General features: G+C 57.5%; 46 protein-coding genes and 1 pseudogene. 3 read left to right on the top strand and 44 right to left on the bottom strand.

Annotated elements, in window-relative coordinates:
* Positions 1 to 271: 271 nt before the first annotated feature.
* From AABO57_00365 to AABO57_00340, 6 genes are all read right to left on the bottom strand, one after another.
* Entirely contained in the window at positions 272 to 2,023 is a 1,752-nt protein-coding gene (locus AABO57_00365) for a cobaltochelatase subunit CobN (protein ID MEK6284173.1), read from the bottom strand.
* Positions 2,016 to 3,971 carry a magnesium chelatase ATPase subunit D gene (gene bchD, locus AABO57_00360; GenBank protein MEK6284172.1) on the bottom strand — a complete coding sequence of 652 codons (1,956 nt, stop codon included), beginning with the start codon at positions 3,969 to 3,971 and terminating at the stop codon, positions 2,016 to 2,018. Before bchD ends, AABO57_00365 begins: the two co-directional genes overlap by 8 nt.
* Positions 3,972 to 4,099: 128 nt before the next feature.
* Positions 4,100 to 5,245 (bottom strand): magnesium chelatase ATPase subunit I, encoded by a 1,146-nt coding sequence (bchI, locus tag AABO57_00355; GenBank protein ID MEK6284171.1) that lies wholly within the window; start codon positions 5,243 to 5,245, stop codon positions 4,100 to 4,102.
* 405 nt (positions 5,246 to 5,650) lie between these two features.
* A complete protein-coding gene (locus tag AABO57_00350; GenBank protein MEK6284170.1) occupies positions 5,651 to 6,190 on the bottom strand; it encodes a hypothetical protein in 540 nt (179 codons plus the stop codon).
* Positions 6,184 to 6,708 (bottom strand): heavy metal-responsive transcriptional regulator, encoded by a 525-nt coding sequence (locus AABO57_00345; GenBank protein MEK6284169.1) that lies wholly within the window; start codon positions 6,706 to 6,708, stop codon positions 6,184 to 6,186. The genes AABO57_00350 and AABO57_00345 overlap by 7 nt, the downstream gene beginning before the upstream one ends.
* Before the next feature lie 68 nt (positions 6,709 to 6,776).
* Positions 6,777 to 8,354 carry a molybdopterin-dependent oxidoreductase gene (locus AABO57_00340; GenBank protein ID MEK6284168.1) on the bottom strand — a complete coding sequence of 526 codons (1,578 nt, stop codon included), beginning with the start codon at positions 8,352 to 8,354 and terminating at the stop codon, positions 6,777 to 6,779.
* Positions 8,355 to 8,480: 126 nt separating this feature from the next.
* On the opposite strand from AABO57_00340, the gene AABO57_00335 reads away from it, so the two are divergent.
* Entirely contained in the window at positions 8,481 to 9,578 is a 1,098-nt protein-coding gene (locus tag AABO57_00335) for a CHAD domain-containing protein (protein ID MEK6284167.1), read from the top strand.
* A 23-nt stretch (positions 9,579 to 9,601) separates the two neighbouring features.
* Here the strand turns inward: AABO57_00335 and AABO57_00330 are convergent, their stop codons facing one another.
* From AABO57_00330 to AABO57_00320, 3 genes are all read right to left on the bottom strand, one after another.
* On the bottom strand, positions 9,602 to 11,836 hold the full coding sequence (locus AABO57_00330; GenBank protein ID MEK6284166.1) for a right-handed parallel beta-helix repeat-containing protein: 2,235 nt from the start codon (positions 11,834 to 11,836) through the stop codon (positions 9,602 to 9,604).
* 369 nt (positions 11,837 to 12,205) lie between these two features.
* Positions 12,206 to 14,008, bottom strand: a complete 1,803-nt coding sequence (locus tag AABO57_00325; protein MEK6284165.1) for a sigma 54-interacting transcriptional regulator — start codon at positions 14,006 to 14,008, stop codon at positions 12,206 to 12,208.
* A 5-nt stretch (positions 14,009 to 14,013) separates the two neighbouring features.
* The gene (locus AABO57_00320; GenBank protein MEK6284164.1) at positions 14,014 to 18,327 is read right to left on the bottom strand and encodes a protein kinase; all 4,314 of its coding nucleotides are present in this window, start codon (positions 18,325 to 18,327) and stop codon (positions 14,014 to 14,016) included.
* A gap of 371 nt (positions 18,328 to 18,698) precedes the next feature.
* Here AABO57_00320 and AABO57_00315 point away from each other — a divergent pair, with 371 nt between their 5' ends.
* Both AABO57_00315 and AABO57_00310 read left to right on the top strand, forming a co-directional pair.
* A complete protein-coding gene (locus AABO57_00315; protein ID MEK6284163.1) occupies positions 18,699 to 19,919 on the top strand; it encodes an ABC transporter permease in 1,221 nt (406 codons plus the stop codon).
* Between the two features lie 118 nt (positions 19,920 to 20,037).
* The gene (locus tag AABO57_00310) at positions 20,038 to 21,279 is read left to right on the top strand and encodes an ABC transporter permease (GenBank protein ID MEK6284162.1); all 1,242 of its coding nucleotides are present in this window, start codon (positions 20,038 to 20,040) and stop codon (positions 21,277 to 21,279) included.
* A gap of 54 nt (positions 21,280 to 21,333) precedes the next feature.
* Here AABO57_00310 and AABO57_00305 read toward each other — a convergent pair whose 3' ends face one another.
* The 35 genes and pseudogenes from AABO57_00305 to AABO57_00135 form a co-directional block, all read right to left on the bottom strand.
* Positions 21,334 to 21,795 carry a DUF4440 domain-containing protein gene (locus AABO57_00305; protein ID MEK6284161.1) on the bottom strand — a complete coding sequence of 154 codons (462 nt, stop codon included), beginning with the start codon at positions 21,793 to 21,795 and terminating at the stop codon, positions 21,334 to 21,336.
* A 195-nt stretch (positions 21,796 to 21,990) separates the two neighbouring features.
* Complete coding sequence (locus tag AABO57_00300; protein MEK6284160.1) at positions 21,991 to 22,230, bottom strand: CopG family antitoxin; 240 nt, start codon at positions 22,228 to 22,230, stop codon at positions 21,991 to 21,993.
* Positions 22,217 to 24,595 carry an arylsulfatase gene (locus AABO57_00295; protein ID MEK6284159.1) on the bottom strand — a complete coding sequence of 793 codons (2,379 nt, stop codon included), beginning with the start codon at positions 24,593 to 24,595 and terminating at the stop codon, positions 22,217 to 22,219. Before AABO57_00295 ends, AABO57_00300 begins: the two co-directional genes overlap by 14 nt.
* Before the next feature lie 90 nt (positions 24,596 to 24,685).
* Positions 24,686 to 25,714: a hypothetical protein gene (locus tag AABO57_00290; GenBank protein MEK6284158.1), complete on the bottom strand. Its 1,029-nt coding sequence runs from the start codon at positions 25,712 to 25,714 to the stop codon at positions 24,686 to 24,688.
* 106 nt (positions 25,715 to 25,820) lie between these two features.
* Positions 25,821 to 26,996, bottom strand: coding sequence for a formylglycine-generating enzyme family protein (locus AABO57_00285; GenBank protein ID MEK6284157.1), 1,176 nt, complete (start codon positions 26,994 to 26,996; stop codon positions 25,821 to 25,823).
* Positions 26,993 to 27,700, bottom strand: a complete 708-nt coding sequence (locus AABO57_00280) for a S8 family serine peptidase (GenBank protein MEK6284156.1) — start codon at positions 27,698 to 27,700, stop codon at positions 26,993 to 26,995. Before AABO57_00280 ends, AABO57_00285 begins: the two co-directional genes overlap by 4 nt.
* Positions 27,701 to 27,786: 86 nt before the next feature.
* On the bottom strand, positions 27,787 to 29,577 hold the full coding sequence (locus AABO57_00275) for an ABC transporter ATP-binding protein (protein ID MEK6284155.1): 1,791 nt from the start codon (positions 29,575 to 29,577) through the stop codon (positions 27,787 to 27,789).
* A 101-nt stretch (positions 29,578 to 29,678) separates the two neighbouring features.
* Positions 29,679 to 30,692: a U32 family peptidase gene (locus tag AABO57_00270; protein MEK6284154.1), complete on the bottom strand. Its 1,014-nt coding sequence runs from the start codon at positions 30,690 to 30,692 to the stop codon at positions 29,679 to 29,681.
* Positions 30,693 to 30,696: 4 nt separating this feature from the next.
* Positions 30,697 to 31,635, bottom strand: coding sequence for a hypothetical protein (locus AABO57_00265; protein MEK6284153.1), 939 nt, complete (start codon positions 31,633 to 31,635; stop codon positions 30,697 to 30,699).
* A gap of 153 nt (positions 31,636 to 31,788) precedes the next feature.
* Complete coding sequence (locus AABO57_00260; protein MEK6284152.1) at positions 31,789 to 32,895, bottom strand: hypothetical protein; 1,107 nt, start codon at positions 32,893 to 32,895, stop codon at positions 31,789 to 31,791.
* A gap of 104 nt (positions 32,896 to 32,999) precedes the next feature.
* Entirely contained in the window at positions 33,000 to 33,335 is a 336-nt protein-coding gene (qhpC, locus tag AABO57_00255) for a quinohemoprotein amine dehydrogenase subunit gamma (protein ID MEK6284151.1), read from the bottom strand.
* Positions 33,332 to 34,765: a quinohemoprotein amine dehydrogenase maturation protein gene (gene peaB / locus AABO57_00250; protein MEK6284150.1), complete on the bottom strand. Its 1,434-nt coding sequence runs from the start codon at positions 34,763 to 34,765 to the stop codon at positions 33,332 to 33,334. Before peaB ends, qhpC begins: the two co-directional genes overlap by 4 nt.
* A complete protein-coding gene (gene peaA, locus AABO57_00245) occupies positions 34,762 to 36,504 on the bottom strand; it encodes a quinohemoprotein amine dehydrogenase subunit alpha (protein MEK6284149.1) in 1,743 nt (580 codons plus the stop codon). The genes peaB and peaA overlap by 4 nt, the downstream gene beginning before the upstream one ends.
* A 284-nt stretch (positions 36,505 to 36,788) precedes the next feature.
* Positions 36,789 to 37,784 carry an FAD binding domain-containing protein gene (locus AABO57_00240; GenBank protein MEK6284148.1) on the bottom strand — a complete coding sequence of 332 codons (996 nt, stop codon included), beginning with the start codon at positions 37,782 to 37,784 and terminating at the stop codon, positions 36,789 to 36,791.
* A 53-nt stretch (positions 37,785 to 37,837) separates the two neighbouring features.
* Positions 37,838 to 37,951, bottom strand: a pseudogene (locus AABO57_00235) (hypothetical protein).
* Positions 37,952 to 38,085: 134 nt separating this feature from the next.
* Positions 38,086 to 38,331, bottom strand: coding sequence for a type II toxin-antitoxin system HicB family antitoxin (locus AABO57_00230; GenBank protein MEK6284147.1), 246 nt, complete (start codon positions 38,329 to 38,331; stop codon positions 38,086 to 38,088).
* Positions 38,332 to 38,437: 106 nt separating this feature from the next.
* On the bottom strand, positions 38,438 to 38,707 hold the full coding sequence (locus tag AABO57_00225) for a hypothetical protein (protein ID MEK6284146.1): 270 nt from the start codon (positions 38,705 to 38,707) through the stop codon (positions 38,438 to 38,440).
* A 32-nt stretch (positions 38,708 to 38,739) separates the two neighbouring features.
* Positions 38,740 to 41,172, bottom strand: coding sequence for a molybdopterin cofactor-binding domain-containing protein (locus tag AABO57_00220; GenBank protein ID MEK6284145.1), 2,433 nt, complete (start codon positions 41,170 to 41,172; stop codon positions 38,740 to 38,742).
* 56 nt (positions 41,173 to 41,228) lie between these two features.
* Positions 41,229 to 41,864, bottom strand: coding sequence for a Uma2 family endonuclease (locus AABO57_00215; protein MEK6284144.1), 636 nt, complete (start codon positions 41,862 to 41,864; stop codon positions 41,229 to 41,231).
* 35 nt (positions 41,865 to 41,899) lie between these two features.
* On the bottom strand, positions 41,900 to 42,451 hold the full coding sequence (locus AABO57_00210) for a (2Fe-2S)-binding protein (GenBank protein ID MEK6284143.1): 552 nt from the start codon (positions 42,449 to 42,451) through the stop codon (positions 41,900 to 41,902).
* 94 nt (positions 42,452 to 42,545) lie between these two features.
* Positions 42,546 to 42,767 carry a hypothetical protein gene (locus tag AABO57_00205; GenBank protein ID MEK6284142.1) on the bottom strand — a complete coding sequence of 74 codons (222 nt, stop codon included), beginning with the start codon at positions 42,765 to 42,767 and terminating at the stop codon, positions 42,546 to 42,548.
* Positions 42,764 to 43,048, bottom strand: a complete 285-nt coding sequence (locus tag AABO57_00200) for a DUF4258 domain-containing protein (GenBank protein ID MEK6284141.1) — start codon at positions 43,046 to 43,048, stop codon at positions 42,764 to 42,766. Before AABO57_00200 ends, AABO57_00205 begins: the two co-directional genes overlap by 4 nt.
* A gap of 227 nt (positions 43,049 to 43,275) precedes the next feature.
* Positions 43,276 to 44,433, bottom strand: coding sequence for a TlpA disulfide reductase family protein (locus AABO57_00195; protein ID MEK6284140.1), 1,158 nt, complete (start codon positions 44,431 to 44,433; stop codon positions 43,276 to 43,278).
* A 213-nt stretch (positions 44,434 to 44,646) separates the two neighbouring features.
* A complete protein-coding gene (locus AABO57_00190) occupies positions 44,647 to 44,943 on the bottom strand; it encodes a cytochrome C oxidase subunit IV family protein (protein ID MEK6284139.1) in 297 nt (98 codons plus the stop codon).
* Between the two features lie 11 nt (positions 44,944 to 44,954).
* Complete coding sequence (locus AABO57_00185; protein MEK6284138.1) at positions 44,955 to 45,626, bottom strand: cytochrome c oxidase subunit 3 family protein; 672 nt, start codon at positions 45,624 to 45,626, stop codon at positions 44,955 to 44,957.
* Between the two features lie 191 nt (positions 45,627 to 45,817).
* Positions 45,818 to 47,506: a cytochrome c oxidase subunit I gene (gene ctaD, locus AABO57_00180; protein MEK6284137.1), complete on the bottom strand. Its 1,689-nt coding sequence runs from the start codon at positions 47,504 to 47,506 to the stop codon at positions 45,818 to 45,820.
* A 10-nt stretch (positions 47,507 to 47,516) separates the two neighbouring features.
* Positions 47,517 to 48,515 (bottom strand): cytochrome c oxidase subunit II, encoded by a 999-nt coding sequence (gene coxB / locus AABO57_00175; protein MEK6284136.1) that lies wholly within the window; start codon positions 48,513 to 48,515, stop codon positions 47,517 to 47,519.
* 3 nt (positions 48,516 to 48,518) lie between these two features.
* Positions 48,519 to 49,493 (bottom strand): SCO family protein, encoded by a 975-nt coding sequence (locus AABO57_00170; GenBank protein ID MEK6284135.1) that lies wholly within the window; start codon positions 49,491 to 49,493, stop codon positions 48,519 to 48,521.
* Positions 49,490 to 49,954, bottom strand: a complete 465-nt coding sequence (locus AABO57_00165; GenBank protein ID MEK6284134.1) for a hypothetical protein — start codon at positions 49,952 to 49,954, stop codon at positions 49,490 to 49,492. Before AABO57_00165 ends, AABO57_00170 begins: the two co-directional genes overlap by 4 nt.
* A 145-nt stretch (positions 49,955 to 50,099) precedes the next feature.
* Positions 50,100 to 51,296, bottom strand: a complete 1,197-nt coding sequence (locus tag AABO57_00160; protein ID MEK6284133.1) for a hypothetical protein — start codon at positions 51,294 to 51,296, stop codon at positions 50,100 to 50,102.
* Positions 51,296 to 51,934, bottom strand: a complete 639-nt coding sequence (locus tag AABO57_00155; protein ID MEK6284132.1) for a cytochrome c — start codon at positions 51,932 to 51,934, stop codon at positions 51,296 to 51,298. The genes AABO57_00160 and AABO57_00155 overlap by 1 nt, the downstream gene beginning before the upstream one ends.
* Before the next feature lie 109 nt (positions 51,935 to 52,043).
* Complete coding sequence (locus tag AABO57_00150) at positions 52,044 to 52,607, bottom strand: DUF3341 domain-containing protein (protein ID MEK6284131.1); 564 nt, start codon at positions 52,605 to 52,607, stop codon at positions 52,044 to 52,046.
* A gap of 21 nt (positions 52,608 to 52,628) precedes the next feature.
* Positions 52,629 to 53,012: a four helix bundle protein gene (locus tag AABO57_00145; protein MEK6284130.1), complete on the bottom strand. Its 384-nt coding sequence runs from the start codon at positions 53,010 to 53,012 to the stop codon at positions 52,629 to 52,631.
* Between the two features lie 90 nt (positions 53,013 to 53,102).
* Complete coding sequence (gene nrfD, locus AABO57_00140; GenBank protein ID MEK6284129.1) at positions 53,103 to 54,485, bottom strand: NrfD/PsrC family molybdoenzyme membrane anchor subunit; 1,383 nt, start codon at positions 54,483 to 54,485, stop codon at positions 53,103 to 53,105.
* A gap of 2 nt (positions 54,486 to 54,487) precedes the next feature.
* On the bottom strand, positions 54,488 to 57,671 hold a 3,184-nt coding region (locus tag AABO57_00135), incomplete at its 5' end, for a TAT-variant-translocated molybdopterin oxidoreductase (GenBank protein MEK6284128.1).

Here is a 57,671-nt window from a genome sequence, read left to right as displayed (position 1 = left end):
GGAGTAGAGTCGGGTCAAGAAATGCTCTCCGGCTGTTGTTCTCACGTGATTTCTCAGCTTACCTTCTCAGACAGGTCATCCCTACGGGATTGCCAGCCTGGAGATCTCGATCTGCGATCCATCAAACCGAGTCTGACTGCGTACTAGTTGTAACTCGATCTGCGATCCGTCAAACCGAGTCTGACTGAGTACTAGTTGTCTCTGTCCTGTTGCGCAACACTGCTGTCAATGAAATCTTGCCGACGGCTTGCCGGCCGTTTCGGACCTGTTCTCAACCTGTCACTCCCTCGAGCTTGTCTTCGAGGCCGGCGAACACTTCCTGGAGCCGTTCGAGCACTGATTGCTCCGCCGACCAGAATCCGCGGCCGGAAGCTTCCAGCAACCGCCCAACGAGCGTTCGCGCCGAGTGCGGATTGAGCGAGCGCAATCGATCGAGCATCGCTTCGTCAAGCACGAATGTCGCAGCGGCTTCATCGTAGATCCAATCGTCAACCGCGTCAGCAGTCGCCGACCAGCCAAACGTGTTTGTTACGTGGTGTTCGATTTCAGCCACGCCGCTGAAACCATGCCGAAGCATGCCTTCGAACCATTTTGGGTTCAGCGTCTTCGTTCGCGTCTCCAGCCTGACAGTCTCTTCAAGCGTTCTGACTTTGGCTCCCGGCGAAAGCGAGTCCGACAAATAGATGCTCGGCCGCGTGCCGGTTTGTTTTTCGATCGCCTTGGATACGCCGCCCAGGTACTCGAAGTAGTGATCGACGTCGGTTATGCCGACTTCGGTTGTGTCGATGTTTTGATAGGTCACCTCGACTCGCGACAGCGCGCGCTCCAACAGCCTGCGCGCTTCCCGGCCATCGAAGCTCTTTCCCTGCGAGTCGCGCCCGTAGGCAAAACACTTTCGGGTGACGAACAGATCTCCAAGCTCACCGCTGTCCTCCCACTGGCTGTCAAGCACCATGAAGTTGACGTTTGTCCCATAGTTGCCGGCCGCGTTTGAGAACACTCGCACCGCCGCTTCATCAAAAGAACAGCCCGTCTCAGTCATCTGTTCCTCGACGTGCCGTTTGATGTAGTTCATCTCGACCGGTTCATCGAGCGCCGCAACTTTTCGCACCGCATTGTCGAGCAGCGTAATCGTCGCGCCGAATAAATCGCGAAAGATTCCCGACACAGTCATCACGATATCAACACGCGGCCGGCCCAACTGTTCGAGCGGAATGATGTCCACGTCGGTCGCGCGATTCATAGCATCGCGTCGAGGCGTCACTCCCAACAGCCAGAGAACCTGCGCGAGCGCTTCCCCTTCGGTCTTGATGTTATCAATGCCCCACAAAACCATCGCTATTGATTCAGGGAAGCGGCCCGTTTCCTTGAGGTGACGATCGAGCAGGGCGCTGGCTATCGGTTCAGCGCGCCGGACCGCGACAGGAGAAGGAACTGAGTAAGGGTTGACCGCGTGAGTGTTGCGGCCCGTTGGAAGGATGCCTGGGTTCTGAATGATGTCGGCGCCGGGACCGGGCTCGAGATACCCGCCTCTCAGAGCGCGGATCAATCCATCGAGCTCATGGTTAGTCTCCAGTTGCTCCCGAATTCGGCCGAGCAGGGCGAACACTTTTAGCGACTGCTCGCTGGCAACCGCCGCGCGCTTCGACAGCAACCTGGCCGCGGCTTCTCTTCCCTCCTCGCCCGTGCCTTTCAGGAAATGCGCAACCGCATCTCGCACGATGGCCTCAACCTGTTCACGCTCACTCAGTCGCCGTTCCGAGTGGCCGCTCTCCTGTAGCAGTGTGCCGTAAGCCTTTAAGCCCAGACCTTCGGCAACAAGGTCAGGCAGCGAGCGAATGCCAAGCTCGGGCCGGTCGAACGACGCGACCATTCTCAACAGATCGGCAAGCTCAGCATGCGTCGATGCGCGCCCGAATACGTGCAGGCCAGTCGGAATCAATCGCTGCTCGATCTCGAGAACCTTCTCGTAGAATTCAAGCACGCGCCGGTCTCGGTCTTCATTGTTCATTCGCTCAGCCATCGCTTATTCGCGTTCTCCCAGCGGCCGACGCGATTGCCTCGTAGACCGTGCGAACGTCCGGGCGAGGAAGATAGACATAGCTGGCCCCGAGCATCCGTGCAAGCGCATCACCTTCCCCGCTGGATACGAACCTCGACTTTGTATCAACCACAACTGCCGGGATCTGTTCCGATCGCAGCAACTGGCCGAGCGCCCTCAACTCGTCACCGATCGTAGTCCGCCCCTCGCGCAAAGAAACGTTAGCCCTTCCGTCGGTGAACAGCACTAACATAGCTTGCGTCACACCTCGCAGCCGCCCGAGCCGGGCTAACTCTATCGCCTTGACCACGCCCGCGGAAAGCGGCGTTCCGCCTCCGGCGGGAATCGCGTCTACCAACCGCTTTGCAAGCTCCACGCTGCGAGTTGGGGCCAGCAGAACTTCTGACCCTGCGCCTCGGAAGCTGATCAACGCGACGTTGTCGCGGTGAAGATATGCTTGCGCGAGTAATCGAGTAAGCGCGCCCTTCGCATGCGCCATACGGTTGAGAGCCATGCTGCCGCTTGCATCCACGGCGAGAATAAACATGATCCCTGAACGGCGCTTGAACTCTTTGAATCGAAGATCCTCAGGTTCGATCTTCACACGAGTAGAGCGAGTGTTAGTCGGCGATCCGGCCGGCCATTCGCCTTTCGCCGGCTGTTCGCCGTTCAAGCCACCTTGCATACGCCGCCGCAATTGAAACGGCGCGGCTGCACGAAGCGTGGCGTCGACGGCGACCCTCTGGTCCCGAGTCCGTCGTGTCGTGCTTCGCACATATCGTCCGCGCATCGATGCGGATGGTTTGAACCGCTTGCCGTCGCGAGAGCGGCCAGATGTTCGTTGCAAGGGCGAGAGCAGGTCCTTCTGCAACTCGGCGTCGATTGTCTGAATAATCAGGTCTTCGATCGCACCCGCGATGAAATCGCGCCCGCCATCTCTAGCCTCGTCCCCACTGCCTTCGCCGGAGTCCTCCTGCTGTGTAGAGTCGTTCTGTTTTTCTGTCTTCTCTCTCGCCGACGGAAGCGTTGTCGCGCGCGGCGCAAGCACAAGCTGAATAGCGACAATGACGTCGTCTTCGTTAACCGCGTCGCGCCCGGCGAGCGCTGCATTTGCCCGCGCCGCCTGCAAAGCGAAAACGTCGGCTCGATTCCCTTCCACTCCAAGCCGGATCGCTACCAGCGCTATTTGACGAATCTGATCCTTCGAGACCCGAACCCGCGGCAAATGCGCTCGCGCGTTTTCGATCACACTCTTGATCCCGGCAGTCTCAAACGCAAAGTCCTCCGCGAAGGTGGATGGGTTGTCGTCGAACCGAAAGGCTCGGTCGATCATCTCTACCGTTTCGTCCGCCGAGCATTCTGTCCCGGAGCTCACGATCAATCCGACGCGATCGCGCAACAACGCGCTCGGCTCTCCCTCGGCCCGGCCGAAAGCCCCCACAAATAGGAAATCGGCGTCGTGAATCGCGCTCACACCTTCACGTTCGACGCGCACCTGGCGACAGTCGAGCGCGTTTCCTAAGTGGGCTGCTGTGTCCGCCTCCAGCAGGTTCACATCGTCAACGTAAAGCACTCGCCCATTGGCTCGCGCAAGAAGGCCTGTTGAAACCTGGCGCTTTCCGGTAGCCAGGGTGCGCTCGAGTTCAAGCCCGCCGAGCAACGAGTCCTCGGTAATGTTGATCGGCAGTTGGACGGTATCGAGGTCGAAGTCGCTTGAAGGGTTCGCCGTTCGCAACGCGCGATTCTCATCGTCAGGCAGCACAGATCCGAACGCTCGCGCTAGAGAGCCACAAGCTGAAGCGCTCTCCGCTGCGATGAGCACGCCCCGAAGCCGCGGCTCGGCGGCCAGCAACAGCAGCGCGTGCTTCTCGGCGCGGCGCCCGGCGACCGCTGCGAAAGGATATTCGATCCGACCCGGCGACGATCCCATTCCAATCCTCTCCCAAGTGCTCAGCGTCTTTGCGTCTTTGCGAGTCTTTGTGGGCTTTGCGTGAAATCCGGTTTCGCGCAAAGATCACAAAGACTCGCAAAGACGCAAAGACGTCAATATCGGTGCTCTCATCTGATTGCTGCCAACCGCGCACTGCCCGCGTGCTTCGGAATCGTCTCACGAATCGCCTGCTCTATTCGCGCGCCGCTGTCCACTGTTTCAAGCGGATCTCTCCGCAGCCGGTGACGCAACGACATCAGCACGACTCGTTCAACATCATCAGCGCTCGCCGTTACGCGTCCCTCAAATGCAGCTAGCGCGCGCGCGGCACGAGCGATCGTCAACTCGCCGCGGTGCCCATCCACCTCGAGCGCGACACACAACTCGGCGATCAGCATCAACAGACTCCGATTGATGCCGACACGAGGGAGCAGCTTCTTTGCGCGGGTGATTCGCCTTCGCAGGTGGTACTGGTCGCGCGCCGTCGCGTCGTGAAAAGCCGCCGGGTCATCATCGAACCGCTCGCGTCTCTCAACTATCTCGACGCGCTGGTCGATGTCGGAGATGGTCGTGATCTGAGTATAGAGCCCGAAGCGGTCAAGTAGCTGCGGCCTCAACTCGCCTTCTTCGGGATTGCCCGAACCGACGAGCACGAAGCGCGCGGGATGGCTCACTGAAATGCCTTCGCGTTCGACTACGTTGCGGCCGGATGCCGCGGCGTCGAGCAAGACGTCCACCAAATGATCGTCGAGCAGATTGACTTCGTCGATGTAAAGAAAGCCGCGATTCGCGCGCGCGAGCAAGCCCGGCTCGAATGCTTTCACTCCTTCCACCAGCGCGCGTTCTATGTCGAGCGTGCCGCAAACCCGATCCTCGGTTGCGCCGAGCGGCAGATCGACGACCGGGACGGTAGCGCGCTGCGCAGGCAAGCGGCCCTCACCGGACGCTCGGTTCGCGCATTCGTCGCACAGCTCATTCGGCCGCTCGGGGTCGCAGCCGTAAAGGCAGCCTTTCACTTTCTTGATGAGCGGCAATAAATCCGCAAGCGCGCGAACGGCTGTAGACTTGCCCGTGCCCCGATGACCCATGATGATCACGCCGCCGATGTTCGGGTCGATAGCGCCCAGCATCAGCGCGAGCTTCATCTCTTCCTGGCCGACGATCGCGGTGAACGGATAGACGACGCGATCAGACCGAAGGCGGCCTTGCTCCCGCGCGGCGTGCGCGGCGTGGCTGCTACTGGGTTTGTCTTCTCGCCTGGAGGTTTTGTGCATTTCGGAAGATGGCAGGCCCTTTCTGCGTTGATCAATATAGAAGGCGAGTTTGAGATCAGTCAACTGATTGAGACTTTGTGTGCACTCTGCCTTGTAGCTCTAGAAATGTAGATGCGCCGCAGTCGCTTATTCGGCGGGCAATGTGTGAAGAGTCTGAGGATGCCACGGGCTTGCCCCGTTGGTAGGTTCACGCTGGCTGCTACAACGATTCGCATGCGACGCGCGAGATGCCACGGGCTTGCCCCGTGGAGCTTCACGCTGGCTGCTAGTTTGGCGGCACGGTACTCGGCGCCGTTAACAGCGACCGTGAACCTCCACCAGGCAAGCTGGTGGCATCCTCGGCCTTTTCACAGTCTTGCCGGCGAAGGGGCACGTTCCCCTTAAGCTGCTGCAAGAGTGGTCGCCTCAGATTGACGCTTGCTTGTCCGCTTCCAGGGAGTCGCCCGTCTGGTGGTCTTTGATCTGGTAACGCAAAAACTCGTGAATCGCCGCGACTGCTTCAGCGTTTGCGGTAGCAATCCGGACTCGAGCGCCTCGTTCCATAGTCTCAAGTGTGTAGCTGATATCCGCCTTCAAACGTTTCATCGTTGGTACGCCCGGAGGCGCTTCGCCATGAATAAACATCGGCTTGCTGAAATCGCCCTCCTTGAAGAGCTTTGCGATGTGCGAGAGGTGAGTCCTGATTTGTTCCTGGCTTGCGGCGTCATTGGGATCATTGGCGGTCACCTCGATCGCGCCGCCGTCCGCAGTCAGGCGAAAATGATGAGTGGTCTTGTCGTGGCTGAAACCCATCGCGTGGTCGCCGCGTTCGTTCACGCCATCCACACGCTGCTTGTCTTGCTGATGATTGTGATGTTGATCCGACGGCTGCTGTGTTCTGGCGGCCAAAACCAAAGGCAGCATCAGTGCTAACAAAACCCCAAAGTAGTTTTTCGCTTTTACCATTGATTCTCCTTGCTCTCTTTCTTTCGATTGATAGGTGTACGGGTGAAGCGCGATGACCGTGTCCGCCTCCCTAGAGCTTTCGTCGCTTTCGCTGCTAGCGACTCCAACAGACCGGCGCGCTCCGAAGGCAAGTTCTTCGCCAAAAGCGCGTCCCAGTTCTTCAACAGCCTGCGCAGTTCATCGCGCAGCGCTGTAAGTTCGCCAAGTTGCGTCTCAACCTCCGTAAGCTTTGTCCCCGCGAGTGCTCTCACCTGATGGCACGGCGCGCCGCCTCGGTCACGCACGCTGAAGATGCGAGCCAGTTCGTCCAGGGTGAATCCGATTCCGAGCGCGCCGCGCACAAGACGCACTCGATCGAGGTCACTGGCCGGATATTCGCGATAACCGTTTGCCGAACGGCGCGGCCGCGCGAGCAAGCCCTTGCGCTCGTAATGCCGCAATGTGTCGGTGCTCACACCGGCCAGCCGCGCCAGTTCTCCTGACCGCAAATACTCCTGTTTCGGGGTCTCGTCCCTCACTTGTTCACCTTCGAGCGATTATAGACTCTGGAACAGGTTCCAGGGTCAAGCTCTTTTTTCTTAGTTGTTCATTCAGCGCGTACGGTAACGCCGTGATAGCCCGACGATCCGCTTGGAGCCGGGGGCGCATATTGCGAGGTCTGCGTCTGACCTCGACCGTCCGTCGCCCTCACTAGGACTTTGTGCTTGCCGGGTTGCGCGGGTTTCCACCGCCGTTGCCACAGCACCCACGAGATCGGCGAAAGAGCAGGCTTGATCTCTGCTTGGTCCCAACTCGCGCCGCCATCAGTCGAGACTTCGACCTTGCTGATTCCGCGGTCGCCCGCGAATGCGATTCCAGCAATCGTAGCTTCGCCTTTCACAGAGCTATCGGGCGCGTCTATCCGCGACATCGTCTTGTACTCCGCGCGATCATCCCATCCTCGCCGTTGCCAATAGCCTTTGAAGTCGAAGTCCACCGCTTCGATGCGGGTGATCCACTTCACGTTCTTCATCCCGTAGATCCCCGGCACCAGCAGTCGCACAGGGGAGCCGTGCTCAGGTGTAAGCGGTTCGCCGTTCATCTCGTACACAAGGAGAGTCCCATCAGCCATCGCGCGATCGAGCGGAATCGAGTCGGTGTAATCGTCGCTCGCTCGCAGCACGATGTCGACAACTGCCTGCTTGAGCCCGGCTTTTGCAAGAACGTCTTTGAGGCGCACTCCCCGCCACAAGGCGGTGCCGATCAGATCGCCTCCGACTACATTGCTGATGCAGGCCAGCGTCGCATATTGATCAACCGAAGGCAGCGCCTTCATCTCGTCGTAAGTCAGCGAGAGCCTGTTGTCTACGAGACCTGTCACTTCCAGCTTCCATCTCCGCGCATCAACCTCGGGCTCAAACGCGTTCTTGGACACCTGGTAAAAGTCTCGAGTGGGCGTGATCTCGAGGGCGAGATTATCGATGTTCGGGAACACGCCATCGCCGCGCTTTACACGGCCCGAGCCGGACTGCAGCCACATTCCAAAAAGCGACTTGCCTATGTCGTAGATCCCAATTGCCAGAACTGCGTAGCCAACACCTCGGACAACGCGGCGTCTGCTGACGATCCTCCCCGGCGCGTTTGCAGAGATCGGGCGTTCGATGTATTGGGCGCTTGCTACGCGAAGAGCAATTCCGTACAGCGCGTACACGACTAGGAGCCACGCGCTCGTGAATAGCGCTCCTTGCCGCAAGCGGTTTCCAAACATTCCGCCTCCCAGCAGCGGTATCAGAAGCACAGCAGTAAAAGCCCACATCAAAAACGAGAATGCGACCAGCCAGACATAGCGCGAGAGAGTCGAGCCCCTTCCGGGTGCGTACCGAAGATAAGCGAGCGCCGCTCCGATCAACGCAATGAAATAAATCACTGTGCAGCCGAGAAATGCCAGATGCTTGGCGAACGGACCCAGCATTCCTACCGCAAGCTCGACCATCCAGATGGGAGCTATCGCGAAGATGAATTGAGCGAGAAGCTCGGGCACGAGCGGCGCGTCGAAGACGAATCGAGCGATGAAGCCTGCGATCAGCGCCGCCACTCCTGCCAATAGCCCGACCTGGAATTGAATCTCGCTCTCTGTCGGCAGGTCCGGCGCCGCTTTATTCAAATCGAGCTTTAGAATGTCCATTCGCGTGTCTTTCGGCGATACAGAATTATAGCCGCTACTTACCTAATCACCGAATTGACTCGCGGTATTCCTGCCTCGACGCGAGGTCTACGCTTTCAACTCCTGCACCCATGTTGCTGAGGCAGGGTGAAGATAGTAATCTCTCTCTGCGATCGCGCGAACCAAACGATGGCTGAGGCCGAACAAATACTGACTACCGAGGCGGACGCTCCCGCTGCGAAGAAACCGCAGGCACGCCAGGCGCGCAAGCTTGTTGAGATCATCCCTTCTCAGTTGGCGGCCTTGCGCACTTACCACAGCGCCGTTCTCGACACCGAAGCGGTCGAGGCTGTCCACAAGATGAGAGTAACGACGCGCAGGCTTCAGGCCTCGCTTGATTTGCTCGCACGCGAGATGAAGGTGCGCAAGCTGAAGAGGCGGCTTCGCAATTGGCGCCGCAAGCTCTCCACCGTCAGGAACTACGACGTATTTCTCGAACTCATCGAGAAGGAAGTGACAAGCCGGGGCCGGACTCGGCGAGAGCAGCTCGAGTTGGTAAAGACCATTCTGCAAGACCGACGCTTGCAACGCGCTGCAAAGGTAAAGAAGTTCCTGCAACACATCAACATCAACGCAATCGCCCATGGCCTGGGACTAAGCACGCCCGCGCCTAATGAGACGCCTGATCCAATTCGCGTCGTCGACGATACGCGCGATGAAGCGCCGACGCTCGAGACTGCGGCCGAAACGATGGTCATCGATGAACGAAGCGTAGCGGGCTATGCGGCCGAGCGGCTCGACCAGAGGCTTGCAGAGTTTCAAGCTCTCGCGGCGCAGTCGCAGCCGACTAACAATCCGGCGGAGTTGCATCAGCTACGAATCGCCGCGAAGCGAGTAAGGTATTTGTTGGAGCTCGTCTCGGAGATGGGCTACGGCGATGCGTCGCGCGCGTTGGCCTGGCTACGGACGCTTCAAGATCGCATAGGCGACTGGCACGACCTGGAAGCGCTGGAAGGGGAGATAATCGCGATCGTCTCGAGCCCCGAATTCATGAAGCAACACCTCGCCGAGAGCAGCCAGATGCTTCAAGCGGCGGCGCATCTGCAAAAGAAGAAAGAGGCGCTGGTGTCGCGCCTCTTTCCGGTACGCGTGCCTCGGTATCTCGAAGTTACATCACAGCGCATTGCGAGAGCGTTGCGCCGGCACTCGATGCGCGGTCAAGCACCGCGGCGACTCAGCGAGTGATTCGCACGCAGAAGGTAGATCGCTCAGAACACTTTGCTCCAGGTTCCGAACGGCTTGAACGGATTGCCTCCAATTGCACTGTCTACGAACACGTCTATCGTCTTCTTCGGCCCGGTTCCGGCTGTGGCGCCTAAGGCGAAGCCGTTCAAGAGGAAGTGGTCGCGTGTTACGCACCCGATCGTCGCAGCGAAGCGAGTGTTCGCAGCCACGTCGTTGAACCACAGCCTCGCTGTGCCGCTCCTATGGCCTGAGACTCCCACCGCTATCCGTACCGAAAGCCTGAAACTGAGGCTATCGCCGGAGTGAATATCCACAGGAGCGGATAGGGCGAGGTCGATCGTCCGCAACACGGCATTATTGAATCCGCTGCTCCCGCCGGGTATGCCGTTGAGTTGACCCGAGCCTATGAGAGCGCTGTTCTTGAACACTTCGGCTAGCACGTCGAACTTCGTGCCTACGTCATCGCTGTTCTTGAGGCCTATCCAGACTCTTGCCGGGCCGAGCGCGGTCAGCACCGGAGCATTCACCGCGGGAGCGCCCGCCACGATGTTTGCGGCAAACTCAGAAGTGTTGCCGGCCGCGTCTGTAGCGGTGGCAGTGATCAGCGTCCCAGCGGATACTGGTGGCAGGGTCGTCCAAAAGTTACCGGATGCGTTTGGAGTTGTTGAGCCGAGAAAGACAGCTCCTTCGCCATGACCTGAAGGATCACCACCTGGCGTCGGCACTGGATTGGCGAAGAATTCAATTACGACATTCCCAGGGTTCGGTGTATCTATCGTTCCCTGACCTAGCAGACATACAGGGGTCGCATCGGCCCGATCGAGCACCGGATAATTCATCAACTCGTTCGGCCCAGTGTCGAGGTCTCCTGGATCGTTGGGGGTCAACCCGGGGTTAAGCTGAATTCCCAAATCGCCGTTTGAAAAAATGCGATTTCGACTTATGGAATTGCGCACCCCGGCAGCGATAAAAACTCCCGCTGAAGCATTCCCGGCGATAACGTTGTCTTCAACTCGATTGTCATTCGACGCTGGATCTCCAGGTCCACCACTTATGTGAAGTCCAAAATGACCATTGCCAAATGACGGATTCCCATTGACGTCGGTTCCTATCAGGTTATCCTTGATTAGATTGCCATCGGATGAAAAAATCCCTACGCCGTCCAGCGCATTGGCAGAGATCAAATTGCCGATGACTACATTGTTGCGCACGTTAGTCCCGATTGAAGAGACAATGCCCACCCCCTCCAACTGATTACCGAGAGCCACTGTTCCCGTCACGTCCATTCCGATGTAGTTACCCTGAACCAGGTTGTGGTCGGCGATATTGATTCCCCCCACCAAGAAGACGCCGATGCGGAGGTTGCCGGAACATATGTTTCTGGCGGCAGGATCCGGGCCACCGATTGTATTGAACGCGGTCTCAGTGTCTACACCATCCCGCGCGTTGCCCAGAGCGATTGTTCCTGTAACATCGGTGCCAACGAAATTGCCCTGAACTACATTCTGATTCGCCCCGGGGTTCGCCCCCGAGTGCATGCTTATACCATCGAGACCGTTCCCGGACACGACATTTCGCTCGCTCGGAGTCAATCCTCCCACTCGATTGTTCGTGGCTCCGTCGATGATAAATATGCCGTTGCTAGCATTTCCCGCGATGGAAGTGCCGGTCGCGTCAATCCCCACGAAGCACCCGGAAACAACATTACCACTCGATTGCGGACCATAGATCACGATCCCGTTACCTGTGCCACCGGGTGTCCCCGGAAAACTGTTGATCACGAGACCTCGAATAACATTGTTGGCTGAGCTGATAAACAACCCATCGGACGCAGTACTCTCGGAGCTACCCGTGATTACTATCTCCGGTCCGGCGGGGTTGCTGTTCCCTGTAAAGGCCGTCTGAGTTGTTCCATCTATCGTGGTCCCGCCGCCGGACAGTGGCGGCAGCACAGATAATGGCGCGATCGTGAAGACTGCGCCGCCAAACCCTGCATCGCTGGTTGGAATGTTGAATCCGATCAGCTCAGGTCCGGGTCTGTTATTCGCGGCAATGATCGCTTCTCGCAACGAGACCAGCCCATCTGGGCCAGGCAAATCCGCGACTTGCTGGGCACCACCAAAATCCAACAAATCTGAAGTAGTCGTGACAAGAATATCCGGCGCGCTCGATTGAGCCGGGTATGCAAAGACCAACAAAGGAATCGCAGCGATGAGGAACAGCACGGTCGTCCTGCTCCGAAAATGCCGGGTCAGCATGATTCTCTTCTCCTTTCATGAACCAACTGGGAATGCATCGCTCTCATAGGTCTCGGCGTGCTGGCTTCTTCTCGGAGATTGCCTGGTATTCCCCGTAGGCCCGGCAATCGAGTCCGCAAGTGCAATGCCGCGAGCCCGATTGTGCGAGCTGGAGGCTGCTATCCTCACGGCGTGGAAGGGTATTTATCGGGAGTTGGTCCAAACTCGAACACGGTTCCGTTGTAGCCCTATCAGCTACACACGTCGAGCGCGATTCAAATCGGAAAAAGGATTTATTGTTAACGTATCGGGGATTGCTGGGCGGCTGACGGGCGCGCGCAAATGCGCATCGCTGTAGCCAGCCTGGCTACGGGCAGGTTCATAAGGCTCTCACTTCAACTCTCTTCCTCTCTTGATCATCTTGTGCAGCGTGATGCGATGCACCCCCAGCCGGGCGGCGGCTTCGGTGAGGTTTCCGCCCGCTTGTTCAATAGCTCGCTCGATCACTTGCTGTTCCTGCTCGGCAAGCGCGCGCCTCACCTCTCTTCTTCTTCGCCGAAGATCCTCAAGGTCCGCGGCCTGAGTGTGAAGCAGTTCGAACAGCGGGTCCTTCTCGATATTCACTCGGTGCGAAACGGTCTTCAGTACTTCGGCGGGCAAGTCCCCGACCCGAATCACATCATCGGTGAGGACGGCTAGTCGGTGGATCAGGTTCTCAAGCTCGCGCAGGTTGCCGGGAAAATTGTACTCCTTCAGCCACTCATACGCGTCGCGCTCCATTCGGATCGTCTTGCCGTAGATGCTCGAGAACTTGTCGAGAAAGAAATCGATGAGCAGCGGGATGTCGCCTTTGCGCTCGCGCAGAGCCGGCATGCGAACCGGGATGACATTCAATCGATAGAAAAGAGCCTCTTGAAACTTCCCTGCTTCAGTCAGCGCTTTCAAGTCCTTGCTGGTCGCGGCAACCACTCGCACGTCAATTCGAATCGTCCGGCTTCCACCGAGGCGGTCAAACTCGTTCGATTGCAGAAAGCGCAGCAGCTTGGCTTGCAGCGGATAAGCCAGCTCGCTCACTTCATCAAGGAAGATCGTTCCGCCGTCGCCTTGCTCTATGCGCCCGATGTATCGTCCGGCGGCGCCGGTGAAGGCTCCCTTCTCGTGTCCGAACAACTCGGATTCGAGCAGGTTGTCTGGAATCGCAGCGCAGTTGATCGCGACGAATGGACGATCGCGTCTTGCGCTTTGGTAATGCAGCGCCCGGGCGACGAGTTCTTTGCCTGTTCCTGTCTCGCCCTCAACCAACACCGTCGCCGGCGAGTCTGCGATCCGGTTGACCACTTCGAGCAGCGAAAGGACCTTCGGATCGCGGCCGACAATCTCCTTAGACGCCCGGCTTGCGTCGAGGAAGACGCGACTGTCGCGTTCAAAGGTAGCCGGCAGCAGGTGTGCGTGCTGAAGATAAAAGACCATGAACTCGGCGACGATTTCCAGAATCTGAGGGTCTCGTTCGTCGAACGCGCAAGGATGCGAGTTGTTTTCCAAGTATAGGGCGCCAATGGCGCGGCCTTCCTGTCTCAGCGGCGCAGCGATGATTGATTTGATCTCGAACTTGATAACGCTCGCCTCGCGAGAATATGTTGAATCCTGGGATGCGTCTTCCAGGAACAGCGGCCGGTCGTGCTGAAGAACTTCCCTCAATAGAGTCCGGCTGAAATCGTATTCTTCGAGCGACAGGTTCCGGGTTTGAAAATTACGCGCGGCTACGACTTCAGCTTCGGTGGATTCCGGCAGATAGAAGAGAACGAATCCGCGCTCGGCCCCGGTTGCCTCAATCAACGAGTCAAGCAGCGTCTCACAGAAGGCGGTGTACGAGTGCGTCTTGTTACTGACGGCCGTCATCAATACGCGGGCGACACGGCCGTCGCTGGCGTCTTGCGCGAGCTCGTCCGCCTCTCGGCCTATCTTGGCAAGAAAGTCACGCCGGGCCATCTCGGTCAAGAGATCAACGCGGTCCCGAAGCGTCTTCAGTTGCGCGGTCAAGTAATGCAGCCGCCGATCGGCCGTCTCGCTCCTGAGCGTTTCAACCGCGTCAAGCAGTGATGAGATTGAAGCTTGATTAGCGCCCTGCTCGCGCTCTAACAATGCCGCGAGCGTCTCGGCAAGATTCTTGATTCGTTTTGCGTCGGCTCTCATGAGATTCAATTCAGTCTGTATCCCCAAAGCGAGCGGTGGCGAGTGTATACGCGGACCGATTTGTCATGCTCGCCGCAGGCGATTTGCTTCCCGTCAGGGGAGAAGGCGACGGACAACACAGACACGGCGTGCGTGCCTATCCGAGTGAGGAGCGTCCGTCGCCTCACATTCCACAGACAGATTGTCTGATCGTCGCCGGCCGATGCCACTTCACTGCCTTCTGGAGAAAAGCACACTGACTTGATCCGCGCCGAGTGCCGGCCGAGTACGGCCATTAGACGCAGCGGGTTCAGATACCAAAGGCGCACCACTCCATCGTCGTCTCCTGTAACAAGTCCTTTGCCGTCGGGAGCAAAGCCAACGCTGATGAGCGGCGTGCTGGAGAGCTGGACCTTATCAACCAGTTGCCATTGTTCCGTTTCCCATAAGGTCAAAGCGCCGTTATCAGTAGCACACGCCAGCAGTTTGCCATCCGGCGAAAACGCAGCCCCGTAGGCTTCACCCATTGCGCCTGGATAAGTACGCCTCATCGCCTCCAGATCAACGACTTGCCGGCCATCGCGGCAGTCGTATACAGCATTTGTGCTTGCCAGGAAGCGGCCGTCCGGCGAAAACGCTACGCAATAGGAGCTTGCGTTTGATCCAACACCAGTGTACCCATGCGTCCTCTCTGGTTTGCGCCCGTCCAAATCCCAGAGAATGATGTTGGCGTCCATATCCGACGACGCAAGGCGCTCCCCATCACGCGAGAAGGCGACAGACGTGATCCGGTTTGCGTCGCCAATCAAGACTGCCTGTTTCTCACCGCGCTCTGTGTCCCAGACAATCACCGATCGGTCTTCGCCCGCGGAAGCGAGCCGCTTCCCGTCCGGCGAAAAGGCGACCGAGTGAACCGAGGCGCTGTGGCCGTCAAAGCTTGCTGCAAGCTCACGTTCCGATACATCCCAGACCAGGACGGAGCCATCGTCATGAGTTGAAACCAACCATCGCCCGTCAGGTGAAAACGCAACGCTCCACACCTGCGCGGAATGCTTTAGCCGCACAAGCTTCTTCTGAGTCGCTGCATCCCACAAGACTATGTCTTCGGCGCCGGACGCCGCTAGTTTTCCATCTGGAGAGAAGGCCACCGCGCGCCCGTGATAGCTGTGTACCCGCTGGCTGCTTAAGACTCGAAACTGAGATTTCTCCCAAAACCGTTCGACGTCAAAGAAGGAGACAGTGCCGCTGCTGCCGATTCCGACCAACCGGCGGCCGTCCGGTGAAAAAGCAGCAAAGTTCGTTTCGGGATCCAGCGCCCCAGTCACGCTTGCCGTTTGCAGGTCCCATACTTGATTGCAAATTAGTATGCGGCGTCCGTCAGGTGAGACAACGAGGTCCGCCCACATCGCATTGCGCGGCAACTCATAGGCCTTTTCCCATCGAGCCGTGTCCCAGACAAGCGTCTTTCCATCGTCGCCCCCAGAAATCGAACCCAGCAACCCTCCGTCCGGCGAGAAGACAACGACGTTGACCCTAGAGCGATGACCTTCCAGCACTACCGCTATTTCAAGCCGCTTGGCATCCCAGACTGTCACCGTTTGATTGGCGCCTGGCGTTGCGAACCACTTCCCGTCCGGCGAAAAAGCGACCGAGCTGACCCAGCCGCCGTTGTCGTTGAACGTAGCCAGTCGTTCCCTTCGCGCGAAATCCCAGACGATGATTCTCCCATCTTCACCGCACGTAACAAGCAACCGTCCGTCGGGCGAGAAGGCCGCTTTGCGCGCCGCCGCCGTGTGCCCGTCACTGAGCCTAACGCCTTCCCACTCTTCATTCACCGACAGCGCCGCTGCTGCTATTGTCGCTCCCATAACCAAAAGCAACGTCAGCACCCCTGCCTTCATAAGGCCCCATCGAAGGCTCTTCTTTATCAGCTCTCGCTCGCGTTCTCCGCGTGCAACGTCCGAGTAACGCCGGATAAACCAGAGCCTGTTGATTGGGATGCGAGTCTTTCCGTCTACCGAATGGTTCGACGCGTACTGTTTGAGCAGCCGGTTCGCACGCTGCGTCGCATCCATCACCTTCCCGGTCACCTGGTTGATCCTCTCGATGAGGTACTCGTGCATCAACTCGTATCGCCACGGCTCGTCTTCCTGAATCTCACGGATCAGCCGCGCCTCGACGAAGATATTCAACAAGCGCTCCGCCAAAGCGTTGCTACGCTGGGTTCGTTTGGCTATGTCGTCAACGGTCAGCGTGAGCCTGGTGTTCTCGTCGGAGATGAGGCTGCGCAACAGCAGTCGCGCTGTTTCGGCGTCACCGGATGCCTGAATGACATCTTCGAGAAAACTGTGCACCAAGGGTTCTTTACCGCCGGCTCGCCGATAACCTAGAACCGTATAGATGCGCTTGCTCTGCAATTGCTCACCGACGATTTGCAGTTCAGAAGGAGAGACAACATCTCCGCTTGCCAGATCGCCTGCGACCTGACGGCTCAGCCCATCTTCAAAGGGCAGTCCCGCCCGCCGAGCTGATTTCTCGATGATCTCGTTTGCTTGTGCCTCGTCGAAGTTGCGAAGGTGAAAGAGCCGCGAACTGATCAGAGGCTCGGCAATCCGGCCGCTAAGCTCCGAGCTGATCAGGTAGAGAAAGTCGCTGCGCATCGAAACAAGGAACTTGACGGCAATGTCGTCCGCGTCGTGACAGGCGGCGATGAATGAAAGGAACGGCTCTCGCTCCTCGCTTGATTTGTGGTTGATGAAGAACTCTTCGAACTGATCGCAGACGATGACAATTGTTGCGCCGAGCTCTCGCGCCGCTCGCGCCAAGTATTCCTTGGGAGGCTCGCCTTCGATAGCTTTCACGTGGCTGCGCTTGCGGCATTCTTCCAGCGCAGCCGCGAGCGGGTCTTTGTACGAGCGGCAGTAGACGGGGACACAGCCTTCCTCCCATAGCTTCGGCAGCAACCCCGCTCTGAGCAGCGACGTCTTGCCGCAACCGGATTCCCCGAAAAGCACGCCGAAGCGAAAGTCACCGTGGCGAATCATTTCAAAGAGCGCCGCCGTGTCCGTCTCTCTTCCGTAGAATCGATCGCGATCGGCTTCTTGAAAGGGTAGCAAGCCTCGAAACGCGGCCCCGCTCCGCATCGGGTTCAGAGTCCTTGATGCTCTCGGCCGAGCGGCGCCGTAACCCAACGCGCACGCCGCGGCGATCGCGAGCAGACCGGCTGCTATTGCCCATTCCAATCCATGCGGTTGAAGAGCGATAACATCCCACACCGCTATCGAAGCCGCTAAAGCGCCAGCCAACAGCAACCATCCTCGCTTACGTAGCGCGCCTGCTCGCAATGACGAGAATCGATCGAGGTCGATAGACGCCGAATCATCAAGCGTGTTTCCCGACCCCTGGTCGATAACGAATCGCGCCTCGCGTGCCGATTTGTTTTCAAGCTGATCTCTTAAACCGCGCAGATCGGCGATCAGGTTTTCTACATTCGCGTAGCGCTCATCGCGACGTTTCGCAAGCGCTCTCCTAACGACGCCCTCCAGTTCCAGCGGCACATCGTCGCGGAATGCGCTTAGGGGCGCCGCCTCATCATTCAAAACCGACTGAAGAATCTCAACCGCCCTGTGGCCGTCGAACGGCGATCTGGCGGTCAACATCTCGTACAGCACCGCGCCCAGCGAGAAAATGTCAGTGCGGCAGTCAAGCGCTTCACCTCGAACTTGCTCGGGTGACATATTCCCGAGAGTGCCTGAGATCACCGAAGCGGACTTCAGCCACTCCTTCCCGCTGAAGTCTCCGCTCTCAACACGTAGCTCGCGCGTCTGGAAACCATCGTGCGACGGACTGGCCGACGTGCTGGGCATGGTTACGGATGCAACTTTGGCCAGTCCGAAATCCAGGACTTTGACCAGTCCATCCGGCGTGATCATTATGTTCGAGCTCTTGATATCGCAATGAAGCAACCCACGAGCGTGCGCAGCTTTTAACGCTTCGCCAACTTCCGCCGCGATTTCGAGCGACTGCTTCAGGTCGAACGGGCCGCGCCCGATTCTTGATTTCAAGGTCTCGCCATCCACGCACTCCATGACGATGTAAAGCTGATCGCCGGCCTCGCCAAGCTCGTAGACGGTAGCAACGTTCGGATGGGTGAGCGCCGCCGCCATTTGAGCTTCGCTCCGCAATCGCGCTCTGGCTTGTTCGTCCCGCGCAAGACCAGGCGCGAGGAACTTGATGGCAACTATACGTTTAAGCCTGAGGTCTTCAGCTTTCCATACCTGTCCCGCCCCCCCAGAACCGAGCGGCTCAAGCACGCGATAGTGCGACTCAGTTTCATACATCGCGAACCTCTGGAACCCTAATCAAGCAGCTCGACCCTGCGCAGGCCGTGCCGTCAAAACCAACCGGAGACGCTTCTGCGCGCAAGGCTATCGCCCCGCGAGCCACCGGTCAAGCTGAACGTCTACGGATCGTGGCAGGACGCTTGTGCTAACCTGAGCGTTTCCCAGTCGGGTTAGTGACCCGCGCGGTTCACTTGTTAATGAAGACCGCGGTTGCTGCGTTTCAAACATGAGTGTCATGCACCTTCGCGCAAGCGAGCGTGCGTATAGACTTATGTGCATCATCAAAGGTAGAAGGCTTGAACTTATGCTGAGAAATCTCGTTCTAGTCACTTGGGGACAATCCTCGAAAACATACTGGGAATCATCTTATGAAATTCTTTGAGTCCGTATCATTGGCTCTCAGCGCGATTCTCGCGCATAAGCTTCGCTCGTTTCTCACTCTGCTGGGGATCATCTTCGGCGTGGCGACGGTCATCGTCGTCGTCTCGCTGGTGGAAGGCTTCAATAAGTATTTCAACGATAAGATCGCCGACATGGGGTCCAACGCCTTCGTCGTTAACAAAATGGGCATCGTCACCAGCCTGGAAGAGTGGATCGAACGAAGCAAGAAGAATAAAGACATCAAGCTCGATGATCTGCGCGCCATCAAGGAACACCCGACCTACGTCAAAGACGCGGCTGCGACGATGCGCAGGCGCGGAAGCATCAAACGCGACACTCGCCTTCTTGAAGACATTGAGCTTCTCGGCGTGAGCGCGAACATGGTCGATATCGATTCGATCAAGGTCGATCAGGGCCGATACATAATTCCTACCGAGGAAGAGCACTCAAAAAATACCTGCTTCATCGGTTATGGCGTTGCCAACCAGCTCTTCCCCAGCGTCGATCCGATCGATAAGGAAATTAAGATCGAAGGCCTGCCCTTCCGCATCGTAGGCGTCGCGCAAGAGGTCGGGACCGTATTCGGAAACCCGCGAGACAACTTCGTCATCATGCCGATCACGACTTATCAGAGCATCTACGGCTCGCGCGGCTCAATCGGGATCAGAGTACAAGCAATCGGCCCGGAAGCTCTGGAGAAAGCGCAGGACGAGGTAAGGGTGGTGATGCGCTCGCGGAGGCATCTGAACTACAACGACCCGGACAACTTCGGCATCGTGACTTCGGATGCGCTCAACAAACTGCGCGAGCAGATCTTCGGCACGATCTCTATCGTCGCGATAGGCGTGACTTCAATATCGCTGGTCGTCGGCGGCATCGTGATTATGAACATCATGCTCGTCTCAGTGACCGAGCGGACGCGTGAGATCGGAATTCGAAAATCGCTGGGCGCGCGACGAACCGACATCGTCCGTCAATTCTTGTCCGAGTCCACGGTGCTTTCATTGCTCGGGGGGTGCATCGGCGTCGCGATCGCGTACGGTCTCGGAAAACTGGCGACCGTTCTTTTTGATCTCCCGACTTCTCTGCCGATCTTGTGGACGTTCGTCGCGCTGACCGTCTCGGCGAGCATCGGTTTGTTCTTCGGAATCTATCCGGCGTGGAAAGCCGCGAAGCTCGATCCGATTGAGGCGCTTCGGGCGGACTAACGCGGGAATTGAAAATTGAAAAGTGCAAATTGAAAATTTCAAATTGCGGGCTCGCCGGATTCGTTCTCAAATTTGCAATTTGCAATTTGCGATTGGCTGGCGGGATTAGGTTGGAAGCATGAGCAAACAAGATACAAGAGAAAGCTTCTGGATGGCGCTGGCAACTCTGCGCGCGCACAAGTTTCGGTCGTTCCTCACCGTGCTCGGCGTTGTTATAGGCACGGTCACCGTGATGGTAATCGCCTCGTTTATCTCGGGACTCGACCAGCAATTCAAGCAGGACATCGAGTCCTTCGGCACCAACACTGTTTTCATCTACAAATTCGAACCGGGCATTCATACCGGGAGGCTCACCCCCGAAGAGCGCATGCGCAAACCGATCAGCTACGAAGACGCGATGGCCATCAAAGACCAGTGTCCGGCAGTCAAATACGTAGCTCCCTTCCTGAGCCCAGACGATGTGTTGAAGGTTCGCTATCAAGACCAGGAGCTGTACGTCACCCAGGTGCAGGGAACGACGACGGACTACGAGCGAATGTCCTCGGTGCACATTGCCGAGGGGCGCTACTTCACGGAAACCGAAAACCAACACCGCGCAGACGTGTGCGTAATTGGAGCGGACATCGCCGACAAGTTCTTTCCCAATCTTCGCGCGCTCGGCAAGGAGATCCTGGTCAACGAGAAACCCTTCACGGTGATCGGGGTCATTCAAAAGGTGGACAGCTTCTTCATGGGGGATAACGATGGGGGCAATCAAAATCGCGCCGTGTACCTTCCGTATGAATCGATGAAGAAGATGTTCCCCGCCGAAAAAGACCACTTCGTGATGGCGCAGGCCGAAGAAGGAAAGCTTGCTCAGGCGGAGGACGAGATAAGATCGCTGCTGCGGCGCCGGCGTGGCGTTGCCTATGACGCGAAGGACAACTTCGGCCTCTCGACTCCCGACGCGATCACCGAGCAGTTTCATCAGATCACCGGCGGCATCGCGATCCTGATGTTTGCGATCTCGAGCGTGGGGTTGTTGATCGGCGGCATAGGAGTGATGAACATCATGCTGGTTTCAGTCACCGAGCGAACGAAAGAGATCGGCGTTCGGAAAGCGATTGGCGCCCGGCGTCGCGACATAATGCGTCAGTTTTTGATTGAAGCGATTTCGCTGACCGGCTCGGGCGGATTGCTTGGAATCGCGATCGGCTGGGGGCTGAGCCTGCTTGTAAACCTGATTCTGCCAGTACACGTGCCGGCGTGGGCGCCAATCGCAGGGATAACAGTTTCGTGCGGCATTGGATTGGTGTTCGGGATGTGGCCCGCAATGAAGGCCGCTCGGTTGGACCCGATTGACGCGCTCAGGTATGAGTAACAGCCGTGAGGTCCGACTCATCGCCCGAGTAACCGCAAATCATCGTCACTTCCGCTAACGGTTTGAGCTGTCCATATCCGAAACGATTAGCCATCGCCCGTCAGTTCCTTTGCGTAGCGTGAGGGTGAATTTACCGATATCAGGTTCGCCCTTCTGGCGCGCAAAGCCTCCGATGATGTATCCGACTTTACCCTCAGCAGCAAAGGCGATTGCTCGGAGTGATAGCGGCCCACCCTTGCCGGTGTAGAAGCGCTCAACCTCCGCTCGACCTCTAACGGGTAAGGAGCCGTTCGGCAGCACGAACCCATCCTCGGCAAATAGAAGAGCGAGTGCATTCGCATTGCGGCTGCGCCACGCGCCTTCGTAGTCGGTCAACACCCTGGCAAGCTCGGCCGGCAGTTGAACGCTTGGCTGCGATGGCGCGATCGGCACGTCTTTCACCTGCGACCCAGTACCCTGCTGTCCGCCGACGACAACCAATCCCGAAAGCAGTATGCTCATCAGAGTCGCCATCATTTGACATCCCTCCCAAGAACCTTGGTTCAGAGTTCAGGCTTCAGCCTGCGCGTGCGATTCTACGATCCTGTCTATTTCTTCTTCAGTAGGCTGCTTCTTCGCCGGCTTCTTTCTCGATTTCATAACTGCGACGCAGCCGAGGCAGCCATGCTACTTGAATCGAGGCCTATGATACTTTTTCTTGCAGCCAAAGGTTTACCAACGTCTCGGCCGATACGCTCGCTCGCGCGCAGCATGGCGCAATTTCTGATATAGGCTGCTATCGACTGAGATCTGATATGTGCGCCGCTTTATATCAATCTCGCATTGCACATCCTTCCAAGCTTCTTCGTAATCGGCGATGCTGTGCGTATCCCAGAATTCCACCGCGTCATCGAGGCTATTGAACTGCTCTGGCAGCGGATCTCGTTGCTTTTTGACTCTACTTCTTGCCATAGCTCTTCTTCTCGCGTTCATCCATAAGCCGTACAGTGCTCGACTGAGCCTGCTTAGGATCTTCCTTCAGTTCCATCACAACTTTCTTAATCTTTCCGGTGAACTCGAACGGTGACTGATAGCTCTCCGTAACCGGGGTCGAGGGATCGCGGCCCACCGTCAGACCTTCACTCAGTCCGAATGTCACAGGAACCAGACGCGCGATCTTCCCTTCGCCGACGCGCTTGTCATTGATGAACAGCGCCGCTGTCCCACTGCTCGGGCCGGCACTCGTGAACTCGACTCGCAGCTTCACTGATCCTGCAGGCGCAGCTTCTGTCGAAGTCACCGTGTAGCGCTCGAGGCCAACCCAGTTGTAAACGTAGCTCAGCCGATGACTTTGCATGAACAAGCTGAACCCGCCAAAGCGCCCTCCGAACGAGAGCAGCACGCCGTCGGCGCCGCTCCGCGGAACCTCGACCTCAGCGGTTATGCTGTACGAGCGGTTGCGGAAGTTCAGCATGTTGCCTCTGGGCACCGATGACATCCCCGGGTAGTAAGTCACGATCGTGCTCGGACGATTGGTCGCCGGCTGCTCTAGCGAGCGTATGACCCCTCGATCGTCGAGCGGCAAGACGTTGTACCTTCCCGCCTCGCTCCACCATCGTTCGACCATCTCGCGCAGCTTGCCGGGATTCTGCGCCGCCAGATCGTTGCTCTCAGAAAAGTCTTCGTCAATGTTGTAAAGCTCCCAGCGGTCCTTGTCGAAGTCATCGCCGCGCGCGTGCACAGCGACGGCGTTCCACCCTTTGTAGTAGATCGCGCGGTGGCCGAGCATCTCGTAGTACTGAGTCTCACGCCGGCTTGGCGCCTTCGCGTCGCTAAAGGTGTAAGCCATGCTCAGTCCGTCCATCGGCCGCTGATCGACGCCATTCACCACTCGCGGCTGTTGAAGCCCGATCATCTCGAGCACCGTTGGCGTGATGTCGATCATGTGATGATACTGGCTCCGAATGCCTCCCTTCTCTTTTATCGTCTTCGGCCAGTGAATGATCAACGGGTCGGTGATTCCACCCGCGTGCGTCTCCTGCTTGTAGCGCTTGAACGGCGTGTTGCCGGCCATCGCCCATCCGAGCGGGTAGTGCGGATAGGTCATTGGCCCGCCCAGCTCATCAATCAGCTTCAGATTCATCTCGAGGTTTTCGGGAATCTGGTTGAAGTACAGACTCTCATTGAACGAGCCGGCCTCGCGGCCCTCCTGACTCGCGCCGTTGTCGGAGACGACGACCAACAGAGTGTTCTCGATCAGGTTTCCCTCGTTGAGAAAACTAAGCAACCGGCCGATGTTTTCGTCACAGTGAGTCAGGAACCCGGCGTAGACCTCTTCCATCCGCGCGTACAATCGCCGTTCATCGTTGGATAGCTCGGCCCAGGCCTTAACATCAGAGTTGCGAGGCGCAAGCTGAGCATTGGCCGGTACGATGCCCATTTGCTTCTGCCGAGCGAGCGTTTCCTCGCGAACCTTGTCCCATCCCTTATCGAACTTGCCTCGGTACATCTCGATGTACTTCCTGGCGACGTGATGAGGAGCGTGACCGGCGCCGTAGGCCAGATTGAGGAAGAAGGGTTTGTCGGGTGTGACCTGCTTCTGTTCGGTGATGAACTGAATCGCCCGGTCGGTCAAGTCTTCAGTCAAGTGATAGCCCGGCCGCTGCGGACGCTCGACGCGGTGATTGTCGTAGACCAGATCGGGAAACCACTGGTTTGTCTCGCCGCCCAAAAAGCCGTAGAACCGCTCGAAGCCCATTCCAAGCGGCCAATGGTCGTAAGGGCCCGCGTCGCTTGTTTCTGATAGCGGCGCCTGGTGCCACTTGCCAACGTAGAATGTGCTGTAGCCAGTCTGCTTCAATATCTCGGCGATCGTCGCCTGACTTCGCGGCATCCGGCCGTCGTAGCCGGGATAGCCGGTCGCGGCCTCGGTTATTACCCCAAGATGGTTGCTGTGATGGTTGTGCCCGGTCAACAAAGCCGCGCGCGACGGCGAGCACAGCGAGGTCGTGTGAAAGTTGCTGTAGCGCAACCCGCCCGCGGCCAGCCGATCAAGGTTCGGCGTCTGAATCTCCGAGCCGTAGCAGCCAAGTTGCGCGTAGCCCACGTCGTCGAGAACCAGGTAGATGACGTTAGGCGCGCCCTTAGGCGGTTGAGGCGGCAACTCCCACGCCGGCTTCGAGTCTTTGTAAGATCGGCCAATGCTGCTGCGCTGCGGCTCCTGTTGCTGCTCCGTTGCTGTGCTCAAGCCGTGGCCGAGCATAAAGACCGCCGCTAGCGCCATCGCCAGTGCCGCGATTTTGATCGGCGCTAGAACCGACATCTTAGTTCTATTCATGTCGAACTCCTGCTTTCGTCTTCATTTCAATTAGGGTGAGATTGTAGCAACTGCGCGACAAGCCGCAAACGGAACGACCGGTCAATTCAGCTATGGCCGGTCGAATCCGCTAACGCATACGATGGTCTTGGCCGCGTCCTCAACTTTCGCATGCGCGAAGCCGAGATTGGCCGTGCAGAGCATGCCCTTGTGCCAAATCAAACTGGTATTGTTGTCGAGCGGCGCGGTGCGCTTGTTGGCGACCAGCATACGCTGCGAGCCGTCAGGCGACAGCACCCATATCTCGCTGCGCAGGATCTCAGACACATAGATGTTGCCACGGTCGTCGAGCTCTATGCCGTCAAACGGTGAATGACCGCGCGAAATTATCGCAGGCTCGCCCGCCGAGCCATCTGGCTTGATCGGGATCTTCAGGATCATGGGCTCGCCATCGGTAGCCGCGTAGATGTTCTTTTCATCTTTGTCCATGACTAGCACGTTGACCCCGAGCGGGAAACCAGAATAGGGTGTTGATGACCAGTTCAAGAGCGGATGCGAGGACCACATCTTGACCTGCTTGCCGTCTGGCGAGATCTTCCAAATCCCTGAATAAGTCAGATCGCTGAGATAGATGTTGCCACTCGAATCAATCTCAACGTCATCAGGCAAGCAGAAGGCCCATCCGTCGGCACGAGTCGCCAGCGCCGTGACACGCCGTGTTTTGTTGTCGATCTTGTAGACCCCGCTCAGGGTGACGGTGGCATCACGGCAAGCAGCGTGCTGCGGGTCGTTCAAGTTGTTAGCCTCGTATTTCGGCGAGTTCTGCTTGTAGGCAACGTAGATGTTCCCGTCCTTGTCCAAGTCGATCCCTACAGTATCACCCTTGCTGGCATCCTTCTCAGACGGCACGACGGCGATGACTTCCTTCTTGCCGTCGGGCGTGAGCTTCATGATCTTCCCGGTGTGGAACAGCGCTGCGTAAATGTTGCCGCTGGCATCGACGGCCAGTCCCTCTGGCGTGTCTTCGAAAGTCGCGAACACCCAGACCCTATATTCCGCGGGCCGGGCCGGTACGACCAGCGCAATGCACATAACGACGATGGCTACAATCGATCCGCTGCGGGCCTTCAAACCAGACATCCGTCACCTCCTTCACGATTGAATCACGATAGAACGTTCGACCATTGTTTCGGCTGAGCTGAAGATTCGGTTTGTGCAACCTGACTGCCGTAAGACTTGAGACTCCTTACTGCGATTTCACACACCGAAAACCAGTATTCGATCCTCCGCTGTCAACGGCGCCTCGGCCTCGGCTCCCGACTAGGTACCGCGAGCAATAGCGGTCGCTGCACAAGAAAGAGCCGCCCTTCTGCACGCGCTTGGCGATTCCCGGCTCCTGAGGATCGTAGCTATCCGCCGGACCTTGCGGATTCCTACTCACTCCGCTCGCCGCCAGCGTCGCGAAATAATCGGGGCGATACCAATCGGCGCACCATTGCCAAACATTGCCGCCCACGTCGCACAGGCCGAAGCCGTTAGCCGGAAAAGCGGTAACCGGCGACGTGCGCTGATAACCGTCTTCGGCAAGGTCGTTTGTAGGAAAGCGGCCCTGCCAGATGTTCGCTAACCACTTGCCGCCCGGCTTCAACTCGTTGCCCCACGCGTAACGGTTGCGATCCATTCCGCCGCGCGCGGCAAACTCGAACTCCGCTTCGGTTGGCAAACGCTTCCCTGCCCACTTCGCATAAGCGACCGCGTCCTCCCAAGCGATATGCACTACCGGATGATCCTCACGGCCTTCTATCGTGCTGGCGGGACCTTCCGGGTGCTTCCAACTCGCGCCCGGCACGTATCCCCACCACTGCCTTATGTCGTCAAGAGCCACATCCTTCGCGGGAGGAGAGAACACCGCCGAGCCGGCGACAAGCTTACCCGGATCCACTCCGGGGTAGTCTTTCGGATCTGGCTTGCGTTCCGCGATTGTGACGTAACCGGTGGCTTTCACGAACTGCGCGAACTGGCCGTTCGTCACCGGTGTGCTGTCCACCCAGAAGCCATCCACGGCAACCAGATGCACGGGCTGCGTGTCCGGCATATCGCAGTCATCGCAACCCATCCAGAACGTCCCGCCGGGAATCCAGACCATGCCATCCGGCGCCGTGCCGGGCGGCGGTGTGCTGCTTATGCTGACAAGCGCGGCTGATTCCGCATCCGGCTGCTTTGCGCTGGAGCCGTGACCGCCTGAGTGTTGAGCCGGGTGCGAAGCATCCCGCCGCTGGGCCAACCACTTATCCTTGCCAAGGAAGAATGCGATTGACGCGGCCAAAGTGAGAACTACAGCGACGCCGTACAACAGCCGGGGCCTTGAGCGAGCCGATGATGCGTTGCTCCTTTCATTCGCTGATTGCATCGCCTTCTTCATTCGTTCGTTGACTCTTCGACCAGCAAGCGCTTGAGCTGATCAATCGAAGCATTGGGCGCGAACTCTCTCGCGCGCGCCACGAAGCCGGTCATATTCGCCACCGCAAAGCTGATGCCGTTCAGATTGCGCTCACGCGACACGCCCGGGATATCGCGAGGGTATGCAGACGCGATGAACACCGGATCGACATCCGAGCGATTCACGTCATAGCGGTCACGCGCGCACTCCCAATCCGCAGTCACACCGATAACCGATGAAAGACAGCCGGGCAAGGACGACTTGTCGGACATCTCGCGCGCCGCGACAAGAACAGATCCCTTCTCTGCGGCGCGCGCGACGGCCCTCTCGATCTTATCCCGATGCTCCAGGTTCACGGTGCCCAGGCTCAAGTTGATGACATCGATTTGATTCTCGACACACCAATCGATCGCTTTGATGATCGCTTCGATGTTAGTTGTCAGCGCGCGGTCAAAGACCTTGACGGCGTAGAGCTGCGCATCGGGCGCCTTTTCACGAATCGCCCCTGCGACGGCGGTGCCGTGACCGATGAAGTCCAGATAATCGTTCGAAGAGTCCGCTTCGCTCGCGGTTATTCTCGCGCCGCCGGCCACACCGCCGACGTGGGGGTGAGCGGGGTTGACTCCGCTATCGATGACTGCGACCTTAACGCCTCGGCCGGTGTAGCTAGCAAAGGGTTCGCGCACTAATGTGAGTTTCTCGATCGTCTCCACGAAATTTAGACCCCGATGAAGAATCCGTGTGAATCCGTCAAATCAGTGTCATCCGTGGTCTATTTCGTTTCGTTCCTTCGATAGACCACGGATGACACTGATTTGACGGATTCACGCGGATCATTTGCTTCCTGGGGCAGGTAGGAGAACAGGGTCGCGAGCGCCTTGCCGCTCGCTAGTAGTTCGGCAGGCCGGCCCGTCTCGATCACTTTGCCGTCGTCTATCACTATCACCCAGTCGGCGCGTTCGATCAGCGACAGCCGGTGAGATATGACCACCGTCGTGCGCCCTCGCATCACCGACGCAAGCTCGGCGGCTATCGTCTGCTCGGTGATCGGATCGACCGAGGCGGTTGGCTCGTCGAGGACCAGCACCGCGGGGTCTCTCAAAAGAGCGCGCGCTAGAGCGACGCGCTGGCGCTCGCCCGCCGAAAGCGCCTGCCCTCGCTCGCCGACCTCTGTGTCGTAGCCGTCCGGCAATGCGCGAATGAAACCATCTATGGAGGCCGCCTTCGCAGCTCGAATGATTTCTTCTCGAGTCGCTTCGGGCCGGCCGTACCTTATGTTCTCGGCGATGGTTGCGTTGAACAGGAAAGCCGTCTGCTCGACGAGAACAACCTCTCTGCGCAAATCGACAAGCCGAATATCGCGCAGGTCGTGACCGTCCAGCCGAATCGTGCCGGCTTGTGGATCGTAAAATCGAAGCAACAAGTCGGCTACCGTCGATTTGCCGACTCCGCTTGGCCCGGCAATCGCGCAAAGCGAACCGGCAGGAATCTTGAAGCTCACCGCGTCAAGGACTACAGTGTCGCGATCGTACTTGAGCGTGACGTCGTCGAACTCGATCTCACCTCTTACAGCCTGAAGCGCGACGGCATCGGGCGCGTCATTCACTTCGACCGGGGTGTCAAGTATCTCGAATACTCGATTCAAGGACACGCGCGCAGTAGCAATACTAGTGTAAAGCCCCATCAGATTCTGCACCGGCGCAAGCAGGCGCATGTGATAAGCCATGAACGCCACCAGCGAGCCGAGTTCCATCACGCCGTCGATGACCAGCTTGCCGCCATAGAGGAACACCAGCGCGGTGCTCAGCGTCAGCACCGTTCCCGGCAGCACACCGGCGAAGTAAGATACGAGTTGCATCGATAGCAGCGCGTCGACGAAGCCTTGGTTCTTCTGCCGAAATCGAGCGACTTCCGTGTCCTGAGTGTTTGACGTCACGACCAGACGCATGCCCATCAAACTCTCGATCAGAAAGCTTCCGATGTCGGCGCTGCGCTCGCGCATCTCTCTCACTCTGTCGGTGAGCTTCTGGCGATAGTGCTTCAGCGCGATCACCGACACAGGGATGAGCAGAATGCTCAACAAGAACAGCTTCCAATTGAGCCAGACCATTATCGTCACGCTGCCAATAAGAAAAATGAAATTGCTGATGGCCGCAAGCAGCGTGTCGGCGGCGACGCGTTGCACCTCGCTGATGTCGTTGTTCAAGCGCGAAACGATTTCTCCGAGTTTCGTGCGAGTGTAAAACCGCGGCGACAGCTTCTGCAGGTGTTTGTAAACCGCAAGCCGCATGTCGAACAACACCGCCGCCGATACTGCTATATAGCGATAGCTGCTCGCTATGTTCAGCGCGAACCCGAGCACAGTCACAACGACCATCAACGCCGCGACCATCGTCAATGCTTGCCTGTCGCGCCGGAGTAGCGCTTCGTCGATCAGCAGCTTGGTTATGTATGGTTGAGCTAAGCCGACAAGAGTCGAGACGAGACTTAACCCAAGCACAAGCGCCAGCCTGCGCCAGTACGGAAAGATGTAGTCGAAGATTCGCCTATAGTCGTTGTTCATTTGAAGTTTGCGGCCTTTGCGAGTCTTAGCGTGCTCTGCGCGAACCCGGTTTCCCGCAAAGCACGCTAAGACTCGCAAAGACGCAAGGCCGTCAACCCTCGTCACGCTTCAACTTTGTAGTAGCACATATATCCGGAGTCGCAATGCTTGCGGTCGCCGCGCAAGGACTTCGCCCGTTCGATCACTACCAGCTTATCCGGCCCGCTTCGAACCTGATCGACGATCGCTCGAACCATTCGCACGCTGGCGAGCTTCTTAAACGGCGAAGCTTCGCGGCCCACGATCTTCAATGAAGCCACGCCGATTCGCTGGAAGTCGTGAATCGCGCACAACCCGCACGGCCCGTACGGTAGACCGTTCGCTGTTGCCCCGCAGCCGTTGCCATTTACATACCAGATCCATTCGCGATAGTCGGTGAGGTTTCGGCGCAGCCGCGAATTCTGCCTGCGCGTAAGCTCGCGCCCGCCGCTGCGTTCAAACTCCGTGTCCATTTCGGAGAGACTGGTGCAGAAGGCGCCGACCGTGTGATGGTGAGTGGTCGCGCAAAAGCCTTCTTCAAAGGCGCAGCCGTCGTTGAGCATGAAGACTTCGATTTCGACTTCATCACGAGTGGCGTTCACGATCCTCTCTATCTCAGGAATGGTCAGGCTTCGAGGCAGAATGATTCTGCTCGGACCAAACTGAAGCAGAAAGCGAATCGCTTCGGTGTTCAAGGTCGCGGCGACGGAGCTGACGTGCAGTGCTGCGTTCAGCTTCGCCTTCGATAGCTGCATCAGCAGATTGATGTCGGTCACGATCAACGCGTCAATTCCTGCTTCGCCATCAAGCGCTCGAGCGAGCTCCATCACCCACGACATCTGTTCAGCCGTGTAGTACGGAGCGTTGAGCGTGAGGAAAACCGGAATGCCCAGCCGGTGCGAGCCTTCTACCAGCCGTTTCAACTCGGAGAAAGTTTCAAGGCTCCCGCCCTTCGGACTGCGACGGTTCAGCCAGACCGCTCCCGTGTAGCGATCGAGCCACTCCCGCGGAACGACGCCGCAATAGAATTCTTCTGCCCCGCTCGCCGCGAGCATCTCCAATTCATCGTATGAGCTGATTGGCGCAAGAACTTTCATGACTTCAAGCTCGCTCCCACGTCATAGGCAACTGTGGTTGAAAAACGATTCGGTCGATGAGGCCGGCACGAGCTTGCTCGAACAGGCCGCGCAGCATCGCTTCCGTGTGAACGTAGAAATAACTGTTGCCCTTGAGGTAGAACTTCTGATCCCGGTTCTCGAACGGCGTGTTCGTGTAAGCATATTCGAGCAGATGAGTCTGACACTCGTGATGACAAGGCGCTCCCGGTTGGAACTTGTCGCGCTTATCGTAGTGAATACCGGCCGCCATGCAGATGCGGCTCGTGCTGATGAACCCAAAGGGCACGTACGCGCTAGCCTTCACGCCGTTTTCCGCGAAGCTCAGATCGACGCCTTGCGGCAGATTGTCCACCTCAACCGACTCGACTCCTAATCCCGACAAGAATCCGGTGTAGCTGGCGCAGTCCAGATTCGAGCGGCGCAGCGATACGAGCGCCGGCGCCGGCGCGTCGCTTGCAGCATAGACGCCGGTAACGCGCGGATCGCGCAAGGACTTGTTCATCAACCGCCCTTGAACGGGCTTCAAGCCGGAAAACTCACGGCGAAGCAGATTCAAAACGCCCCAATCGTTGAACACGACTTCGCTTTCGCCGTTCGCGCTAAGCACCTCGAACAGAGGCCTGAGCAAATCTATCCCGGCATCGGTCACATAAGGCGTCAGTAAGGTGAGGCCGATTTCACGGTCGCGCGCCGCGGTAACAACAGCTTCGAGCTGGTCGGGCGAGGGAATCAAGTGCTCGCAGAACTCATTCCCGTAAGCGCAACGGCTGAAGGCAATCGGACCAAACAGTTCGTAAATGAGCCTCTGCGTCAGTTGAACGACAGGCGCGAGTTTCGACCCGCTGTCGAAGCTCGCGGGCTCAAGTGCGCTCAGGCCGCTCCTGACTTCCGCTGCGTTGCTGACGTGAATGCTCCAGTCCATAGGGTTCAAGGAAGACTCGGATCAAGAGTGTGTTTACGCCGACCTGTACGGGCGTCCCTCCGCGGGCGCCCCTTCGTTGTGAGACGCTCTTAGGAGGAAGGAGGGCGCCACGCGGAGGGACGCCCGTACAGGTATCTTCAACTCGGCTGACCTCTAAGATTGAGGACGAAGAACCAGCAATTGCGTGATCGCGTCGCCGTCGAGCGTTATTGTCTTCTCCAGCGTCAACGTATCGGCATCGTAAATCTCGATCGTCGGCCCCGCGCCGTAGATGTAAAGCTTGCGCCCGTCGCCGCTTACTGCGAAATTAAATCGCGCACGGCTCTCGAACTCGAGCTTCTTGATCACCTTTCGAGCGGTGACGTCGAACACCCAAAACTCAGTCCGCCGGTTTCCACCCTGCCCGCTGAACGTAACCGTGTAGCCCTTCTTCCGATCCGGCGTCAGATAGAACCTGTTCATAGGCGCTGCAGGACCTATCGGGGTGAAATCCACATTCTTCGTTAACAGGTTTATCCTGGCGATGCCAAATATCGCGCGCCGCACGACTGGATCGGTGGCATTGAACACCGATGTGACGTAGCCCGGTTCCTCATTTGGATCGTCGTCGCCCCGCACGTTTATCGGAAACAGCCCGGGGTAGAGCGGCTTTGAAAGCTCGATCTTGTCGACCTGCTTGAAATTGGTCAGATCGAAGATCAGGATATCTTCCTTGAACACGTACAACAGCTTTCCGTCGGGCGAGACTTTGTAGCCGGCGAAGAACCCGAAGCCCTGATCGAACTCCTTTGGGAAATCGAAAGTCTTGGTGATCTTCTTTTGCTCCAGATCGATCACCACAAACTTGGGCTTCTCAATCTTGTAGCGGTCAATCTCCTTGATAGAGGTCCGCAATGTGGCGTAGATGTATTTGCCCAGAGGGTCGGGCGCCGCGCCTAACGGATATACTCGGCGATTGCCTTCGTTGAGGTCGAAATGGCTGGTGACTTTTCGCGTAGCGAGGTCGACCACTTCGATTCCCATCTTGGTTGTAAGAATGAACAGCTTCTTCTTGTCTTGAGCGAGCACGACCTGGAGAGGCGCGCCGGTCTCGAGTTTGATCTCGTCGATCACCTGTTGCTTGGCTTCATCAATAACCAGGATCTTATTGGGCCAGGTGCCGAGGTACATCAGAGCACCGGTGGGTTGGCTTGGTTGCTGCGCGTAGGCCGGCGCGACAACAAGAAGCAAAACCGCTATGAGAGAAAGTTTGATTCGCATTCGGGACCTCCGATAGTGGCAAAGCGCAAAGGGCAAAGCGCAAAGGGCGAAGCGCGAAGGGCACAGCGTTCTCTTAGCTCTTTGCCCTTTGCTCTTTGCCTTCTTCACGGAAAGACCAGATCGATGTTCCGCCAATCCTTCGTCGCGCTCGCGCACTTGCTGGTCCAATCCGGATAGTTGTTGAAATGGTCGGGCACCTGAGCCGGCCAGAAGCAAGTGATGTAGCAATCGTACAGATCGCGCTCAACCGGCTGGCACAATCCAGCGGTTCCTCCCGCCGAGTCCGTTTCCCATCCCGGCGAAAAAACCAGCGAACAGCCGAGCGGATAATGAGGCCGCTGCGGGGGAGGCTGTTGAAGCGCGTGAACGTCGCCGTACTCCGAGGCGATAAACTCCTCCACTCGCCGGGCCTTCCGGTTGATGGCTTTCAGGTGTTTCATATGGCTTTCCTTTCATCGAACCGCTCGAGATACTTCGGATTGCGCGCGGCGATCTCGCCGTAGATTCGCAAACACACATCAGTCCATCCGCGAATCCAATCGCAATAGTGCAAATTCGCATGTGAGGTGTCACCGTAGCGGACGTAAGCTTCGTGATAACAGCCGCCCGAACAAACCGGCCGCGCCCAGCAAGTATGACAGTCGTACTTGGTATTGATGTGAGCGCGATTGAGGTGTTCGGCCTGCGCTTCGCGATCAATGCCCGTATCGATGTGCCCAAGCTTCCCCGCCGGCGAATCAACAAACCGATGGCAAAGTCCGATATCGCCCGACGGCGCAACTCCCAGCAGCCCAAGCCCCGCGCCACACGGATAAGCCTTGCTCACTCCCTGGTGCAGTTCTTGAAGCGTGTCGTTGACGTTAGAAAATCCGTGATGCTTGTTTTCAAGCGCATAGTCGAGATACTCGCCGGCAAGCTCCGTGAACTGATCGAGCACGTGATCGAGTCCCGTGTTGCCGATTGCGTACAGCCGCACGGGCGACGTGGTTACGGGCGCGAACCCGACCTCGTCGAATCCCATCTCTTCCGTCAGGTGACGAAATATCTTTTTCACGTCGATCACCTGAGCCGTCAGCGTCACCCGCGCGCCGATCGGCCGCGAGCGGTGAACTTTCACCAGCTCTTTGATCTTCGGGGCGATCACGTCATAGCTTCCCTTCCCGTTGTGAAAGACGCGAAAGCGATCGTTCGATTCTTTCGGGCCGTCTATGCTGACCGTCACGCCCACGTTGTTCTCGGCGAGAAAGCTTATAATCTCCGAAGTCAACATCGTCGCGTTGGTGGTCATGCTGAAGTCGATGTACTTGCCCATCTCAGCCGCTTTGGTGCGCGCGTATTCAATCGTGGACTTCACGACTTTGAAGTTGAGCAAGGTCTCGCCGCCGAAAAAGGTTAGATGGACCATGCGGCGTCCGGGCGATTGATTCAGCAGGAAGTCCACCGTCCCGCGAGCGGTCTCCTCGCTCATGAACTTCGTCTTGCCTTCGGGCGTTGCGATGCGGTCTTCGCCGTACTCGTAGCAATACGAACAACTCAGATTGCACTGATTGGTCACGTTCATGACAACCGTCTGAAGCGGGAACGGTTGCTGCGGCGCTTCCAGTCTCGGCTCGACGAACCCTTCGCCCAGCGCAATCGCATGCGCCTGATGAAGTTCTTCGAGAGTTTCCTCGATATTCGCGCGCGCATATCCGGCGCCCATAAGTTCGTCAACAATCTGGTCCCTGGTCAGCTCGCGGTCCTTGAGCAGATCGAGCACCGCGCCAGACAGGTCTTCAAGCGCAAAAATCGCAGCGCTTGGAACCAGGTAAAGATAGCTCTGTCCTCCGCCTTCAAATGCGTGAAACTCGCCTTGTCGATAAGCGCTCATCGAGACACCTCCGGTTGGTCCCACTTCACGTAGAGCGGGACGGTTACAACAAGATAAGACCGCGCCTTCAAGGGCTGGGCATCTTTCGCGGCATCTCTTGGTTTATAGGTGGCGACAACCCACACGTCGCCGTAGTTGTTAACACCTTTTTTCCGCTTGGGATTTGGCCCGTCCACCGCGGGGGTGAACAACCCATTGCCGGAAAGCGCGCCTACGAAGTCCTTGTCGTCATCATCGAACGTCGCGGGGAACTCGTCTATCGACCATTCGACGTCGGCGATTCCCAGACTGACATCGTCGGGAGTCTGGGGCTTTCCGTCGGGACCGCGATTGTAAGCGACGGCGCCGAATTGCTGAAACTGCTTCGGGAAGGCCACGCCGCCCACCCGGGCCATTCCAGCGTCAGGGTTGACCTTGATGTAGTCGACCTTATCGAAAACGGCGACCGCGCGCGGCGCGAAATATCTGCGAAGCGAAATATCGCGGTAGCCGTTCGCCGAGCCTTCGACAACGTCAACTTCAACCGTCACGTCGTCGCTCTTCGCGCTGACGACTCGCTTGATCTTCACGCCTGGGCCGAAGTCGATTTCGTCGGCTTTGATGTCGCTTGGGAGGTTGGCTCCATAGACGTGTACCTGAACACCGGTCGAGGGCGACTTGAGCCCCACGCGATCAACTCCGGCGATCAACGGTTCGGCGGTGATTCTTCGTAGAGTCACGTCGATGCCGAACTCATCGTACGCGCCCCAAAACCAGCGACCTTCCATTGTCGTCCAGTCGCGCGACACGAGCATCGCTTCGCGATTCTCGCCCGGCTCCTTGCCGTCGCTCGAGGTCGCGCGCCCGCGCCAGCTATAGCCCGAGTACACGATCCCGCGACCGGCCCGGGTCACGGTCGAACCGTCTTTGACATAGCGCAGCTTGAGCTTGGTAGTGAACTCGTCTTCAACCTGAGCCGGCTCAACTATCATCTCTCCGTAGATCTGACCGCTGCCGACTTGATAGGCGCTGACCAGCCAGCGTCCCTGGAGTCTGGGCGCTCGCATATTCGCGCGCCACGCGCCCCACTCGGGCGTGGTGAGCGGATAGTTCTTGGCCAGGTAGTCGAGCGACTTATCCAGCGGATGTCGCTGATCGGGGTCGGTCGGAGGCGGCGCGCCAGCAGGCTGCGGGAAACGATAGAAACCCTGAAACTGCACAACCGGAAAGAGCCCAACGTGCATGTTCCCCAACAGCTCCCACTCTTCTTTCGAGCGACGCTGCGAGAGGACCCTCCCAAGACTGTGACATATCACGCACGTAGCTCGCAGGCTCTCGTCAGGCAACTTCTCGTCGATGACCCGTTTTTCAGCTTCGTAGAACGCAGGCTTGGCTTCTTCAGGCGCAAGCCCGTGATTGTTGCTCAAGTACTTGACGATCTGCCTGGCCTCCTCCGGACTGAGCGTGAGGCCGTTGAGCCGAATCATCCGCTTGATGACCTGTTGCCATCCCTCCGGAGTCGTGCGCTCAAAGGAGATTCGAGTGAGGCGGCCCTTCTCATCCTTCTTGTGACACGACGAGCAGCGGTCGATTACTAGCTGGTTCGTGACAGGGATACCTTCTTCGGCGGCCTCTTTCGATTTGTCGTCGGTTGCCGGGGGCTGCGCCGGTTGAGTCTGAGACTGTGACCGCGCGGTGAACGTGAGAAGCAGCGGCGAGAGCAGGAACGCCGCAACAACGAATCGCTTTAATGCATTCATCGGGACCTCGACAAACGCTCAGGTTCAAGAAAGGCGCTTCGCCTTCGGATTCAATACAACCCGATCGGGAGAGGTGTTTCGTCTATAGCGATGGGCACACAAGTGAAGTGAGGAAGTCTCTCGAGCCTCAACCCTTGGGACTCGCTCGGCAGCATGATGTTTATGGGAGCGCTCGAAGTCAAACTGATTTTGGTGCTGAGACATTCTCGCAACGGGAGAGGCGGACTGCTTTTCGTGTAGGCTGGATTTGAACGATCCACCACGCTGTGGGTGGTCTTCCGATTTCACACAGTCAGATGGCGCTTTAACTCCTCAAGCGCGCGCTGCACAAACGGACGGGCCATCTGTTTGCGCCAACCCATTACGAAGTCGGTGTTGTCGAGCGGGCGAGCCTTCAAGTAGCACGCTTCCGCAGCCGCGTTGATTCTCTCCTGATCGAAGCGTTCTCCTATGAGTGCTTGTTGAGCTTCGGTCACTTCAATCGGAGATGGCGCAACGCCGCCGAGGATAAGCTTCGCTGCGCGCACGGTTCCGTCGTCGGCAACGTCAAGAGCCGCTGCCACTCCAAGAACCGGAAAGTCAAAGGCGCCGCGACGACGCAGCTTCTTGTAGACGGCCCGCATTCCGTTGCGCGGCGGCAGATGGATCTCGGTCAGCAGCTCATCCGGCCGCTTGCGTAGATAGTCAATCCCGTCGTCTTTGTAAAGATCGGCCGCGTCAAGCATGCGCTCGCCGCTCTCGGATACGAGTTTCACCTTCGCGCCGATCGCGACCATCACCGGCGCAAGATCAGACGACTGAACGGCCCAGCATTTCGGACTCGAAGGCGCGACCCAGCAAATCTCTCCGTCTTTTTTCATGCAAAAGTTGATGCCCTTGCGCCACTCGTAATTCTGATCGTAATAATTGCAGCGGGTGTCGAGAAGAAGATTGCCGCCGATTGTTCCCATGTTTCGAAGAATCGGCGTCGATATCAGCCGCGCGGCATCCGCGACAAATCCAAAGTCCCGATTGACAGTCGGGTGGTCACATAACTCGGTCAATGAAACCGAGGAGCCGATCACCATTCCCGTAATTGCGTCGCCCTGAATTTGATGAAGCTCGCCGAGACGGGTCACTGAGATGACCGTCTTCGGCGTCTGCTGGCGGCGTTTCATATTCGGATAGAGGTCGGTCCCGCCGGCAACAAACATCGCGTCAGCGCCGGCGTCACCAACCATCTTCACCGCGTCCGAAACCGTCCTCGGCACGCGGTAGGTGAATTTGGGTAGTCGCATCATCGTATGTTGAGCTCGCTCCCGCGCTTAACAGCCCGAACTAGAACGGCAACGTATCAGCGCCGCTCGCGCCATTTTAGAAAATCATCCCTTGTTACGTCAGTGTCCTTGAGAATCTTCTCCGTCAATCCTCTTCCAAGATCCTCACCTTTGTGAAACGGAACGGTCGCCGTACGTCCATCAGAATGCCTGAAGAACTTATGACTGCCCTTCTGTCTGGATTGCTTGAAGCAGGCTCTTCAAGAACCCAATCATCAGTGCGGATGTAACGGTCGGCATTCTGGGCATACGAGGCGTTCCGTGTTTAATTGCTAAACTGGAGTTGCTGTACTCCGATGAATTTCATAGGAATGGGATCTTCCTCTTCCAAGCAAAGCGCTATCACCTCTCTGATCCGCGGATAAAGAGCTTCGACTGTCTTCGCTTGCGCGTAGCAACTCTTTAGTGCGGGCACTGTTGCGACATAATAACCATCTTCATCTTGTTCAATCAGTACAGTGAAGGTTCGGTTCTCTCGTTTGTGCTTCCTAACGACCTTCTTCGTTTGCATGCTCGGCCTCCCATCAACCAATCTACGTTAGTCTCTCACATGCACAGCTACCTGCGGCAATTCCCTTCCATCTCCGCCTTCAGCAGGAGTCGGCACTCACTCTTGACTAGCGAGCTTGTGATGTTTGACCCCGACTCTTCGGCGAACTTCTTCGGTTGCGAGAAAGCTGGCTCTTCGCCGCCTTTGCGATCACTCGCAAAGCTTCGTTGACAGATTCATCATCGGGAAACGCTTTCCTGACATCAGGGTCCAACAGCACGAGGTTGGTGCCCGAGCGATATCGCTCGGCATAGATTCCACGGCCGATAAACTTCAGCTTCCGGAGGTCGTACTCCGGTCTCAGCTCATCCAAATCTTCATCTGTCTTCTTCTTCATACAGCTAGTATTAGCTACTCTCAAGTATCGCCTCACGAATGCACCGCCACGCGCGGCAGTTCCTTTCCATCTCCGCCTTCAGCCGGCGTCGGCACTCTGATCGGCTCGGGCCACTCGACTTCAGGAACTGACTTCGGGCCGAAGCGACCCTCCTTCCCTTGAGCCTTCGCGCGAATTGCCGCCAGAACTTTTTCAGGCGTCGCGGGCACTTCGTCGATTCTCACGCCGACAGCGTCGTAGATCGCGTTCACAACCGCGGGCGGAACCGGCAGGAGGGGGCCTTGCCCGACTTCCTTAGCGCCGAAGGGTCCGTTGGGATCAGGGTCTTCAATCAAGATAGTCTTCACGTCGCACATCTCCAGCGTCGTCGGGCTCTTGTACTCGAGCATCGAAGGAAACTTATGCACGACGTTTCGGTTCCCGCGATAAGCCATCTCTTCCATCAATGCTTCGCCCAGACCCATGTAGACGCTGCCCTCGACCTGACCCATCACCAATGCAGGGTTGATCGATTGCCCGACGTCGTGAGCGATCCAGACCCGCTCGACCACGACGATTCCAGTCTCCGGATCGACGTCCACCTCTGCCACCGCTGCCGAATAGCTGTATGCCGGCGAAGGCCCGACGCCCGCGCCTTTGTATTTGCCCGGCGAGCGCGGCGGGGTGTAAGAACCGACGGTGCCTATCACGCCGAACTTCGATTCCGCAAGCTGCACGGCTTCGGCAAAGGTCATCCCTCGCTCGGCGTCTTCAACATCGAAGACGCGGCGATCAGCGAAGGTGATGTATTCAGTAGGAACGTCCAGCTTTTCGGCAACGGCCTTAGCCAACAACTCGCGCGCGCGTTCGGCGGCTTGCAGCGCCGCGTGCCCGGTCATCAGCGTGACGCGGCTCGAGTAGCTGCCCAGATCAACGGGTGTGAGATCGGTGTCGGCAGTGAGGACGCGAATGTCGAACGGGTCGATGCCCAGCACTTCAGCCACGATGTAGGCAAGAATGGAATCAGAACCCTGGCCTATGTCGATCGAGCCGCACATCACGCACACGCCGCCTTGACGATCCAGCCGAAGCTGAACACCGGAATGCGGCATGTTGTTCCAGTAGATGGGCAAGCCTGCGCCGCAGATGTAAGAGCTGCACGCGAAGCCGACGCCCTTGCCATAAGGCAGCTTTTGAAACCTGGCCTTCCAGTCCGATGCGCCGGCAACTTTGTCGATGCAATCGCCCAGCCCGACGCTCCCAACGCGAAGATAGTTCGCGGTAACGGTATTGGGCTTCACCAGGTGCCGCCTGCGCATCTCGACCGGATCAAGCTGAAGCTCTTCAGCTATCTTGTCGATCTGAACTTCCAGCGCGAATCTAGGCTGAGGGGTACCGTGTCCCCGCTTCGGCCCGCAAGGAGGCTTGTTGGTGAAGACTCGAAGGCCTTCAAACTTGTAGCGCGGGACTTCGTAGGTCACGGTCTGAAGCGCGCCGGTGTAAAAAGTGCTCGCGACGCCGTAGCTGCCGTATGCCCCGCCGTCGAGCAGCGAGCGGAAGTGCATCGCCGTGATCGCGCCGTCATTCTTTACTCCGGTCTTCACCCACATCAACACCGGATGCCGGCCGCGATGACAATAGAAGACTTCTTCGCGCGTCAGCGTGATCTTAACCGGGCGGCCGGTCATCATCGCGAGCTTCGCGACGACAATCTCGTGATTGAACGGATCGCTCTTGCCGCCGAAGCCTCCGCCGTTCGGAGTAGCAATCACTCGAATGTGACTGGCCGGCATCTCCAGCACCTTGGCAAGCGCGCGATGCACGTAGTGGGGAGTCTGAGTCGCGCTCCACAGCGTCAGCTTTTCGTCCGGATCTAAGACAGCAACTGCCGCGTGCTGCTCCAGTGGCAAATGGGTGTTGCCTTCATAGAAGAAAACGTCTTCTCGAATAAGATCGGCTTCAGCAAATCCCTCTTCAACGTCGCCGAACTCGAGCGACACTTTCTTGTGTACGTTGCCGCCGTCGCCGTACTCGTGAATGCGCGGCTCGGGCGTATTCAATGCGCCTTCTATTGACGCGATTGACGTGAGCGATTCGTACTCGACCTCGATAAGATCCATCGCATCGAAGGCGGTGTCTTCGTCGAGTGCGGCGATCGCGGCGACGGGGTCGCCGATGAAGCGGACTTTATTGATGCACAGCGCGTGCTCGTCCTCGCTGACTGGCAGGATGCCGTAAGGGATTGGCAGTTCTTTGCCGGTGAGGACTGCGACTACGCCGGGAAGCTCGAGGGCTTTTGAAACGTCAATGTGCTTGATCAAAGCGTGAGGGACGGGCGAGCGGAGCAGCTTGGCGAACAGCATTCGCGGAAGAATGATGTCATCGGCGAATCGAGTTTGCCCCGTGCACTTCGCGCGAGCATCGACTTTGCGGAGAGGTTTTCCGACTACTCTCAACTGATCTTCACCGCGGTTGTTAGTTGGCATGGATAGACCGAATAATAACGAATAATAACGGCTTTCGGAGCGACCGCCCGGCTCGTCTAACTCTTACCCCTGAGCTGCTCAACTTCCCGTCGAAGACGATCGGCCTCTTCCGCGAGTTCCGAAGGCGTGAGCAAGAATTGACCCGTCACGAGATTCCGGAGACGCAGAGTCTCTCCAGTATTGACCAGTTCCAGGTCCAACACTTCGCTCTTGACGGCTCCCTCGACGACCTCCACCGCTTCGTAGCGGCCCGATTCCAGCCTCCAGGCAATGAGCGGCTCAACAAGATAGTCGTATTCCGGATCGAAGATGAAGTACTCCTTCACCCCGAGGTCTTCGTACAATCGCCACTTTGTGTTGAGGTCCTCCCTCCACGTCTGTCGCGAAGAGACTTCAAACACGACATCCGGAGCCCGTCCCTCCTCCCAGAGCTTGTATACGCGGCGCTCGCCTCTTCGGACGCCGCGCGCGACGAGCACATCGGGAGCGACACGTTTCTTCGGATTGCCCTCGACGTAGTAAAGCAAGATGTTTCCCGAAACGTAGACATCCTCGTCGTCACGAAAGAACTGTTCGAGTTCGAACCGCAGATCAGTCATCAGACGATAGTGCACGTCGGTCTCAGCCATGGGTTCACCGTCCGACTCCGGGTATTCGATCGTAAAAAGCTGATCTTCTTTTCGTAGGCTCATAGGTCACCACCCAGGCACTTCGCTGCTAAAGAGCATCATCGTTTCTCGATTGCCGCGCCGTCAATGCCGTAGAGAATCTCCCTTGCGGGTTCGACCTCCTCGCCGCGCATTCTCGCAGCAGCCAGTTCCACTGCTTCGTAGATTTTTATGTAGCCGGTACACCGGCATAGGTTCCCCGCCAGCGCGTCTTGAATCTCCCCTCGCGTCGGAGCCGAATTCTTTTCAAGCAGTTCTTTGGCAACCAGCAGAAAGGCCGGCGTACAGTAGCCGCACTGGGCGGCGCCAAGATCGGCGAATGTCTCTTGCAACGGATGAAGCTGCCCCCCCGCAGCCATGCCCTCTATGCTAGTCACCTCGCGGCCTTCTGCATCGAGACCGAGAAAGAGACACGAGAGCATCGGCTGGCCATCGATCAACACCGTACACACGCCGCACTCGCCAAGCTCGCATCCGTGCTTGGTTCCGGTAAGCGCCAGATCTTCTCGCAGAACTTCAAGCAGTGTCTTGTGCGGTGCAAAAGCGACTTCGGTCTGCTCGCCGTTGAGAGTGAGTTTGATGAGTGACTTTTGAATCGTTTGTGCTGGCATAACGTCTTATCAGGTAGCTGACTCTGCACTCTGGAGCGCGCGCTTCCGGCGCAGGGACTCACCCTCTCAACGTTACCGGCGAGCCGGGTAACTATTAAGCCTTCGACGCACGGCTCGAGCGCGGACGTTGTTGCTCTATAAGCCGAGTGATTTTCGGAACGAGTTTCTTGGGGACGACCATCACGGTCTGATCTTTCAGCTCAAAGGCCGCTTCGTCTTCTGCGATGGCCTCGTCCTCAGTCTGCGACTCGTAGTGCTTTAGCACCTTGCGAACCTTACGCTCATTCCAACCGGTTGGATACTTGTTCGGTTTCATCTATGTTTCTTTCTTTGTCTTCGCCGATACGCTGAGAGTGCTTTTACTCCAAGTTCATAAGCCGTGATGACGAAGACGCTATCGGGTTCAGGATCGCGCACGTAGATCACGCGCAGATATCGGCCAGCCGAGGTCTGCCCGATCGCAACTCGCGAACCCTCGCGGCCCGGGCGGTCCTCACCGGGACTTGTCAGAATACCTTCGATTTCGCCCTCGTCTATGCCGTGTTGATAAATGTGCGGCAGTCCCGTAGCTGTGTCGAGGTAGAAGCGAATCTTCACCCGAATCAGGATAGGGAAGAACTACGTCAGTGCGCAACCAAAATGGTTTCGCATCGGATTCGGTTTCAACGGATACCAAGAAAGGGACGCGACGATCTAACCAGTCTCCTGAGTTAGGCAATCGGTACGACGAGAATCTAGGCTACAACCGCTATTGAGCGAACTGTTTATTCGTTTCAGTCAGATGTCTCTTGATTAGCCTTCGACCGCCGGAACCATCGATCTCGCTATTGCTGCTTCTTCGCCTCCGGCAGTTTCCTCGGCTCGTAGTAAGGCTTCCCATTCAGCTTCTGTACTTCCTTCATGAAACTCGTGCCGTAGTCCCGTTCGGCATCCGACAACGCCCACGCCTGCCGTTTGTAGTTCCAATTGTCAGGTGACAGCCGCTGAGCTTCCTTGAAGTGCGGAATCGCATCCGGACCCTTGCCGTTCTTGTATAGATACTCGCCAAGCGCGAACTCTACGTCGGCCATCGCGCGATCGGGACTTGGCGGTTTCATTCGTTCTCTCAGCTCCGCCTCGCTCATCAAGAACGCGCTGCGCTCTCCATTCGCCGCCCAATCCCGTATTGCGTCCAGGTACGGCCCGGCATCGATGCCGTGCATGGCCTTGTACCGATTATCGACGTAGCCCACTTCGTTGGGCCGGACGATCCGCCCCCGCTCGTTGATCCAAACCGCAGTCGGGACGTTTACCATGTTGTAGAGCTGCGTCACGATGTGTTTGTCGTCGATCAACGCGGTGAATTCGGCCTTCGCCGCGGTGATCCACGGTCCCGCATCCTTCACGCCGCCTGTGTCCTGAGCTATCGAGATGATCTCAAAGTTCTTGCCCTTCAGTTCGTGATATAGCGATTGCCATCCTGGCAGATCGAAGCGGCACCCTCACCACGAAGCCCAGGTCACCAGCAATACCTTCTTGCCGCGAAAGTCCGACAACGAATGCGTGCGCCCGGACATGTCGGGCAGCGTAAAGTCTGGCGCTTCGAGCGACGCCAGATAGGTTCCGCGCTCATCCTCACGCTTGCCGAAATACCACACGGCATTCTTCTCATCGGGCGCGACCGGCTGCTTAACAAGCCGCGCGAACTCGCTCAAGTTGAACCAAGTGACCGATCCTTTCTTGGATAGGAACCCGGTCTTCTTGCCTTTTGGAATCGGGAAGCAAAGCTCATCGCGGCAAATGCCTTGAGGCTTAACCACGAACCGCGTAGCCCGTTTCAGGTCTTTAATGGTTACCCAAAGGTCCTTCGACCCTTCGGCTGCGGCGGTCACTTCGGTGGCGACACCGTCGTAGATCACAACCTTGCGACCCTGTTCCGCCGCATAGGACGTTACCGCAGTCAAAAGACTCGCGATCGCAACGCACACTAAACTTTTCAACATAGAAGCAGCTCCTCGAAAATCGACAAGAAAGTTAGCGAATCAGTTTGTGCCATTCGCCTGGTTGGCTCGTCGGTGATGTCGGGATCATAGCAATGTCGCCCAAATCCGACAACTGGAACGTCTGGGGTTCCGGGTTCAGAGTTCCGGGTTCAGAGTTCGGCGCAAACATACGGAGTAAGACTGAAATCGGAAGTTGGGCTGTCGCGCGAAGGGTTAGTGAGCCATCGTAAGCCAGCCTCGAGTCATGTAATCGCTCAACGTCAGCGCCACCATGATGGCCAGCCAGAAGAAACCGGCGCACGCGAAAACCCACGTCAATCGAGAACCGTAACGCACATGCATGAAGTAGAGCACCACGAGCGTGGCTTTCAAGACCGCGATTGTCAGCGCTAGGACCGCATTCCACCGGCCGAGATCGTATCGGGCGACGATGACCGTGGCTACCGTGAACACCATCAGGGCGCCGAAAATCACGAAGTACGTTTTCTTTGGAACGATGTGCTCTGTCATGAATCCGTCCTTCAATGACCCTGATGCGCGCCGAGCAGATAGAGCAACGGGAATAGAAAAATCCAAACGATATCCACGAAGTGCCAGTAGAGACCCGACAGCACAACCGGCGAATTGTACTCGGGAGTGAAGCGGCCGCGCCGAGCCATTAGAATCAGGACGGTCAACACGCCGATGCCGATTATCATGTGCAGCGCATGCACGCCTGTCATCGCAAAATATAACCAGTAGAACATCTCGACGTTTCCAGGGTCTCCGTCTCCGGTCCATTCAAACGGGCGAAGCCCCGGCACCAAATGATGTACCCACTTGTCGTGATACTCGTAAGCCTTCACGGCAAGAAACGTCAAACCGAGGATTTCAGTGAGTATCAGAAAAGCGATCAATTTCCGGCGGCTTCCAGTCTGGGCGTAAAAAACCGCAAGCGCCATCGTCAGGCTGCTGCAAATCAGAACGATTGTATTAAACCCACCAAGCTTCCAATCGAGGTGCGCGCTGGCGGCTTCAAATGAAACCGAATACTTCGATCGATACAGGATGTAGGCCAGGAACAGGCCACCGAAGAACATCACCTCGGTGACCAGGAAAGCCCACATCCCGAGCGTCCCGGCCTCTCGCTGCTGCTCGAGATCGTCGAAGTGGTGCGCCAGCCCGGCATGTGTTGCTGTGTGAGTATCTGACAAGTCAATTCTCCATCCGAGAGTGAGGATAGATCGAGGATAGAAGATCGAGGATAGAAGATCGAGGATCGAGGATAGAAAATTGAAAATTTGAAATTTTCAATTTGTAATTTTCAATTTCAATTCTGTTCCAAACTTCTATCATCTATCCTCCATCTTCTATCTTCTATCCTCGATCTTCAATCTTCTATCTTCTATCCTCCATCGTCCCTCACTCCGCCCGGTCGAAGCGTCTGGTCCAGTACATCTCTCACGCTGACGACATCCATCTCCTCACGAGGTCTGAATTCGTAGGCCTCCCACGTCACCACCGGAGTCTTCTCGAAATTCTGTGTCGGAGGCGGCGACGCGGTGGTCCACTCAAGCCCAAACGCCCCCCACGGGTTCGGCGGCGCGTGCCGGCCGTACCTCATCGACCAGATGAGATAGATCATCGGGATCAGGTACCCCATCCCGAGAATCGACGCACCCGCTGAAGACATCACGTTCAATACTTGAAACTCCGAAGAATACGCGTAGTACCTGCGCGGCATACCCATGTAGCCGAGCAAGAACTGAGGGAAGAACGTCAGGTTGAACCCGACGAAGATTACCAGCGCCGCGAACCGCGCCCAGGCTTCCGGGTACATGCGGCCGGTGATCTTGGGCCACCAGTAGTGCAACCCGCCCATATAAGCCATGATGGTTCCGCCGACCATGATGTAATGAAAGTGCGCGACCACGAAATAAGTATCGTGAACGTGAATATCGATGCCCAGCGCCGCCAGAAACAGACCGGTCATTCCGCCAATGATGAAAAACCCGATAAAGCCAAAAGCATAAAGCATCGGCGTGTCGTAAGAGATCGATCCCTTGTAGAGCGTCGCTGTCCAGTTGAACACCTTCACCGCCGAGGGTATCCCGACCGCGTAGCTCAACACAGAGAAGACCATCCCCGCATAAACTGACTGGGTGCTGACGAACAGATGATGACCCCATACAAGAAAGCCGAATACCGCGATGGCTATACTGGCCATGGCAACGAACTTGTAGCCGAAGATATTCTTCCTGGCCATGTTCGCTATCAGCTCGCTGATCACCCCCATCGCCGGCAACACCATTATGTAGACCGCCGGGTGCGAGTAGAACCAGAACAGATGCTGGAACAAGACCGGGTCGCCCCCCAATGCCGGATCGAAGATGCCGATGTGAACCAATCGCTCGAGGGCCAGCAACAACACGGTCACTGCGATGACCGGAGTCCCCAGGATCATGATCAAGCTGGTCGCGTAGTGCGACCAGATGAACAGCGGCAGCCTGAACCATGTCAGCCCGGGCGCCCGCATCGTATGAATCGTGACAATAAAGTTCAGCCCGGTCAGGATCGAGGAGAAACCGGTTATGAAAATTCCGATGCCGCTCAGAATCACGTTGCCGTTCGAATAGGTCGAGCTGTACGGCGTATAAAACGTCCAACCCGTATCGACGCCCCCCAGAACTATGGCAAGGACCGTGAACGAGGCTCCGGCGATGTAGATGTACCAGCTAAGAAGGTTTAGCTTCGGGAAGGCGAGGTCCTTCGCGCCGATCATCAGCGGGACAAGAAAGTTTCCCAGCACCGCCGGTATCGCCGGTATCAGAAAGAAGAACACCATCACCACGCCGTGCATCGTGAACAGCCGGTTGTAAGTTTCGGCTTGAACCAGATCGCCTTGCGGCGTGAGCAGCTCGAGACGAATCAACACGGCAAACAAGCCGCCAAGGAAGAAGAAAAATGTCACCGACGCCAGATAGAGAAGCGCGATGCGCTTGTGATCCGTCGTGAGCAGCCACGACTTCACGCCGTACGTCGCGTTGACGTAATGAGTGCGAGGTGGCACGACAACTTCGACTACGCTTTCCATAATCCTTTGCCTATTGCTGAGGCGGCTTCACTCCGGAGCCGCCCAAGGGCTGAGCGGCGCCCGCTTCCCTGCCCGGTGGTTTAGATCCTATCGACTTGATATATGCGATCAGTTGTAACAACTGTTCTTCGCTGACCTGTCCCTGGAAGGTCGGCATGATCGTCTGAAATCCCGCGACGACCTTCGCTCGCGGATTCAGTATCGACTCGCGAATATAGGCTTCATCGACGGTCACTTTAGCGCCGTCTTGCAACTGAACTTGTTTGCCGAACAATCCCTCGAGCACCGGGCCTCGTCCCTGAGCATCGCTGCGGTGACACGTAATGCAAGCGAGTTGCTGAAACATCTTCTCACCCGTCGAGGCGAGCGACCCATCGACAGCGCCCCCGGCGAGCCACGCTTGATACTCGGACGCTTCCATCACATTGACCCACCCGATCATTCCCGAATGGCTGGTGCCGCAGTACTCGGCGCAAAAAAGATGATAACGGCCCGGCTTGGTCGCCTCGAACCATATTGTGCTGTACTTGCCGGGCACGACGTCCAGCTTGATGCGAAATGCCGGGACGAAGAAGCTATGAATAACGTCTTCGGTGGTCATTGTGACTTTGACTTTGCGTCCGACCGGAACGTGCAGCTCATTGATTTCGCGCTGACCGTCCAGGTGCTGAAACTTCCACATCCACTGCTTGGCGACGACGTAGATTTCCAGCGCTTCCTTGGGAGCCCGGTACATCGTGTAGTAGATGCTCGCGCCCCAAACGAATATACCCATCGAGATGATGAAAGGAATCACCATCCAAACCGTTTCGAGCTTCATCGACCCTTCGATGGGCCGCGGTATCTCGTCGTCTTTCCTCCGGCGGTACTTGACCGCGAAGTAGATGAGCACAAGCGTGATGAGTCCGCCGATCAGGATCGTCAGCACGCAAAGAAAGGCAAAAAGCGAATCGACTCGCCCCGCCTGGGTCGAGGCCTGCTCCGGTGAAAAGGGCACGCTCACCTGCATGACCTAGATCATTCCTCCTACGCTCGCGGGTTGCTCGACCGGGCGGCGCCGCCTTAACAGCCACAGCATCGCGACGACGCCGGCCAGAGTGACAACCCCCGCGAGCCTGAGAATGTTCATCACAACCGCCCCGTATTTACCCGCCGCCGGGTCGTAGTGGAAGCAGTACAGAAGCAGGCGATCGACGGGATTCCCGATCCTGTTGTCGGACGCTTCAACCAACCCGAGGCGCAGATCTTTCGGCGCGTATTCGATACCGTAGAAGTAGCGAGCAAGTTTTCCCTCGGGCGTCGCGATCATGATGCCGCTCGCGTGAACGAACTGATCCGTCGACTGGTCAAACCTGTAGTGAAACCCAACGGCTTCGGTAAGCTTGTCGATCGACGCCTTATCGCCAGTCAAAAAGTGCCAGCCTTCAGCCGCGCCCGGACGCTCATACCAGTCGATGTAGGTTTGCTTTTTGTTTCGCGCCATCTCTGACGTTTCGCGCGGATCAAAGCTTACCGTGACGACTTCGAATTCCTTGCCGATATCGAAAGAGACAACACCGAGCGCGCTCGTGAGTCCGTTCAGAACCTGGTTGCAGAGCATCGGACAGTTGTAATAGACGAGCGCCAGCACCACCGGCTTCTCTCCGAAACAATCTCCGAGCCGGATCGGCGATCCGCTCTCATCCCGAAAAATCAGATCGAGCGGGAGCTGCTCGCCGAGCCGCTGGTCTATGCCGACGTCTTCGAGCAGACGTATCTTGCCCTCGGACGGATCCGCGCTGGTTAGAGGCGGCGGTTTGGTAGCCCAGCCCTGAGCGAAGACGGGAAGGCAAGAGAGAAGGCAAAAGGCAAAAGGAAAAAGGAAAAAGTTCAGAGCTGGCGTGACGAATGCTCGCGGCCAAGCGAATCCAAAGCGGCACACCTCTGTTTGCGCAACCGTTCTGTTTTCCACTTTTTCCTTTTGCCTTTTTCCTTTTGCCTTTTTCACTTCTGCCTCGTCGGAAGCCCCTTCTCAAGGATCAGCTTCTTCGCTTCTTCAATCGGAATCCGGACGACTCCTCCCTTTTCGTCGACCCAACCGTAGCTGCTCAGTTTCTTATTCTCTTCAGCGCGGACCCGTTTCATCTCTTGAAGCGGGTGGTCTTCTTTGAGATTCGGCTGCTTGCCCTCCAACTGTTCGCCCGTCGAAGGAGCGAGTTGCAGCCGCGGCTCAGGCGGAAGCTTCTGGCGCTCGCTCGCCAGCGGCGATGGCTTCCCTTCCGCGTCGTTTGCAAGATCCCCAAAGGCGTCGAACAGACCGGCCATAAGCAAGCAGATGACGACCGTCCCAAAGCTGAGCCCAATCAAGAACCACACGACCGGAGTGATTCTCAGATCGCTGGCTTCGTGGCCAACGCCGATGCCGTGCGAGTCGCTCGCTACAACCTTGTCTGTGCGATCTTCCGCCATTCGCCTCCCGTTTGATCGATCGTGAGAAATCGGTGCGAATCCGTCAAATCCGCGTCATCCGTGGTCTATGAGTTCGTGAATCGCAGTGCCCATAGACCACGGATGACACTGATTCGGTCGGATTTGCGCGGATACTCTTAGCCCTCTAGTGCCCTCCGCTATGCGCGAGCACGTGTTCCAACTCAGGATCTCCAATCGGCAGCAGCGGTCTTGTCTTCAGTTGATAAGCGAAATACGCCAGCCACAGTCCGCCCAACCCGATCGGCATCACCACGTCCATCCAGTGAATCCAGAACGCGCCCTCGTGAAACTCGGGGCCGGTCATCCAGATCAAATCGACAAACCTCATAACGATTATTGCTATCGCAACCACCGCGAGCGTCCGGCCATTGCGCTTCAAGTCTCGCGACAAAAGCAACACAAACGGCAGCGCGAACTGAAGCACCACCAGGGAGAGACCGACCCACTTCCACGACGACTGAAGTCGTCGCACGTACCACGGAATCTCTTCAGGCAGGTTGCCTGACCAGATGATCAAGAACTGAGAGAAGCTGAAGTAAGCCCACAGCATCAGGAACGCAAGCATCAGTTTTCCGAGGTCGTGCAGGTGCGAGGGCTTGATCACCTCCGACATCGGCTTGTAGCGCGCCAGCAGAACCACCGCCGCAATGATGAACGCCATCGCCGATAAGCCCTGGCCGCCCATCACCAGTATTCCGTACATCGTCGAGAACCATTGCGGCTCGAGCGACATCAGCCAATCGACTGACGCGAAGGTCACCGTGAACCCGTACAGCAAAAGTCCCGGCGCGCTCAGCCCCTGAAGCTTCGTGGTGACCGGGCGATGCCCTGTGCGGTCCTGCTCAAGCGACCACTTGCTCAAGAAGTAAGCCATCACATTCCACGCCGCAAAGTAGAAAACCGCTCTCGCCAGAAAGAACGGCACGTTCAAATAAGGGGCCTTGTGCGCCAGAGCATGCTTTAGTGCTTCGCTCGCCCCGGAATGATCCGGCTGCGCCCAGGTGAAAATAGATCGAACGCCGAACGCGACCGGCAAGAATAACAACGCAAGCAGCGGGAACGTTCGCGTCGAAGCCTCGAGCAAGCGCCTTGTCACCAGCCCCCATGCTCCTCCCGACATATGTTGAAGCATCAAGATCGCCAGACAGCCAAGCGCGATGCCGATCCAGAAGACATACCCGAGCAAGTATGAGCGAAAGAACTGCTCCGGATTGAACACCGCGCCGCCGACACATACCGCGCCGCCGATCACGCCGACTATCAGCGCGCGGCGCTGGAATTGATCTAACTCGGGCGGAGTCTTTTCGATCATCTCGATCACTAGCGGTGTTCCTCTTGCTTTTCGGTTCCCGGCTGCGGCGCTCCGGCGCTTAGCTTTTCACGCTCGCTCGGCGGCACATCGGCGAGGGTCCCGCGCTGACTCAATTGCAGCGCACGAATATAAGCGATGATGCGCCACCGATCCTCGGGAGGCACTTGAGAGGCGTAATCGGGCATCGCTCCAAAGCCGTTGGTCTCCACATCGAAGAAGTATCCGACAGGCGCGTTGCGCAATCGCTCGTCATGAAAAGAAGGCGGCTTGCGGAACCCTCGCTTAACGATCATTCCCAACCCGTCTCCCATTCGGCCATGACAGACCGCGCAAAAGATATTGAAACGCTCCTCCCCGCGATCGAGGTCTGAGGCGGTGATCGGCATTGGAAACTCGGTGACGAATCCTTGATAGGTCTGCGGCGATGCTTGCTCCGCTTGCGGGCTCGCAGCTCCGGGCTGTGGGGCAGCGCTTGCCGAGCCAGACTGCGCAGCTTGTCTAAGCCTGCCGGTGTAAAACTCGACGTCGTCTTTCAACTGACCGCGGGCGACGACGCCCTCTACCAGGGGCCGCGCCGAACGCCCGTCGTTGATTGATCCGATCTGATCGACCGGTCTCAGAACCCGGTACTTCGGCTGATCATGCATGTCCTGGCGGCAGCCAGTCAAAAAAGCTGAAAAGCCAACCACAAAGGCACAAAGACACAAAGGCCGTACGAAGCTCCTTCGTGTCTTTGCGTCTTTGGGTTTAGCAATCTTAAAACTCAACGTCACTAACCTCCGTCGGGCCAAGCTCCATCAAAAACTCACGGGTCACCTGCTCCTGGAAGATCGGATCGCTCGCCTCAATGCATAGAAAAAAGCGATTGCGAGTCGCCTGCTCGAAGCTCGGCACGTTGAACACCGGATGATAAGGCTGCGGCAGACCATTCAAAGCCAGCATCCCAAACACCGCCGACAGCGCCGCCAGCAGGATCGTGCATTCGAACGTCACCGGTATGAACGAGGGCCAACTGTTGAGCGGCCGCCCTCCGATGTTTAGCGGATAGGCAATCGTCGACACCCAGTAACACAACAGGAACCCGCCGAGACACCCGGCTATCCCGCCGATCAGCACGATGAGCGGAAGTCTGGTGTGACGAATCCCGATCGCCTCGGTCAGTTCTTCAATCGGGAAGGGCGTGTACGCATCCATCTTGCGATAGCCCTCCTCGTGCGCGCGCCGGGCCGCGACCACTACGCTGGTCGGTTCTTCAAACTCGGCCATCAAGCCATAAAGCCGCGGAACCGAGGATCGAGGATCGAGGATTGAGGATCGCATCACAGTCTCCTTACTGAATGGCTATTTCTGCGATTTACAAAACTGTTCAGCGCTCTGGATCATTCGGTTGAGCATCGCACCTATGTGCTGCCAAGCGTCATCAAGTTCGCGATGCAGTGCTTCGCTTATGTAATCGCACTCAAGTGCGTGATCCAGCCACGCCTGCGTCTCCATCGCCTCACCTAGCGATTCATTGACCTTGTTCCTAAATGCGGCGAGATACCTTCGCCTCGCCCAGCTCTCCGCTAGCAGCGCATTGACGGCGCGAGAAGAGCGACGAATCTGGTCAGTGAGTGAATATCTCTCTTCTGCGGGAAACCTCCGCGTCATCATGAATATTCGCTTGGCTTCAGTCAGGGCGAGTCTGTATACATCCAAGTCTCTGAAGCTTCTTATCACGGCCATTTGCAACCTCCTATCTTCTATCCTCTATCCTCGATCTTCTATCCTCTATCCTCGATCTTCTATCCTCGATACTCTATCCTCGATCTTCCCTCAGTCCGCCGCTTCATTGACCTCGGCTTGCGGCAAGATCGTCCTTATCTCGAAGATCGAAATCATCGGCAGGAAGCGGATGAACAAAAACAGCAAGCTCAAGAAGAGCCCGATCGTGCCGATGAACATCGAGAAGTCCCAGATCGTCGGGCTGTACATGGCCCACGACGAAGGCAAGAAATCCCGATGCAAGCTGGTCACGATGATGACGAATCGCTCGAGCCACATGCCTACGTTGACGATCAGCGAGATCACAAACAGCAGCGGCACATTCCAACGGACCTTCCTGGACCACAGAAGTTGCGGGATCACGATGTTACACACGATCAGCGCCCAATACAGCGGCGCATACGGGCCGGTCATCCGGTTCCTGATCATGAATTCTTCGAATGAATTGGCGCTGTACCACGCCATGAACGTCTCCATCATGTAGCCATACCCGACGATCAATCCGGTCGCGAGCATTATCTTCGCCATGTTCCGCAGATGCCGCATCGTGATGAAATCTTCGAGGCCGTAGAATTTTCTCAGCGGAATCGCCAGCGTCATCACCATCGCGAACCCTGAATAGATCGCGCCCGCGACGAAGTAAGGTGGAAAAATCGTCGCGTGCCAGCCGGGAATGATTCCCACAGCGAAGTCAAAGCTCACAACCGTGTGCACCGATACAACAAGCGGCGTCGCCAGTCCGGCCAGCAACAGATAAGCCGTCTCGTACCGATGCCAGTGCCGAGCCGAGCCTCGCCAGCCCATCGCCAGAATCCCGTAGATGATTTTTGCCGCCCGCGGCTTCGCTCGGTCGCGAAGCGTGGCCAGATCGGGAATCAATCCGATGAACCAGAACAGCGCAGAGACGGTTGCGTAGGTCGAAACCGCGAACACGTCCCAGATCAACGGGCTGCGGAACTGCGGCCACACACCCATCGTGTTCGGAACCGGGAACAGCCAGTGAGCCAGCCACGGACGCCCGGTGTGAAGCAGCGGAAAAAGTCCCGCCGATGCGACCGCGAACAGCGTCATCGCTTCCGCGAAGCGATTGATCGACGTTCGCCACTGCTGCCTCAACAACAACAGAATCGCCGAGATCAACGTGCCGGCGTGCCCGATCCCGATCCACCAGACGAAGTTGATGATGTCGAACGCCCATCCAACCGGAATGTTGTTGCCCCAAATCCCGATGCCCGTCAGCACAAGATAGCCGATCGTGTAGAACAACATCATCGCGAGCATGAACGCTATTCCCGCGCCAATGAACCAGCCGGTCGGAGTACGTTTCCTCAGCGCAATCGAGCTGATCTTGTCGGTGACCGACGCGAACGTCTGCCCCGCTCCAATCACCGCCGGAGGCGAGTCACTCACCGGATCTTGCGTGTGATCCTGCATCGCTACTCGTTCTCCAACTCGGGGTTCGGGTTTCGCACCGCCGCCAAATAAGTCGTGCGCGGCTTCGTATTCAACTCGCCGAGCAAGCTGTAGCTGCGCTGTTCGCCTTTCAGCTTCGCGACGCGGCTTTCGTGATCGTTGATGTTGCCGAACACGATGGCTTCGGTTGGGCAAGCCTGCGCGCACGCCGGCACGATCTCGCCATCGCGCACTTTTCGGTCTTCCTTCTCCGAGTCGATCTTCGCTTTCTGAATTCGCTGCACGCAGTAGGTGCACTTTTCCATCACGCCCCGGCTGCGCACGCTCACGTCTGGGTTGCGCATCATCTTCAGGCTCGCGGTGTAGAAATCCTGATACAGAAGAAAATTGAATCGCCTGACTTTATACGGACAGTTGTTCGAGCAATATCGCGTTCCGACGCACCGGTTGTACGTCATTTCGTTGAGGCCCTCGGCGCTGTGCGCAGTAGCCGCAACCGGACATACGACTTCGCACGGAGCGTCCTCGCAATGTTGGCACGCGACCGGTTGGAAGTAGGTTTCCGGGTTTGCGTGCCCGCCTTTGTAGTAGGCGTCAATTCGCAGCCAATGCATCTCGCGGCTGCGCGCCACCTGTTCCTTGCCGACGACGGGAATGTTGTTCTCAGCTACGCAGGCAACAACGCAGGCACTGCAGCCAACGCACGAGCTTAGGTCAATCGCCATCCCCCAGGCGTAGTCTTTGTACTCGAACGGCGGATACAGCGAGGCATGCTCACCCGACTCGTGCGCGCCTTCGGGCGCGAGTGCCGGGTGCTTCTTGTACTCTTCAAGCGAGCCCGACCGAACGATGTCCCGCTCGCCTATTTCCTCCGCGTCAAGCATGTGATGCGCCTGCGTGGTAGCGAGCGAATAACTTCCACCGGTCTTCTCGACTCGAAGGCCTGAGCCAAACCACGGCGCGTCGGAGGTTCGAATAGCGTAAGCACTGAAGCCCGCGTTTGAGCCGACTCTCCCGGCGATTGTCCTGCCGTAACCCAGGTGCACCGTGACGACGTTGTCGGGATGGCCCGGCTGAATCAAGACCGGCGCAATGACTTTGCGGCCGCGGTACTGAAGCTCGATCTGATCGGCGAGAATCTCACGGCCAATATTGCTCATTCGATTCGTTGCAAAGCCATTCACTCGCTTTCCCAGACCCAGCCCATCAGCGGTCGCCGGGCTGATAATCGCCGCATTGTCCCACGTGAGCTTGCTGAGCGGTTTGGGCAATTCCTGGAGCCAGCCGTTGTTGGCAAAGCGCCCGTCATGAATCGTCGGATCAGGCCGGAACACGATCTCCAGCTCGGGGTTGGGGGATGAGGGATGGGGTATGGAAGTCTGGCTCGACCAGTCCGATTTCAATGCCACGGTTTTCGGTTGCAGCGCCGTGTTTGCGACTACGCCATCGTGAAGCGATTTGCGCCAGAACTGTTCGAAACCGGTTGATGCCGTTTGCGAGGGTGCGGCCGTCGCCATCGGCTGGGCGGCGGTGGGCGCCGCGGGACTCGCCGTCGGCGCCTGCGAAGCGGTTACCTTGATCGGGGGCTCCTGACCTCCAGCCGCGAAGCGCCGCTTCCAATAATCACGAACGGTGTCATAGCTCGAACGCTCCGGTTCATTCATGAAAGCGGCGAGCACCTCGTGCGCGGACTTGCCTGAATACAGCGGCGCGATCAACGGTTGAATCATCGAGACCGTGCCGTCATACGCGCGCGCGTCGCCCCACGACTCGAGATAGTGAGCTTCCGGAATGTGCCACTGACACAACTCTGACGTCTCGTCTTTATAGAGGCTCAGGTGAGCGCGAAGCGGAACTTTCCGGATCGCCTCTGCGAAGTCCAGATCAGCGGGGGCGTCGTACACTGGATTGCCGCCGAGCATCAAAAGCAGATCGACCTGACCGGAGTTCATGTCCGCGACCAGCTCACGCAGCGACGCCATCCCATCGACCGGGTTAGCTTCAACTGGATCGGTATGGATCACCGTGCTGCCCACGTTGCCGAGGGCCTGATTCAGCGCGTGAGCCAGCGCATGTACGACCGGCGGCTGTGAGTCTCCAGCGATCACGATGCTCGATCCGCGATGTTCGCGGAGGTCGTTCCAGATCGCGGTCAGCCACTTTGCGCGCTTCCCATCCGTCAGGAAGTCGGATTGTCCCGTCTGAACGCCTGCGGCGGTTGCCAGTGCACGCACAAAACTTTCGATCTCGCTCGGACGCATCGGCAATCGATGATCGGCAACCGAGCCGGTGTTGGTCACGGTGCTTTCGACGACGTACAACCGGTTCATCTCGCGCTTGCCTTCCGTCAGTCGCCGCTTTGCCGCAAAGTCCCGCGCATATCGCAGACTCGCCGGACCGCAGCCAAGAAAATCCGAATCGAGCGACAGGATCACCTCGGCCTTATCGAATCGATAAACCGTGTTCGCGTACTGGCCGAACGAGAGTCGCGAGCCCTCGCGCGCACTGTCGCGGCCTGCCGGGTCATACTGGTGCCACCTGGCGGTCGGCAGCGTGGCAAGCAAAGTCTTTATCTGATGCGCCAGCGTCGGAGATGTAACCGTCCCGCTGAGTATTCGCAGGCCGCCCTTGGATGTCTTCTGCGCGCCAATCGCGCGTTGCGCTTCGACTGCCGGGCGCACGGCTCCAAGAAAAGCCGGCCACGTCACGATGTCGCCGAGGTAAGTCAAAGTCTGAGAGCGGTCCGGATCGTATAAACCCAACACCGATGCTTGTGAGAAGACGTCGGTGGCGCCAAGGCTTGCCGGATGATCTTTATTGCCTTCGATCTTGGTAGGCCGTCCCTCGTGGCTCTCAACGATCAGTCCCGTCGCAATCCCGTCGAGCGCCATTGCGGTAGCGAAGAACGCTGGTTGGCCCGGAACCAGTTCTTCCGGTTGACGAACATATGGCGCGATGTACTCGGTCGGTTGGCGTGTGCAGGCAGTCAGTCCGGCGAGGGCGAACGACGCGCCCATCAGCTTAAGAAATCTGCGGCGGCCAACCGGATCGCTCCACTCGGTCGCATTCTCGGGAAATTCGCGATGAAGCAGTTCCTGAAACTCATCGGTCTCGGCCAACTCTTCGAGGCTGCGCCAGTACTGCTTGCCTGAAGATCGAGGATCGAGGATCGACGATCGAGGATGGACGATCGAGGATTGAGGATCG

This window comes from Acidobacteriota bacterium (genome assembly GCA_038040445.1).
GTDB lineage: Bacteria > Acidobacteriota > Blastocatellia > UBA7656 > UBA7656 > Onstottus_A > Onstottus_A frigus.
Note: the sequence above shows the minus strand (reverse complement) of the source record. Positions and strands in the feature narration are given on the sequence as shown.

Bases quoted from the DNA above. Each gene is read 5' to 3' on its own strand.
- AABO57_00365 (MEK6284173.1), bottom strand. From the start codon at position 2,023: ATGGCTGAGCGAATGAACAATGAAGACCGAGACCGGCGCGTGCTTGAA.
- bchD (MEK6284172.1), bottom strand. From the start codon at position 3,971: ATGGGATCGTCGCCGGGTCGGATCGAATATCCTTTCGCAGCGGTCGCC.
- bchI (MEK6284171.1), bottom strand. From the start codon at position 5,245: ATGCACAAAACCTCCAGGCGAGAAGACAAACCCAGTAGCAGCCACGCC.
- AABO57_00350 (MEK6284170.1), bottom strand. From the start codon at position 6,190: ATGGTAAAAGCGAAAAACTACTTTGGGGTTTTGTTAGCACTGATGCTG.
- AABO57_00340 (MEK6284168.1), bottom strand. From the start codon at position 8,354: ATGGACATTCTAAAGCTCGATTTGAATAAAGCGGCGCCGGACCTGCCG.
- AABO57_00330 (MEK6284166.1), bottom strand. From the start codon at position 11,836: ATGCTGACCCGGCATTTTCGGAGCAGGACGACCGTGCTGTTCCTCATC.
- AABO57_00325 (MEK6284165.1), bottom strand. From the start codon at position 14,008: ATGAGAGCCGACGCAAAACGAATCAAGAATCTTGCCGAGACGCTCGCG.
- AABO57_00320 (MEK6284164.1), bottom strand. From the start codon at position 18,327: ATGTATGAAACTGAGTCGCACTATCGCGTGCTTGAGCCGCTCGGTTCT.
- AABO57_00315 (MEK6284163.1), top strand. From the start codon at position 18,699: ATGAAATTCTTTGAGTCCGTATCATTGGCTCTCAGCGCGATTCTCGCG.
- AABO57_00310 (MEK6284162.1), top strand. From the start codon at position 20,038: ATGAGCAAACAAGATACAAGAGAAAGCTTCTGGATGGCGCTGGCAACT.
- AABO57_00305 (MEK6284161.1), bottom strand. From the start codon at position 21,795: ATGATGGCGACTCTGATGAGCATACTGCTTTCGGGATTGGTTGTCGTC.
- AABO57_00300 (MEK6284160.1), bottom strand. From the start codon at position 22,230: ATGGCAAGAAGTAGAGTCAAAAAGCAACGAGATCCGCTGCCAGAGCAG.
- AABO57_00295 (MEK6284159.1), bottom strand. From the start codon at position 24,595: ATGAATAGAACTAAGATGTCGGTTCTAGCGCCGATCAAAATCGCGGCA.
- AABO57_00290 (MEK6284158.1), bottom strand. From the start codon at position 25,714: ATGTCTGGTTTGAAGGCCCGCAGCGGATCGATTGTAGCCATCGTCGTT.
- AABO57_00285 (MEK6284157.1), bottom strand. From the start codon at position 26,996: ATGAAGAAGGCGATGCAATCAGCGAATGAAAGGAGCAACGCATCATCG.
- AABO57_00275 (MEK6284155.1), bottom strand. From the start codon at position 29,577: ATGAACAACGACTATAGGCGAATCTTCGACTACATCTTTCCGTACTGG.
- AABO57_00270 (MEK6284154.1), bottom strand. From the start codon at position 30,692: ATGAAAGTTCTTGCGCCAATCAGCTCATACGATGAATTGGAGATGCTC.
- AABO57_00265 (MEK6284153.1), bottom strand. From the start codon at position 31,635: ATGGACTGGAGCATTCACGTCAGCAACGCAGCGGAAGTCAGGAGCGGC.
- AABO57_00260 (MEK6284152.1), bottom strand. From the start codon at position 32,895: ATGCGAATCAAACTTTCTCTCATAGCGGTTTTGCTTCTTGTTGTCGCG.
- qhpC (MEK6284151.1), bottom strand. From the start codon at position 33,335: ATGAAACACCTGAAAGCCATCAACCGGAAGGCCCGGCGAGTGGAGGAG.
- peaB (MEK6284150.1), bottom strand. From the start codon at position 34,765: ATGAGCGCTTATCGACAAGGCGAGTTTCACGCATTTGAAGGCGGAGGA.
- peaA (MEK6284149.1), bottom strand. From the start codon at position 36,504: ATGAATGCATTAAAGCGATTCGTTGTTGCGGCGTTCCTGCTCTCGCCG.
- AABO57_00240 (MEK6284148.1), bottom strand. From the start codon at position 37,784: ATGATGCGACTACCCAAATTCACCTACCGCGTGCCGAGGACGGTTTCG.
- AABO57_00230 (MEK6284147.1), bottom strand. From the start codon at position 38,331: ATGCAAACGAAGAAGGTCGTTAGGAAGCACAAACGAGAGAACCGAACC.
- AABO57_00225 (MEK6284146.1), bottom strand. From the start codon at position 38,707: ATGAAGAAGAAGACAGATGAAGATTTGGATGAGCTGAGACCGGAGTAC.
- AABO57_00220 (MEK6284145.1), bottom strand. From the start codon at position 41,172: ATGCCAACTAACAACCGCGGTGAAGATCAGTTGAGAGTAGTCGGAAAA.
- AABO57_00215 (MEK6284144.1), bottom strand. From the start codon at position 41,864: ATGAGCCTACGAAAAGAAGATCAGCTTTTTACGATCGAATACCCGGAG.
- AABO57_00210 (MEK6284143.1), bottom strand. From the start codon at position 42,451: ATGCCAGCACAAACGATTCAAAAGTCACTCATCAAACTCACTCTCAAC.
- AABO57_00205 (MEK6284142.1), bottom strand. From the start codon at position 42,767: ATGAAACCGAACAAGTATCCAACCGGTTGGAATGAGCGTAAGGTTCGC.
- AABO57_00190 (MEK6284139.1), bottom strand. From the start codon at position 44,943: ATGACAGAGCACATCGTTCCAAAGAAAACGTACTTCGTGATTTTCGGC.
- ctaD (MEK6284137.1), bottom strand. From the start codon at position 47,506: ATGGAAAGCGTAGTCGAAGTTGTCGTGCCACCTCGCACTCATTACGTC.
- coxB (MEK6284136.1), bottom strand. From the start codon at position 48,515: ATGCAGGTGAGCGTGCCCTTTTCACCGGAGCAGGCCTCGACCCAGGCG.
- AABO57_00165 (MEK6284134.1), bottom strand. From the start codon at position 49,954: ATGGCGGAAGATCGCACAGACAAGGTTGTAGCGAGCGACTCGCACGGC.
- AABO57_00155 (MEK6284132.1), bottom strand. From the start codon at position 51,934: ATGCATGATCAGCCGAAGTACCGGGTTCTGAGACCGGTCGATCAGATC.
- AABO57_00150 (MEK6284131.1), bottom strand. From the start codon at position 52,607: ATGCGATCCTCAATCCTCGATCCTCGATCCTCGGTTCCGCGGCTTTAT.
- AABO57_00145 (MEK6284130.1), bottom strand. From the start codon at position 53,012: ATGGCCGTGATAAGAAGCTTCAGAGACTTGGATGTATACAGACTCGCC.
- nrfD (MEK6284129.1), bottom strand. From the start codon at position 54,485: ATGCAGGATCACACGCAAGATCCGGTGAGTGACTCGCCTCCGGCGGTG.